Source organism: Autumnicola psychrophila, from assembly GCF_031846645.1.
GTDB classification, from domain to species: domain Bacteria; phylum Bacteroidota; class Bacteroidia; order Flavobacteriales; family Flavobacteriaceae; genus Autumnicola; species Autumnicola psychrophila.
Map to the genome: position 1 here is coordinate 1 of NZ_JAVRHN010000017.1, position 57671 is coordinate 57671.

Genomic DNA, 57671 nt, shown 5'->3' on the forward strand with positions numbered 1-57671 from the left:
CTTCTCACTTCTCACTTCTCACTTCTCACTTCTCACTTCTCACTTCTCACTTCTCACTTCTAACTTAGTAATACAATTCATCGGTCTTCAAATTAAGAAAACGCGAGGTGGCGATGTATGTGCTTATCCAGGTGATGATCACGCCCATTAAAAATATTCCTATAAATAATGCGGCCAATAACTTCACGTCGCCTAAAAGGTTTAATTCTCCAAAACTTTTATTCAGATAATAAAGTACTGCAGCCATTCCTATGAGCGCAAGTATAGCTCCAATAATACCCAGTTTTACACTTTGCCAGATAAAAGGCCTTCTTATAAAACCTTTTGTGGCGCCCACCATTTGCATGGTTTTTATAATAAAACGCTTGGAATAAACCGCCAGTCTTATGCTGCTGTTAATAAGTAGCACTGCGATAAACGTGAAAATTCCGCTCACTACAAGCACCCAGAAACTTATCTTTTTCACATTTTCGTTAAGCAAAGCAATCAAGGGTTGATCATAAACCACTTCATCAACAAATTTTTTTGTAGTAAGCTCTGCAGCAATTTCGTCTACCCGTTCTGAAGAAACAAAATCGGCATTCATGTACACATCAATAGAATTCTGAAGTGGATTGTACCCCAGGAATTCCATAAAATCCTCGCCAATTTCCTTGCTATGTTCTTCTGCAGCTTCTTCTTTGGAAACATAAGTGGTCGACTTAGTATAATCTGCCATTGCCAGGCTCTTCTTGAGCTGCTCAATCTCCACTTCTTTGGCTGTATCTTTAAAATACACGGTCATCGCAATCTGTTCCTTAAAGTGATCGGCTACTTTTTTGGTATTTAGTACCAGTAAGCCTAAAATTCCCAACAAAAAAAGTACTAAGGAAATACTGATTACTACAGAAAAGTAGGAAGAAATCAGTCGGCGTTTTTGATACCTTTCAAAAGATGTGCTCATACAGCGGACTCAGAATTTTGTGTAAAAATAAGAAAGTTAATGATTCCCGATTCTTTAAAACGTTCAAACTTTCAGATTTATTCTAAGAAGCTTAAATTTGAAAAAAACAGCTATGGAAATACTTGTATATGGCATTGGAGGAGTTGGAGGTTATTTTGGCGGAAAACTGGCAAAAGCCGGATATAATGTGAGCATGATTGCCCGCGGAAAACACCTGGAAGCAATTAAGGAAAACGGATTGGAAGTGGAGAGCATCAACGGAAATTTCACTGTACATCCAAAACTGGCAACTGATGATGTAGCTGAAGTTGCCACTCCCGATCTGGTGATTCTCGGAGTCAAATCCTGGCAAATTTCCGAAGCTGCAAAAGATATAAAGCCGATAATTGGCAAAAATACGATGGTGCTTCCTTTGCAGAATGGTGCCAGTAATGCTGAAAAATTGATGGAGGTACTCCCAAAAGAGAATGTCTTAGGAGGATTGTGCCGCATTATAGCTTTTAAAGAAGGTCCCGGGAAGATAAAACATCCTTCCATAGAGCCTCATGTAACTTTTGGGGAACTGAATAATTCTAAAACAGAGCGAATTCTTCAGTTGAAGAAAATTTTTGATAAATCGGGGGTGAATTGTGAAATTCCGGAGGATATTCAGTTGGAAATCTGGAGGAAATTCCTTTACATCACTACAGTAAGTGCGATGGGAGGCCTTACCAGGGTGTCTATAGATAAAATTCTGCAAAGCGAGTATCTAAAGGATATGATGCGTAAAACTGCCGAAGAGGTTCTGGCAGTTGGCAATAAAAAAGGCATCGCTTTAACCCGGGAACATGTAGAAAAAGCACTTAAAGTTGCAGCGCAGCAACCTAAAGGGACTACAGCTTCTACACAGCGGGATATTATGGAAGGAAAACCATCAGAACTGGAAAATTTTAATGGCTATATTGTAAAGGAGGGCGAAAAATGCCAAATTTCGACCCCCGTTAACCGGTTGCTCTACGAACTCGTGTTACCAATGGAAAAAGAAGCCAGAAAAGCTTAAGAATCTATCCGCTCCTGGGTAACCCAACAAGTATAAAATTGTAAATTTGCAGGCATTAATCCTGTGTCGCCTCTGGCATATTCCAGAGGGTTAGAAAAATATAAAAATGAATTACAACTTCAACGAAATTGAAGCCAAATGGCAAAAATATTGGGCCGATAATCAAACTTTTAAAGCCTCAAATACTTCCGAAAAACCCAAATATTACGTGTTGGATATGTTTCCCTATCCCTCGGGAGCGGGACTGCACGTGGGGCATCCGCTGGGGTATATTGCGAGTGATATTTATGCGCGTTACAAGCGCCATAAGGGCTTTAATGTTCTGCATCCGCAGGGTTATGACAGTTTTGGACTTCCGGCAGAGCAATATGCTATTCAAACCGGACAACATCCTGCGGTTACTACCGAGAATAATATAAAACGTTACCGGGAGCAGCTGGATAAAATTGGTTTTTCTTTCGATTGGAGCAGGGAAGTGCGCACCAGTAATCCCGAATATTATAAATGGACACAGTGGATTTTTATTCAGCTTTTTGAATCCTGGTATGATCATGAGCAGGATAAATCCCGTGCAATTTCAGAACTTGAAGAAATTTTTTCTTCGGAAGGCAATAAAAAGGTAAAAGCAGCCTGTGACGATGATGTTGAAGATTTTACTGCGGAAGCGTGGAACGCTTTTTCTTCTGAAGAAAAACAGAAAAATTTACTTAAATACCGACTTACCTATTTAGCTGAAACCGAAGTAAACTGGTGCCCGCAGTTGGGAACAGTGCTCGCTAACGATGAAATTGTAAACGGAGTTTCAGAACGTGGCGGCTATCCCGTGGTCCGGAAAAAAATGACGCAATGGAGCATGCGGATTTCTGCTTTTGCAGAACGACTGCTTCAGGATTTAAATAAACTTGACTGGACGGAGAGTTTGAAGGAAAGTCAGCGCAACTGGATTGGGAAATCAGTTGGAGCAATGGTGGAATTCCCCATCCTATCCTTCCCCGAAGGGGAAGAGAAAGCAAAATCGGAAAAAGCTCCCCCTTCGGGGGCTGGGGGGATTCGTGTTTTTACGACCCGTCCCGATACGATTTTTGGAGTCACATTCATGACTTTGGCACCGGAACATGAATTGGTGAAAAAAATCATGACTCCGGAACAGAAAGAAGAAGTTGAAGCGTATATCGCTGCCAGTGCGAAACGCAGTGAACGCGAACGTATGGCGGATGTTAAGTCGATAACTGGCGTTTTTACGGGTGCTTATGCAGAACATCCTTTTACCAAAGAGCCGGTGCCAATCTGGATTGGTGATTACGTGCTTGCCGGTTACGGTACGGGAGCGGTTATGGCGGTTCCATGTGGTGACCAGCGGGATTATGATTTTGCAAAGCATTTCGACTTGCCAATTATCAACATTTTTGAAAATGCAGATATATCGGAAGAAGCTTTTTCGGGAAAAGAAGGAACGGTAATCGCAAATTCAGATTTCCTTAGCGGACTTAAATATAAAGAGGCGCTTCAGAAAGCGATCCTGGAACTGGAAAAATTGGGTCTTGGCTACGGAAAAACAAACTATCGACTTCGGGACGCTGTTTTTAGCAGACAAAGATACTGGGGAGAACCTTTTCCTGTTTATTACGTAAACGGAATGCCGCAAATGATCGCTAAGGAACATTTACCGTTGAAACTTCCCGAAGTTGAAAAATATTTACCTACCGAAACCGGCGAACCGCCTTTGGGGAATTCTGTCGATTGGGCGTGGGATACGAAAAACAATGAAGTAGTTGCAAATTCTGAAACTGATCATGAGACAATCTTTCCTTTAGAGCTCAATACTATGCCTGGTTGGGCGGGAAGCTCCTGGTATCTTTTCAGATACATGGATCCGCATAACGAAGAGGTTTTTGTCTCTAAGGAAGCACAGCAATATTGGGAAAATGTTGATTTATATATAGGCGGAAGCGAGCACGCTACCGGCCACCTATTATATTCCCGTTTCTGGACAAAATTCCTTAAGGATCGTGGATACCTTTCTGTTGAAGAGCCCTTTAAAAAGCTAATTAACCAGGGAATGATTTTGGGCGAGAGTGCTTTTGCTTTTAAAGTCACAGATATATTCATAAAATGTGATGAGATAGGTTTATCACATCCATTTAAACTAGAAGTACCTGTTTGTATCTCTGATGATTATATTGAAGAAAATTCAAAAGAAGATTTCGTTTTAAAAGAATTATTGATTAGTAATATAGAAGATAAAAAGATTATAAATATCTTAAGTGAAGTGTCGTTGTCTGTAATTGAAGTTAAATACATAGAAACTTTTCCTGCTAGGATTGATGTTAATTATATAGATAGTCATAATAACTTGAAATTAAATGAATTTAAAGAATCACAGTTTTATAAATCATTTTTTGGAAAAGCATCTTTTTATAGCCTAGATGAAACCTTTAAAGTTAGTCGCGAAGTCGAAAAAATGTCCAAGTCCAAATATAATGTGGTAAATCCGGACGATATTTGCGAAAATTACGGTGCCGATACTTTAAGGATGTACGAAATGTTCCTTGGACCTTTAGAGCAGGCAAAACCCTGGAACACCGCCGGAATTACGGGAGTGCATAATTTTCTGAAAAAGCTTTGGAAATTGTATCATTCCACCCCTAGCCCCTCAGAAGGAGGGGAGAACAGTTTCTCTGTTTCAGACGAGCCGGCATCCAAAGATTCGCTAAAAACTTTGCATAAGACGATTAAAAAAGTGGCTGAGGATATTGAGAATTTTAGCTTTAATACTTCGGTTTCCACGTTTATGATCTGCGTGAATGAACTTTCGGCCCAAAATTGCAATCAGCGGGAAGTACTGGAGCCGCTTACAGTTTTAATCGCGCCTTATGCACCTCATATCGCTGAAGAATTTTGGTCGAAATTGGGCAATTCTGGGTCTGTAGTTACTGCAGAATATCCCGTTTACGAAGAAAAATTCCTGGTAGAGAGTACCAAAAATTATCCTATCTCCTTTAACGGAAAAATGCGCTTTACCATGGAATTACCCCTTGACATGAGTAAAGAAGAAATTGAGAAGACGGTATTGGAAGATGAGAGATCTAAATCATACTTATCTGAAGCACCCCCTAAGAAAGTAATAGTTGTCCCTGGTAAAATTGTAAATATTGTGGTTTGACCCTATAAATAATTACGATAGACATAAAAATTATATGAAATTTTATTAGCACCCCCTACGTTGAATATTTTGCTTTAATTTGCAGCAAAAATATTCTACTTATGAAAATCGGGGTACCTAAAGAAATTAAAAACAACGAGAGCCGGGTGGGAATGACTCCTGCTGGCGTACTGGAACTTACCAAACGTGGATACAAGGTTTTTGTGCAGTCTACTGCCGGTGATAACAGCGGATTTTTAGATGAAGATTACTCAGCTTCCGGAGCCGAGTTGCTTCCTACCATTGAAGATCTTTATGCCAAAAGCGACATGATCGTCAAGGTGAAGGAACCTATTGAGAAGGAATATCCTCTGATAAAGGAGGATCAGGTAATTTTCACCTATTTTCATTTTGCTTCTAATCGCGAGCTTACAGAGGCGATGATCAACAGCAAATCTGTTTGTATTGCTTATGAAACGGTGCAGGAGTCTTCGGGAGCTTTACCTCTTTTAACTCCAATGTCTGAAGTTGCCGGGAGGATGGCGATACAACAAGGAGCAAAATATCTTGAAAAACCTGTTAAAGGAAAAGGTTTGTTGTTGGGCGGAGTTCCTGGCGTTCGTCCGGGAAAAGTCCTGATTCTGGGAGCCGGAACAGTTGGGATCCAGGCAGCAAAAATGGCTGCGGGATTAGGCGCCCAGGTCACGATTATGGACGTGAATATGGATCGTTTGCGGCATGTGAATGATATTATGCCCAGTCATGTAGTAACTGAATTTTCAAATGAATATAATATCCGGAAACATCTTCGTACGCACGATCTTGTAATTGGTGCTGTTTTAAATACTGGCGCAAAAGCTCCGAAACTTATTACACGAAATATGTTAAAAGAGATGGAGCCGGGGACTGTAATTGTGGATGTTGCGGTAGACCAGGGAGGATGTATAGAAACCTCACGGCCTACAAGCCATGAGGATCCTATTTATATTATAGATGATGTTGTGCATTATTGTGTGGCAAATATGCCGGGTGCGGTTCCGCATACGTCCACTCTTGCTTTAACTAATGTTACACTTCCTTATGTTTTAAAGCTGGCATCAGGCTGGGAAGCCGCCTGTTCAGAAGATGCAATTCTATCCAAAGGTCTAAATATTGTAAAAGGTAAGATTGTATATGAGGCAATAGCTGAAGCGTTTGGCTGGGAAGAAATTCTTACCTAAAACTTATAATTTCTTGAGAATATAAGATGCCGTTGCCATTAGGGAGCGGCATTTTTTTAGATATACCAGGTATACATGGAGTGACAATCAATAATAAAAAAAATAAAGAATAAGAATGATAAGAATGCCTTTAGGACAAATAAATATCCACAAGTCCTTCAGGAGTGTTGAGGTAAATGGTTTTATTTTCCTTATCTACTTTTTCCAGAAATTCATCGTTCATGGGAATAAGTATATCTTTACCATCCTTTTTAATTTCAAATAAGGCCTGAGCCGTATTATCGTTAACAGAAACTATTTCACCTATATCGCCATGGTGAGCATCTATTACTTTAAAGCCGATAATTTCGTGAAAGTAAAACTGATGATCTTCCAGCTCTGGTAGCATGGTAAGGGGTAGGTAGAGTTCGCAGCCTATGATGTCTTCGGCATCATCTTCGGTATTAATGTCTTCAAATTTGGCGCGAAGTAGTGTGCTTTTGTGAAGAGCACTTTTTTCAATAAAAAATGGAACCAGGTTTTCGTTGTATTCAACAAAAACCGATTCCATTTCTGTGTAAGTTTCAGGTTCGTCGGTATCAAGTTTAATCAATACCTCTCCTTTAAAACTGAATTTACTAACGATCTTGCCAAGATAGAAACATTCTTCTTTTGTCATTTTTCGTTAGAAAAGGTTTTAAGATCCTGCTTGTTCCTGCTTTTCGTTTGCTTTAGCTTCGTCAGCAGTTGCTTCCTCTACCTCACCGGCAGCGGCAGCTTCCTGCTCTTCTGCATTTTCCTCAACCTCTGGTTGGGCAGCAGCGGCAGCTTCAGCTTCACGTTTAGCGTTGGCAGCCTTTTCAGCTTCAAGAGCTTTAGCCTTTTCAGCTTCCTGTTCTTTGCTTAAATTCTCTTTCTTAGCGTTAATTTTACCTTCTTTTTCCTCTACCCAAGCCTGGAATTTCTTCTCAGCTTCTTCTTCAGTCAAAGCACCTTTTTTAACACCAACAGCAAGGTGTTTTTTCAGTAAAACTCCTTTATAAGAAAGGATAGCACGGGCAGTATCTGTAGGCTGTGCACCGTTCTGTAACCATTTTACCGCACCGTCAACATCTAATTCGATAGTTGCAGGATTAGTGTTTGGGTTGTAAACACCTATCTTATCAAGGTATTTACCATCTCTTTTTGCACGCGAATCTGCGGCAATGATCCAGTAAAAAGGTTTTCCTTTTTTACCGTGTCTTTGTAATCTTATTTTTACAGGCATAAAAATTAATTTGTGGGGTTCCCGACCCCGATTATTAATAAGGCTGCAAAGATACTACATTTTTCTAATTTACAAGTTTTTACAAAATTAAAATTCGCCTATGCTCGTTTTGAAAGCCAGAGCCTCTTTTTGGCAGTGAAAGGGGTTTTGTGAAGGTTTTAGAGAAAAAACAAGATGCGTTGTTAAAACCAGTTAATTAGTGCTAAACCCTGTTAAATAGCTTGAAGCGAAGGTTTTAGCACTGTACCTTTAGCTAAACGATAAAAGAAAAAAAGGCATGAAATATTCAGAAAAAGTTGCAAATAAACTAAATGAGCTTCTTAAGAAAAATTACGATTCAGAGAAGGGTTTTAAGTTTGCTGCAGAGAAGGTAAAAAATAATCAGCTTAAATCTTTTTTTAAAGATAAGGCACAACAGCGTTATGATTTTGGACACGAATTAAAGTCGGAAATTGCCAATTTTGGGGAGTCTCCAGATAAGGGTTCAAGTATAGCAGGAGATGCGCATAGAACATGGATGAATCTTAAAGCGAGTCTCTCATCAGATAAAGAAGAGGCTGTTCTGGAAGAAGCGGTAAGAGGAGAGAAGGCAGCAGTTGAGGATTATGAAGACATTCTTAAAGATCCGGACATTCCGGCATCGACAGGAAATATACTGCTGAAGCAAAAAAATGCTATTATGGCGACCTTTAACGAGGTTAAAAGTCTTGAAAAGCAGTTCGATTAATAAAAGGAAAATGAAAAAGAAAAAGATGCGAGCAAAGGTTGACTGATGTAGTAGTGGTTTAAAATGTTCGCATCAGGCCTCACAAATAAGTACCTAAATGGTCACTGTTTGTGAGGCTTTTTTTATGGGCTGTAGTGGTTAATAAAACGTAAAAAGTTTCTTTTACGAAGAGTCATTTTATCTTTAATTTAGCAGGAAAAGCCAGAGTGTTTTTTTTTGGCCATTCTTGGGTCTGCCTAAATTAAACCAAACCACATGTACCTCATTTTTGACACCGAAACTACGGGATTACCAAAACGTTGGGACGCTCCCTTATCTGATTCTGCTAACTGGCCGCGCTGTATCCAAATTGCATGGCAGCTGCATGACGACATGGGAAGGTTGGTTGAAAGTCAGGATTATTTAGTAAAACCGGAAGGTTTTAATATCCCATATGATGCTGAAAAGATTCATGGTATTTCTACAGAACTGGCCGCGCAAAACGGCATTACTTTACAGGAAGTTTTAGAAAAATTCCAGGTTGCTCTTGATAAGTCAAAATTTGTAGTTGGTCAAAATGTAGGTTTTGATGTGAATATCATGGGAGCGGAATTTCTCCGTCTTCAGATGGATAACTCACTTCAAAATTTGCCAATTCTCGATACCTGTACAGAGGTGACTGCAGAGATGTGTAAAATTTCCGGCGGGCGTGGTGGTAAATTTAAACTGCCAACACTTACGGAACTTCATGAGTATTTATTTGATGAACCATTTGCTGAAGCCCATAACGCCACGGCCGATGTGGAGGCAACGACCCGTTGTTTTCTTGAGCTGGTACGCAAAAGAATGTTCACCAAAGAACAATTGGATGTTCCTGCAGGTTATTTCGAAAATTTTTCAGAAGCCAATCCGCAGCCGATACAACTTATCGGGTTAAAACATATCAATCTCAAAAAAGCTTCCGAAGAAATAAGGAAACAGCTTCAAAAGGAACAACCTTCCGAGGAAATTACTACCGAGGAAATTGAAGAAAACCTTGAAAAGCTGGATGAGGTAAAATTTGCGCATTTGCATAACCATTCCCAGTTCTCCGTATTACAGTCAACTATCAGCATAAAAGACCTTGTGGATGCTGCTGCTGAAGAAAATATGCCGGCCGTAGCTCTTACAGACCATGCTAATATGATGGGAGCGTTCCATTTTGTGAAAGAAGTGGGAGCCTATAATAAATCTGTTAAAGCGAAAAATGCTGAAGCACTGGAGAATAATCAGCCTGCGGAAGCTAAAGAATTAAAAGCCGTTTTAGGTTGTGAATTTTTTGTGTGTGAAAACCATCGTGACAAATCCAGAAAGGATAATGGTTACCAGGTGGTTTTGCTGGCAAAGAATAAAAAGGGTTATCATAATCTGGCAAAAATGTCTTCTATCGCCTATACTCAGGGATTTTATTACGTGCCGCGGATAGATCGGGAAGTAATTCAGAAGTATAAAGAAGATATTATTGTACTTACGGGAAACCTGTACGGAGAAGTTCCCAGTAAAGTGCTTAACATTGGAGAAAAGCAGGCTGAAGAGGCTTTGCTTTGGTGGAAAGAAGAGTTTGGCGATGATCTTTACATGGAGATTATGCGTCACAATCAGGAAGATGAGAATCGGGTTAATCCGGTATTAGTTGATTTTGCCAAAACCCACAACATAAAACTGATTGCCACTAATAACACCTATTACTGGAAACAGGAAGATGCCAATGCGCACGATATTCTGCTTTGTGTAAAAGACGGTGAAAAGCAGGCCACACCAATAGGCCGGGGTAGAGGTTATCGCTATGGGTTACCAAACCAGGAATACTATTTCAAGTCTGGCGAAGAGATGAAGAACCTCTTTAAAGATTTACCCGAAGCGATATCAAATGTTCAGGAGATTGTTGATAAAATTGAACCTTTTGAACTGGCGCGCGATGTATTGTTACCGGCATTTACCATTCCTGAAGCTTTTTTAGTTGAAGAAGATAAAGTAGATGGCGGAAAGCGGGGTGAAAATGCCTATTTAAAGCACATCACTTTTGAAGGAGCGAAGAAACGGTATGCAGATCTTACACCGGAAATTGAAGAGCGGCTGAATTTCGAACTTTCGGTTATTGAAAATACCGGTTATCCCGGTTATTTCCTTATTGTGGAAGATTTTATTCGGGAAGCACGTAATATGGACGTGTCGGTTGGTCCGGGTCGTGGATCTGCAGCGGGAAGTGCCGTGGCCTACTGCCTTGGAATTACAAATATCGACCCCATTAAGTACGATCTCCTTTTTGAGCGTTTCCTTAATCCGGATCGTGTGAGCATGCCAGATATTGATATTGATTTTGATGATGAAGGGCGTAGCCGTGTTATGGATTATGTAATCGAAAAGTACGGAGCAAATCAGGTGGCGCAGATTATCACCTACGGAACCATGGCCGCTAAATCTTCGATTCGGGATACTGCCAGGGTTTTGGATTTACCTTTAAGCGATGCCGACAGGATTGCGAAGCTTATTCCAAATACCAAACTGGGTAAAATCTTCGGAATGAGCGAAAAGGAGCTGAAAAGCAAATTTCGAAGTGAAGAATTAGAGAATATTAATGAACTCCTTAATATAGCTGAAGGAGACGACCTGGAGGCGCAAACTGTTAATCAGGCGCGTATTTTGGAGGGTTCAGTCAGGAATACAGGAATCCATGCCTGCGGGGTGATTATTACTCCGGGAGATATTACCAACTACGTTCCGGTTTCCGTCGCCAAAGATTCGGATTTATATGTTACGCAATTTGACAACTCTGTAGTAGAAAGCGCCGGACTACTAAAAATGGACTTTTTAGGGCTTAAAACACTGACCTTAATAAAGGACACAGTTAAAATCGTAAAAGGCCGACATGATATAGATCTGGATCCAGATAATTTTCCGTTAGATGATGAGGAAACATATAAACTTTTCCAGCGTGGGGAAACGGTAGGGATATTTCAGTATGAATCTCCCGGAATGCAGAAGCATATGAAGGATCTTAAACCAACGGTTTTTGACGACCTTATAGCGATGAACGCATTGTACAGGCCGGGACCAATGGAATATATTCCGAGTTTTATCGCCAGGAAGCACGGGAATGAAGAGATCGCCTACGATTTACCCGATATGGAGGAATATCTGCAGGAAACCTACGGAATTACAGTCTACCAGGAGCAGGTGATGTTACTTTCACAGAAACTGGCCGGGTTCTCCAAAGGTGATGCCGATATGCTGCGGAAGGCAATGGGTAAAAAAATCTTCGCTTTACTGGAACAACTGAAGCCGAAATTCCTTGACGGAGGAGAAGCCAAAGGCCACCCACGGGAAGTGCTGGAGAAAATCTGGAAAGACTGGGAAGCTTTTGCGGCCTATGCATTTAATAAATCCCACTCGACCTGTTACGCCTGGATTGCCTATCAAACCGCATATTTAAAAGCGCATTATCCTGCGGAATATATGGCGGCAGTGCTTTCTAATAACATGAATGATATTAAGCAGGTTACTTTCTTTATGGAAGAATGTAAGCGGATGAAACTTAACGTGCTCGGGCCTGATGTAAATGAATCGTATTACAAGTTCTCTGTAAATAAAGAAAATGCCGTGCGATTTGGAATGGGTGCTATTAAAGGAGTCGGGGCAGGCGCGGTAGCCACCATTGTCGAAAAGCGTAAAACTGAAGCTGGCCCTTACCGCTCTATCTTCGATATGGCCAAACGAATAGATTTACGTGCAGCCAATAAAAAGGCTTTTGAAAATCTTGCTTTGGCCGGGGGGTTTGATGGATTTGCCGATACACATCGCGCACAGTATTTTCATGATGAAGGCGACGGAATGACTTTCCTGGAAAAGGTGATAAAATTTGCGGCAAAATTCCAGGAGAATGAAAATTCTTCACAGGTGAGCCTTTTTGGCGAAGCCAGTGATGTGCAAATTCCGGAACCAACAGTACCACCATGTGAAGCATGGGGTACGATGGAAAAACTGAGAAGGGAGAAAGAAGTGGTGGGAATTTATATCTCAGGACATCCTCTGGATGACTTTAAAAAGGAACTGCAGTATTTTTGTAATGCCACTTTAGCCGATTTTAATGATATGGAAAAGTTCGTTAACAGGGAACTTTCTTTTGGAGGAATAATTAGCGATGTCCAGCACAGGACCTCGAAAATGGGCAAAGGATGGGCCACGTTTTTTGTAGAAGATTACGTAGAGACTTATGAATTCAGGATGTTTGGGGAAGAATATCTCAAATTCCGACATTTTCTTGTTCCGAATTCTTTTGTACATGTTAAAGCTTTTATTAAAGAAGGCTGGACGAATAAGGAAACCGGTAAAAAGAGCGATCCGAGGATTCAGTTTAACAGTTTTCAGCTACTTCATGATATTATGGATAGCTATGCAAAGAAAATTACTATCCAGCTGGATATTAATGATCTGAAAGAGGAGAAGATTACAGTGCTAAAAGATATTTTTCGTTCCCATCGCGGGGATCATAAATTAAACTTTGTGGTTTATGAAATGAAGGAACAGGTGAAGCTACATATGGCCAGCAAACGCCAAAAAGTAAAGATCTCACAGGAATTACTGGAAGCCCTGGAAGAAGAGCAGGTAAATTATAAGCTGAATTAGTTCGTTGTTTGTTGTTTTTTGTTCGGGGTTTGGAGTTTTTTCGAAGTAAGAGAGATGAGGTTTCTGTATGTCGAAAATTGGCTGTTTTGGACATAGGCTCATCGTTTTCTGTTGTCAGTGGTCCATTTTCTGTTGAGCGAAGAGATAGGTCGATAATTGGAATTTTAGAGCATCCTCCCGGGACGCTTTAAAGCTAAAGCTGAAAACGGCCATCTTGATTTTTTGAATTAACCGGCTCAAAATGGCAATTTTCGGCATAAAAAGTGCCGAAAAATAGGATATTTGCGCAGCAAGGGAAAAAAATGGACTGTGGTATTGATAAATTGTTTGATATTTCAATATTTGTGGACTTAAATGATTGGAAGGCAGCGGAAAAAGGTCAGTTTATTGTTGTTTGGGTCGAAAATTGCCAAATCTAAGCAGTGGCAAAAAACTGAACCAGGATTGGTTTTGATTTATATTTTCGGTTAGGGATTGGAGCGAGCTACCTTGTAGCGCGGAAAGCCCGCCCCCGCGCCACGAGCGCGGGGAAACCGCCAAATAAGCCTTATGAATAAGGATATAGCGAAATACAATATTGCTAGTGTAAGAAAAGCAAAAATATTTGACTAATTTTACAGATTATATAAAAGAAGCAACATTTAAAATAAGATATTATGGCAATTGAAATAACAGATGCGACTTTTGAAGAAAAAGTTTTAAAGAGTGATAAGCCTGTAATGGTAGATTTTTGGGCTGCATGGTGCGGACCTTGTAGAATGGTTGGACCAATTATAGACGAAATTAGTCAGGAATATGAAGGTAAAGCTCTGGTTGGGAAGCTTGATGTGGATGCAAACCAGGAATTTGCTGCTAAATATGGTGTAAGAAATATACCTACAGTACTTGTTTTTCAGAACGGGGAATTGGTAGGGCGCCAGGTTGGTGTGGCTCCTAAAGCTACTTATGCTGAGGCACTTGACAATCTCTTATAGGAAGATCATTAAATAACGACTATAGAAAGGCTTGATGAAAATCAGGCCTTTTTTTTATTTTACTATCTGTTTTAGAATTAAGCGGAATGGATTTACAGGAGCAGGTACACAAGGCAGGAGGTTTTACAAATCTCGAATTATTGGCGCGCCAGGTGGTGGAAGGATATATTTCGGGGATACATAAGAGTCCGTTTCACGGATTTTCTGCGGAATTTGCTGAACATAAAATTTATAATAACGGGGAGAGTACAAAGCATATAGACTGGAAGTTATTTGCCAAGACCGATAAGCTTTATACGAAGCGTTATGAAGAGGAAACGAATTTGAGGTGCCATTTGATTGTGGATAATTCTGCTTCTATGCATTATCCGAAATTGCAAAAACAGGGAATAGGATCACTGAATAAAATTGGTTTTTCTGCTTTAGCATCGGCTTGTATTATGCAGATTATGAAGCGGCAGCGGGATGCTGTGGGTTTGAGTGTCTACAGTGAAAAGCTCGAATTTTACGCACCCGAGAAAGGCAGTGAGCGGCATCACCATATGCTTCTAAATACGCTGAGTGATCTTGTCCTGGAAAAAACAGAAGGTAAAACAACCGATACTCATAAATATCTGCACCAGATTGCGGAAAAACTGAAGAAAAGATCACTTGTATTCTTATTTACTGATATGTTCCAGGCAGATGCAGAGGAAACGGAATTATTCGAGGCTTTACGCCACCTAAAATATAATAAGCATGAAGTAGTGCTTTTTCATGTAATGGATGAAAAGAGGGAACTTAGCTTCGATTTTGACAATGCTCCAAAACGGTTTACCGATGTGGAAACCGGGGCGCAGGTAGATTTGTATTCTGAAAATGTAAAGGAAAATTACAAACTTGCAGTGGAGGATTATATAAATTCTCTTAAGCTGGAATGCGCAAGATATAAGATTCAGTACGTGCAGGCAGATATCAATAAAAATTTCAATAATATTTTGACGACTTATCTTATTGAGAGACAAAAGATTGGTTGAAAATATGAATTTTTTTTGAAAAAAAAGCAAAAAAAGGTTTGCAGGATTGTAAAACGGCTGTATATTTGCCCTCGCAATAAAGCAACGGTCTGGTAGTTCAGTTGGTTAGAATACCTGCCTGTCACGCAGGGGGTCGCGAGTTCGAGTCTCGTCCAGACCGCATAGTAAGAAAGCCTTTCAGAAATGAGAGGCTTTTTTTATGGGGTGAATTCTCGTGGAGTTGTGGGAATTCCCATGTTTACTGGATTTAATGGATCAAGCCTAATTGTTGTGTTTATGCAAAAATTGTAGTCAATCTATAGAGGAAGAATTCCACATTTTTTACACCTCTAAATTGGGCTCTAAATGCTTTTATTTTTGCATTGAATGATTCTGCTGATGCGTTTGTACTTCTGTTGATAAAGTAATTGAGTATGGACCTGTAATTCAGTGTTATGGTGTTGGCAATGGTATTGAAGGCCTTAAATCCTGTTTCCTCTACATCCTTGTACCAATGAGCGAGTTTTGTATAAGCCACTTCTACTGAATTTGCTTTGTTGAATATATCCCTGAGTCTTTGGGTAAGGCTAAATGCCAACTTTATATCCGGATATTGCTCGAAGAGGATTTTACTACGTTGATATTGATTCTCTGTCCAGTTGGAAGGTGCTTTATAGAGCAGGTAACGGCTACGTGCTAATAATTGTTTTCTGCTGTCTCCATTTTCAAAGATTTCGGGATTAAATTCTTTTTGCTTTAATCTTGCCTGCTTAATTTGTTCGTTTTCCATGTCTATAGCATCCCATCGGTGCTTGATCCTAATATCCTGCAGCGCTTCTAAAGTAAGTTTTTGTACATGGAAGCGGTCTGTAACCTGTATGGCCTTTGGGAAGCATTTCCTGGCAATGATTTTCATTGAATTGGCCATATCTAAGGTGATTTCCTTGACTCGTGCTCGTTTTGAAGTTGGTATTTTAAGAAGCTGCTCTATAATAGGTTCTACCTTGGTTCCTGAGAAAATAGCTACGATACTGCCCTTTCTACCCTTAGCTTTTTTATTGGTAATGATGGTATACAACTCTCCTTTGGAGAGTGCTGTCTCATCTATAGAGAGCTTTGAGCTGATATTCTCAGGGAAGATGAGCCATTCTTTGGAATGAGGTTTTTGATCCCACTCTTTAAAATCGCTTAGATGATCTTTATACTGGCGCTGGAGCTTCTTACCATTGACCCCGTAAAATTCACCGATAGTGTGACAGTCAGAGGCTTTAGTACTGACTAAGTACTTTTAAAAAAGCAGCGAACTCGACGGTCATACGGGTTCCCTGTGCTACTAAGTTCCAGTCACGCTGAATCACCTGTTTGCTTTGTTTGTTGAGCCATCGACGGCGTTTTATATGCAGGAAAACCTTTTTACCACGCACAGGAAAATCCTGGATTGTTATTTCTTTATGAAACCCGTGGGCTATGACCATAATTGAGGAAAACTCTTTAGGAATGTCTGGTTTCTCTTCAAAATGCAGGTGTAGAATATCTCCATCTGTTTTATGACCGGTTAGGTCAAAATGGGTAATCAATAATTCTGGTATTAAAATTTTGAGTAGGTCTATATATGGGTCCAATGCTTCTTGTTTAAAAAAACAAAAATCAAACTATTATTTCAATTCACACACAACTTTTGAGATTGATCCGTTATTGTGCCCGTTTTAGTATTTCCCTATCCCAAAGAGTTACCTGTCGCCAATTTAAAACTAAGTTAATAGTATCTTAAACTAGAAAAAATCTTTCTGGGGAAAGAAGTTCATAGGTTTGAAATCAAATATCAGAGCCTTAAAATCTAACTCTAAACATAAAATTATAAGAAAAGATAAGCCTGTGAATTAGCCAAAAAAACAGCCCATTCTGCTGCAACAGAATGGGCTTAATTAAGACTACAAACAATTAATTTATAGCCACTTGTAATGGATACAAAAATACATTTTTTTTTAAGGAAAGTATATATCATATGCTTTCTATTGATTTTCTCGGAAGCTTTTGCTTCCAATTTTAATCCGGGGACAATACCTGAACCCGTTGATTTTCAGCAAAATATTCAAGGAAAAGTTCTAGATGAAACCGGACTTCCTTTGCCGGGAGTAACTGTACAAATTAAAGGATCTTCTATAGGAACTGTAACCAATTTTGATGGAGAGTTTACCTTAAGAGTACCGGACCAGGACGCAATTCTTGTTTTTTCTTTCTTAGGATATAAGTCCAAAGAAGTTACTGTTGGGTCTCAATCTACGTTTAAAATAAGAATGGAAGCGGATTCAGAAAGCCTTAATGAAATTGTGGTTGTGGGGTATGGTACTCAAAAATCGGAAAATGTTGTTAATTCTGTTAGTACCGCAGAGATTGGAGACGTTATAACTCGCCCATCGGCAGATATAGCAAGTTCTCTGCAGGGAACTGTCCCTGGTTTAAATATTAGGTCGTCATCAGGTGGTGATCCTTCCGAAACTCCCGAAATAAATATCCGTGGTTTTAATTCTATAAATGGAGGATCTCCTCTTATTATCGTTGATGGTATAGAAGCAGATATTGCCAATATAAATCCAAATGATATTGAAAGTGTAACTGTCTTAAAAGACGCTGGAGCTGCAGCAATTTATGGTGCAAGAGGTTCTTTTGGAGTGGTACTGATTACTACTAAATCTGGAGAGGCGGGTGAGTTTAATGTACAGTACTCTAACAATACTGGTTTTACCACAAATATAGCTCGTACTGACTTTGTAACTAATCCAGCTACCTATGCAAGATGGGTGGATGATGCAATTGGCTCATATCATAGCGGTTGTTATGTATGTTATGAGGATGATGATTGGGAAATTGCCGAACAAGTTGGTAATGGTGAAAGAGAACCTTTTTATGAGCAACAACCGGATGGCACCTATAAGTTTTTTGGAAATACCGATTTCTATGATGTCTTGTTTAAAGATCGGAGATCACACCAAATAAATAATATCTCTGTTTCTGGTGGCTCTGATAAATTAACCGGGGTTATCTCAGCAAGAAGCTATGAGCGTGAAAAAATTCAAAATATCCAGGATGCTGAGATGAGACGCTATAATCTACAGCTTAAACTAAGTGCTACTCCATACAACTGGTTAAGGTTAAATGCATTGAGCAGATTTAGTAGCAGGTATGATGAACAATATGCTGGTACTAAAAATGGTTGGGGTGATGAATTTGGAGTTAGTAAATGGCGTGATCTTTTTCCTAATCATCCTGCCTTCGTAGACGGCTATGGTGTGAGTGTTGGGCGAACCAGGGATGGGTATGTTGGTCGTTTGGGTGCCTTAAAAGAAGGGGCGGCCCACCGGCAATGGCAGTATGAAAATCTAACTAATACCCTTGGTGCTGAATTAAAACCAATCGAGGACTTAGTGCTCAATATGAATTATAACTATAGTATTGACCGTACAGATCGAACATTTTCCTACAAACCGTTTAGTTATCTGGCTGGTGAAAAGCTGGAACTGTTAGAAGGGCAGGGACTAAATAGGCATAATGAATATCGCTGGAAAGATAATTATACCGCCATAAACATTTATGGAACCTATACCAGGGAAATTGCAAACAAGCATAATTTTAAGCTAATGCTCGGTTTTAACCAGGAGGAGTTTGATCGTGATAGAGTGGGAATGAGAATTGAAGACCTGCTTACCCAGGACAAGGCTAATATTGCTTTTGGAACGAATATGCTTGATATGGAAGGCTCCACCTTAGAATGGGCTATTCAAGGCTATTTTGGAAGGTTTAACTATGACTATGATGGAAAATATATACTGGAAGTTAATGCACGTTACGATGGTTCATCACGCTTTCCCAAAGAAAATCGATGGGGACTTTTTCCATCTGTAGCTGCTGGATGGATAATTGATAAAGAAAATTTTTGGACACCTTTAGAAAGCGCAATATCCTCACTAAAGCTAAAAGCATCCTACGGTAAATTAGGAAATCAAAGTGTAGGCGTTAATACCTTCAGACAATTAATAGGAATGGGTAGAACCTCATGGCTATTTGATGGAGAACAGGGTAATTATGCCAGAGTACCCTCTCCCTTACCGGCTAATATTGGCTGGGAAAAAATCACATCAACAAATGTAGGTGTCGATATGGGGTTTTTGGAGGATAAATTAACTGCCTCTGTTGAATGGTATGAGCGAAATACGCGTGATATGTATCTACCTGGTCAACCGCTTCCCGCAGTTTTTGGAGCATCAGAACCTCGTAGGAATTACGCAGCAATGCGGAATAGGGGGTTTGAGGCGACCGTTGGCTATAATGATGAATTTAATGTATTAGGTTCTAAATTAACCCTTAGTGCACAAGCCAATGTTTCAAATAATCGTGCTATCATTACAAAATTTGATAATCCCAACGGTTTATTAAGCACCTTTTGGGAAGGTCAGCAAATAGGTGAAATATGGGGTTATCGGGTAGATGGCCAATTTCAATCAGACGAAGAAGCCGCTGCCTTTCAAAATGAACATGGAAGAGATAATCTCTTCAGAGTTTATAGAGGAATACTTGATTACGGATCAAATAGTGATTGGAACCGCTTACGAGGGGGGGATCTTAGATATGTAGATACTAATGGGGATGGAAGTATTGATAATGGGAATAACACCCTTGAAGATCCTGGAGACCTAGTGCCTATTGGAAATGCAATGCCACAGTTTCCATTCGGGTTCAATGTAAATGCTTCCTGGAAAAACTTTGACCTGAACGTTATTGGACAAGGAGTCGCCAAACAGGATTGGTACCCAAACGGCCCTTTATATTGGGCTACATTTCATAGGCCATATACATCCTTTATAAGAAAAGATCTTTTAAATCAGGTATGGGATCCAGCTCAACCTAACGATCCCAACAGAATATTCCCTCAGAGACAAAGAGCGTACAGCGCTTTAAGTAATGGCCGTATGTCATATAACTATAATGACCACTTTTTAACCAATATTGGGTATCTCAGGATTAAAAATCTTACGGTGGGATATACCATTCCACCCACCCTTACTAAGAAAATTAATATTAAAAAACTTAGGTTTTTTGTGAGCGGCGAGAACATATTCACCTGGTCTTTTGGAGGTTTAACTAAATATCTAGACCCCGAGGAGGTAGGAGCACATGTTAGTTACTCTAACCCCAATGGTGTGAGTGGAAGATCTGCTACAAATACTCAATTATACCCAATGGGGAAGACTTATTCTGCAGGTATTCAAATCAATCTATAATTTTATAAATTTTGAAAGATTGTAACAACAGAGACGCTAATAGTGATAAATATAAAAAAATGAAAGAAACACGAAGAATAATTCAAGTATTGGTATTACTGATCACTCCGTTTATAATTGCAGGTTGTGAGGCCGATATACTTGAACAACCACCTGGTGATGCAGTAACTGCAGAAGAATTTTTCAACACAGGTGCCGATTTAGAGGCATATACAAATGATTTGTATGTCATTCTCCCAACAAAATCTGTGTATATAGATGATTCAGACTCAGACAATATTCTAGGGGTAAGTGCTGGTGAAAGATTAAGAGGAGCACGTATTGTGCCTACAGACAGGGGTAGCGGTGGATGGTCCTGGGGCTATCTAAGAAGGATCAACTATTTTCTAGGGAATTATGATAGGATAGATGATCCTGAAGCCACAGCCAAATACTCTGGAATAGCGCGATTTTTTAGGGCTTATTTTTATTTCGAAAAAGTAAAACGATTTGGAGATGTGCCCTGGTATAGTGAAGTGATAAATCAGGATGATGAAGAAGTATTAACTAAAGCAAGAGATTCACGGGAACTAGTAGTGGATTCCATTATGGCCGATATTAATTATGCCATTGAAAATATTCCCGCTGAAAAGGAATTAAATCATATAACAAAATACACAGCACTTATTTTAAAGGCCCGAATTGCTCTGTATGAAGGGACATTTAGAAAATATCATGGGCTGGATGATTCTGAAAGATTTATAGAAGAAGCTTCAACGGCAGCAAAGGAATTGATGGATTCTGGCGCTTATACCCTTTATACCAGTGGCGGTGAAGAGCAAGCGTATCTAGACCTGTTTGCCATGGAAAATCAGAATACCACTGAAACTATTTTAGCTGTGGATTATGAATTTGGATTAAGAACACACGATCTGGCTTATAGGATGACTGCACCAACCCAGGGAAGATGGGGTTTTACAAAAGAACTGGTCAATAGTTATTTAATGACTGACGGAACACCGTTTACTGATCAAGCTGGCTATGACACTATGGGGTTTTATGAAGAGATGCAGAATCGGGATCCCAGGTTGACGCAAACTACAGCAGGACCTGATTTTTCAACCTATGGTTCGCAGGATCCTGAGCCGGTAGATTTGGATATAACCAGAACAGGCTACAGAGTGATCAAAGGATTACCTCCCAAAGGTCCACAATGGGGTTCGGGTGGCTCATTTAACGATGTAATACTTTTCCGTTTTGCAGAGGCCTTACTAATTTATGCTGAAGCCCAGGCAGAACTTGGAACATTGACACAGGGCGATTTGGATATGTCAATTAATAAATTACGCGATCGTGTAGGTTTACCACATTTAAATATGGCAGAAGCGAATGCTAATCCCGACCCGTATCAGGAAAGCCTTTATGATAATATTGAAGGACCAAACAAAGGGGTGATCCTGGAAATTCGTCGTGAACGGAGAGTCGAGATGGTAAATGAAGGGCTACGCTGGGATGATCTTATGAGATGGAAAGAAGGTAATAAAGTTGAAAAACCAATAAAGGGTATATATTTTTCAGAATTAGGTGCTCACGATTTTAATAATGATGGCAATTTTGATGTATATGTTCATGATGGAGATACTTCCGGTGCACCAGATGAAGTAACTTCCACCATAAACATTAATGAAAGACCCCTTACCGAGGGTAACTCAGGAAATCTGCTTTTATTCGAGGGCGGAAGCTTCGATGAAACTAGAGATTATTATTATCCAATACCGATGGAAGATCTTGAGTTAAATGACAATTTAGAGCAAAATCAGGGTTGGTGATAATCAGTGAATTTTAAAGTAAAAAATAGGATGATAAAATTTATAATTACAGGCGTGTGCCTTTTGGGAATATTTTCGGTTTCAGGCCAAGATCTTGCTATAGGTACCGTGTTTCAAGATAGTAATAACGACGGTAGAAAAAACAGGAAGGAAAAGGGAATAGCTGAAGTTGCCGTTAGTAATGGTCGTGAGGTGGTTTTGACTGATGCTAAAGGAAGATATGAATTACCCGTAGGACAGGATGATATCATTTCAGTTATTAAACCTTCAGGTTATAAAGTTGGAAAAAATCAAGATAATCTTCCTCAATTTTTCTATATCCATAAACCCAAAGGATCACCTAATTTAAAGTTTAAAGGAGTTGAGGCCACCGGAAAATTACCCAGGTCATTAGATTTTGCTTTAATTCCTTCAGAAGAGAAGGAAGACTTTACCGCCCTTATTTTTGGAGATCCGCAGCCATATTCCCAACAAGAAGTTGATTATTTTGCTGATGGGATTGTAGCCGAAGTAGAAGGGATAGAAAATGTTCCTTTTGGACTAAGCCTTGGCGATTTGGTAGGCAATGATCTTGATCTTTTTAATCCATACATAAAAGCGGTTAATCGGGTAGGTATTCCCTGGTATAATTTACTGGGAAACCACGATATCAATTTCGATGTGGAAAACGATACGCTTTCTGATGAAACCTACGAAGCATATTTTGGTCCGGCCAATTATGCTTTCAACTATGGAAAGGTACATTTTCTTGTTTTAGATGATGTCCTGTATCCAGATCCTCGGGATGACAAAGGTTATTGGGGAGGTTTTAGAGAAGACCAGTTTCAGTTTATAGAAAATGACTTAAAGCATGTGCCTAAAGACCATTTAGTAGTTCTTGCTATGCATATTCCTCTTAGCGAACCAGATGGAAGGGATACTTTTAGAGATGAAGACAGGGAAAGGCTTTTTGAACTTTTAAAAGATTTTCCTAACACCCTTTCGCTTTCCGCCCATACGCATATACAACGCCAGGACTTCTTTGGAAAGGAAGAAGCATGGATGCAGGATAAACCACACCATCATTATAATGTTGGTACAACTTCCGGAGATTGGTATTCAGGAAAATTAGATGAAAATAATATCCCGATTTCAACAATGAGGGACGGAACTCCTAAAGGTTACGCGTTTATTAATTTCAAGGGAAACGAGTATAACATAGATTATAAGGTTGCCGGTAAACCAGCCAATTATCAAATGGAAGTTTTTGCGCCTAAGGTAGTTGCTAAGGGAAGAAGAACTAAGGCAGGAATTTTTGTGAATTTCTTTATGGGAACCGAGGGTGATAAAGTTCTATACCGAATTGACGATGGGGAATGGAGTGAAATGCAGTATATGGAAGAATATGATCCTTCTTACGTAGAAATGGTTTATGAATGGGATCTAACCGAAGAACTAATGCCGGGTAGGAGGTCGTCTAATCCTATTAAGAGTGAACATTTGTGGCGCGTAAATATTCCAACGAATCTTGAGACCGGGAGACATACCATAGAAATAAAAGCTACAGATATGTTCGGAAAAGTTCATACAGCAAGCGACAGCTATCGCATTGCAGAACCTGTTAAATAGTTGAGTTTTAATTCCAGTGTTTAGTTTGTAAGGCCTGCCCACAGTTCTCTATCTTTACGGGTGGGCCTTTATTTAAGATTTATGAATATGAAAATTATAAAAACGATATTGTTTTCCTTCCTTGTGATTAGTCTGGCTTGTAAGAATAAGCAGGAAGAAGTGCCAGAAATTCAGAAAAACAAAGAAGAGCTCCAGGCACAGGTGCAGGGCCATCGTGGCGATAGGGGCAATTTTCCCGAGAACACTGTTCCCGCTTTTTTAAGCGCTGTAAAAAAGGGCGTTGATGTTATAGAACTGGATGTGGTGATTTCCAAGGATAAAAAAGTAGTGGTGTCTCACGAGCCCTTTATGCATTCGCTGTATGTCCTAACCCCTTCGGGAGATAGTATTTCCGAAGTCAGGCAAGAAAGCTTTAATGTTTACAAGATGTCTTACGATAGCATTAAAAGGTTTGATTCGGGCTCTAAAGGAAATCGATTATTTCCAAACCAGCAGAAACAAAAAACCTACAAGCCTTTACTATCGGAGGCTATAGATTCCGTAGAAAAATATATAGCAGAAAATAATTTGAAGCCTGTGAGCTATAATATTGAATTAAAAAGTTCAGAAGATAAATATGGTAATTATCAACCAGCCCCGGAAGAATTCGTGAATCTTGTGATGGTAGTAATCCAAAATAAGAATATTGAGCAGAAGATGAATTTACAATCTTTTGATGTGAACATTTTAAATGAAATTCATAAAAGTTATCCTGAAGTGGAAACTGCCTATTTGGTATATACTGAGGGTATTCAAAAGAATCTGGCTTTTCTCGATTTCCAGCCAGAAATCTATAGTCCACATTATGAATTGGTAAAAGACATTGCTTTTGTTGATTCTATTAAAAGTATGGAAATGAAATTAATTCCGTGGACGGTAAATGAAGAGGAAGTTATTGAGAAAATGATTGAATTAGATGTTGATGGAATTATTACCGATTATCCTGAGCGTGTCCTAAAGAAAGAAAGTGTTCGTTGAATTAATTGTCCATCTACATATGTATTTGTTCTCTTACATGGTCCATATCTAAAAAAAATTTATTGAGTACACCTCTTCTACAAGAGCCATTTTAAGCGCTCCATATATGCGTTTTATATTGGTTTTTCAGGTTGAATAAATTCTATATTATATCGGGCTCCTTCTGCTGAAAAGTGCTGGATTTTTATCAAAATGGTCAGTTCCCGATCCTTGACCCGATTTATTAATTTTTTTTCAAACAAATAGATTTATATCTGGCTGAAGATCTACTATCCTATGAAAGATAGTTGAAATATAGGAGAGCCTCATTTTTGGACTTTTTACCGGACACTAATGCAATTTAATAAGAAATAGCTTTATTTGATTTCTCGAATTTTAACAAGGCGTCTTGTTCTGGTATTCGGTCAATAAACTTTAAGGCATGAGAAGGAGTAAGTTCCTTCACGCGCCAACAATAAGAAGGTTTCCGGTTTTAGAAGGTTTTTTTAATTAGTGGAAAGGGTGATCGTAGTTAATCTATACAGGAAGTTCTGTTATAGGGTGAGCTTCTTTTCTTTATAAGAAACAAGTTGTCAACTTTTTCTTCCCTTTCTGGTAACTCATGAGGTGTTTGAAAAAATTAAGGGTATCTTATAATCTTATACCCTGGTAGCAATAAAATTCTTCATCATTCCTTTAATTACTACTTAGTACTATCTCAGAACTGAGAAGGAGATGCAGCAGAGTTTCATAAACAAAACCCTGCAAAGGTTTAAAAAGATGATAAATTTTGCTGTGGCTCATCACTACCTTAGTAAGATGCGAGCTTAAGATCAACTTGACTCATCATATTGTCAGAAAAACCTTTGCCGCCACTTTACTGCTTTTTAATGAAGTGCCAATTGAGATTGTCAGTAAACTTATTGGTCATTCCAGGATAGGTATTTAACAAGTGGTAAAAAGATGTACACCAGCAACATTGCTTTTCTTCCCAATGATCCTGATCATCTTTTTCAGGGATCTGAGAATCCTCTTGATATGTTTGGCTGGCGAGGTATGACATCAATGATCCTGTAAGATGTGCCGCTGGATAAGACTTTAAATTGATACCTCCTGAAATTCATAGAATAACACTAAAAGCTGATTTTTAATTTATATCTTCCAAGTGTAAAAAATATCACCTTATCTGAGGTTATTCTTATGGAGAACCAAATATTGCTTATTACCGATTTTTCAAAGGCCTCCTGGAATGCCTTGATTTACGGAATGGAAATCTATAAAAAAACCAAAGCAAAATTTTTCATCCTGCATTGTTATAAAAAAGAACTGCTAAAGCAAAATAGAAATGAGCAAAAAGCAGAATCTGAAATTGGTTTGCAACGAATTATGCAGGGAATAAGTTTTCGGAAGGAAAACGTTCCGCATCAATTTGAATCTATTTCTTCTCAGAAAAAAATTCAGGATGCGGTGCAAGACATTACAGATTCAAATAAAATCGATCTTTTCATATTAGGCTCCCCGGGTGATTCTGCTGGTATTAATTATGCCTATCATAATTGGGTGTCCGAAATACTTCAAAGTCTGGACAGCTTTCCCATTCTGGTGATTCCGGAAACCTGTAAGTTTACTCAAAAGGAATTCTCTGAAATAGTTTTTCCAACCCCTTTCACTAATAGCTATAAAATCCAGGAATTAAAAACTCTTATACATCTGGCAAAACTGATAAATGCAGACATACGAGTATTAGAAATCCAGGAATCTAACGGTGCCTTAAATAAAAAGCAATTAGCTCATAAAGAGGATCTAGATACTTTACTAAAGGGGGCGAAATTTACTTTCCATAAGCTCACCGACACCACAATTTCCACAGGGATTAGACTTTTTATTCAAAGTCGAAATAGTAATATGCTAAGTTTATACCGTCGAAAACAGGGTTTCTTTACCCGTCTTTTTAATCAAAGTATGGAAAAGGATATTGACTTTGATCCGTCTGTTCCGGTATTAGTAATCCCGGAGTTAAATAAAAACGAATAACCGTACCTGGCGTTAATAAATAGATGAGCGGAGTTTAATTTTTTCCGTCTTAAGAATCCTTCATTTCCAAAGGGCTTTAGCAATACCGTTGAGAATGTCCGAAAAGGAGATCTGTTATTGTTTTTAATTCCCACCCGCAATGCGATTGGTCTTACTGGCATTGTTTCCAAAGCAAAATGGAATGAAATTTTTTTCACGCTACCTCAGTAAGTGAGTTAAAAGTAGTGCTTACAACTCTCGCCAACAAAGGTTACACCCGCCGGTTCGTGAAAGCCATCCGTGTTTTATATTAAGATGGCGCTGATTTGAGTGTTTTAGAAAGATGGGGACAATAGTCTGCTTAATCTATTTCGTAAAGCGTAGTCACCAAAACTCCTTTAAAATCGGGGTGTTTAACGGATAATAGCTGTTTTATTTCTTTGCCCTTAAATTTAAATGGTGGCGCTAATAGATTTACACCACTTTGTATTTTCAGTCTTATTCCCTGTCCCGAAATAATATCTTTATTGGGTTCAAAATCCTTCTCCGGTAGATGCTCGGTAAGAATAACATATTTATATCGGTATAATTTTTCAACCACACTCTTTATTTCTGCATTAGATAAGTGTTGTAACACCTGCCTGAGAATAGCACAATCACCCAACGGTAATTCCTCTGCTGCAATATCCAGGACGTGAAATTCTAAATTCTCTTCCCTAAATTTTTTCTTGTTGTGCGCTATAAGATCTGGCACAATGTCTATGGCGATATACTTCTCGGAGTACTTCACCAATTCTTTACCGATATTAAAATCCCCGCAACCCAAATCGCAAACCACTGGCGAAGTTTCGAAATCTTTTAAAAAACCGGATACTACAGCTATATATGGATGTACTACCTCAGGATGATGTGAGCCTAAACCGGAGTAAAAGGTTGCTTTATCACCACCCCACAAGTTGCTTTTATAGATCTGCGCCATAGCATCTTTTGTTGGCCAGGGCTGCTTTATTTTTTTCTTTTTTGTCATTTAATAGATAGAAACTGTATCATCCCTCAAAAGTAACGGAATAAAATTTGGAACGTACAACGGTTGAAGAACCAAATTTTAATGTTGAAAATTGGACATAAAGTAAAGGACGGTATCAATGAGCAATGATCAATAAACACTTAATTCCCTTACGCTGAAATTTTCACAAAGATCCAAATTCCGCTTTTTTTTCAAAGTTCTCTGGCATTAAGGCCAAAGCAAATATCCGGATGAAGTTTTTACGCTACTTTTGTCGCTATTGAAATAGTATGAAAAGAACTTTAGTAAGATATAGAAACAGTGCTTTTGGAAGGTATGTTATTCGCAATCAAAAGTACGCCCCCATTATTTTTTTTATGGGTGGCTTTATTTTTGACACGTTGACTTTAGGGCGAATAGATCGAGTTTATGATACGGTGGTACTTTGCTCGCATATGACCTTATTATCGTTAACGCTTTATTTGTTTAATTTGTCGGATGATGGTAAATGGAAAAACACTTTTATCGATCGTTATTCAGAATATTTTCCGCTAACTATACAATTCTTCTTTGGAGCGCTATCCAGTGCATTTGTCATCTATTTTTTTAGAAGTGTGTCACTGTCAAAAACTATGGTTTTTTTCATACTGCTGGTTCTGCTCTTATTTGCAAACGAGTTTCTTAAAAAGAAAATCTCTAATAAATACCTCCAGTTCAGTGTCTATTTTTTTATAAGTTTCACCTTTTTTACCTTTATGATCCCTACGCTGATAAAGGAAATGAATACCTTTATTTTTATTATTTCCGGACTTCTGAGTTTAGCTTGTACGCTGACTCTTATCCTGTTTATTTACACCTCCAGCCCAAGCACAAGAGCAGAAGTAAGTCTAAAAGAACTGATCAGCGGTATTCTTGCTATTTATTTAGTTATCAATGTTTTTTACTATTTTAATCTTATTCCGCCGGTACCACTGGCTATGGAAACCGGGTTGGTGGCTCATGATGTTAGGAAAGAAAATAATGAATACATCGTTACTTACGAGAGGGATGAATGGTATATATTTTGGCGTACACATAACAACAATTTTCATCGTCAGACTGGTGAAAGTGTATACGTGTTCACTTCTGTTTTTGCACCTACAGCTATAAAAAAGTCAGTTTTTCATCGTTGGCAATGGTACAATCCCAAAACCGGGAGGTGGGAAATAACCGAGGACATTGGCTTTGAAGTTACCGGTGGGCGTGACAATGGATACCGTGGATTTACCTATAAAAACAACCTTAAGGAAGGCAAATGGGAAGTCCGTATAATTACCCAAGAGGAGCTATTACTTGGTGTTGTAGATTTTGTGATTAAAAACACTTCTGAACCCAAAATAAAAGGAATGGTAAAGGAAATATTTTAAACTGTTCTAATCCTATGCAATACTCTAAAGGTCGTTGATAAAGCACTTCAGAAGCTAAAAGATTCTTTATTGTCGCGCGTGAGCTGATATCTGCCACGCAGGATTTTTCCTTTTTCAAGTACTTTGCCCTTTGCGCTTTTTCTTTGTGCTCTTTGCGGTTAATTTTTCATTTATTTTCTTCACATTATCATCTACTGCAAAAGCCCTTTTTTAAATTTTCATCTTCACATTTTGTCCAGTCCGATAATTGACATTTTTCGACCCCGACTTTTTTTAACTGCCAGGTGCGAGTTTGCTGCTGGTAAGGTAGAGGTCTTCAAAAAAATTTCCGAAATCTTCCTCACTTTCGCTGCTCATTAAATTCTGCTCAATATTAGAAAGTACTTTGGAAAGGTCACCAGGGATAAATTTGCTTTTCCGTTCCCGTTGCCACGGCGGGCAAGTTCGCTAAAGAGTTCAGAAGTTTTTAGATAATACCCAGGTGCACCAGGGCATCTTCTTTAACAGCTTCAAGAAAAATACCTTCCTGAGGATGTCCTTCAAGCTGCCTGAAGGTGAGCCTGTCGGGTTTCAGGATCTTATCTGCATGAAGTTCCATCTTGTGGCTCAGGTACTTGTAGAAAATAAATCCTAATATATAATAACGGAATCATCGGCGCCCATTTTACCACGTAAGGTGTTGGCGATATTCCAGAGTTGCTGTTCCAGCTTTTGTTTGGCTTCGGTCATTTAGTAATTCGTTAGATTTGGAAGGCTGCTTATTTTGCCAATTATCGGCTTCCACTGGGTAGGGACAATAGAATTGAAATCGTAGGAGTAAATCAAAATATTTTCTCAAAGCTTTAGAAGCGGTTTGTTTAAAACGATAAAGAGATCTGGATTTTTACGACTGCAAAGCTTTTAAGAACTTTATAAAGTCTTCCTAAATGACGCTAAAGTTCCATAGGAAATCCATTAGAAGTACTTATCTTGAAGTAAACGTTTTTTCAGCAACAGGCAGCTGGTGGATCACGGAAGAACTGTAGTGCAGGAGGAAGTACGAATTGGATCAATAAAAAATCATGAAATGCCGATCATTAGATTAGAAACTCATATTAAAGCGAAACAAGAAATTGTATTTGATTTATCCAGAAGCATAGATTTTCAATCAGAAGCTGTTAAATCTTCAAATGAAAAAGCGGTTGCAGGAAGAACCAGCGGATTATTAGGTTTAAATGAAACTGTTACCTGGCATGGGAAGCATCTTGGGGTACGGCAACATCTTACTACCCGAATTACAGACTTTGACCCGCCAAATTTCTTTGCAGATGAAATGGAAAAAGGTGCATTTAAAAGCATAAGGCATGAACATTATTTCTCTACAACAGGAGAAGGAACACTAATGAAAGATGTCTTTAAATTCGAGGCTCCGCTAGGTATTTTAGGCTGGCTGGCAAATAAATTATTCCTCAAAAGCTATATGACCAATTTCCTAAAAGGGCGTAACAGGTTCCTAAAAGAGTATGCAGAAAGCGGCAGATGGCGGGAAGTGCTTCCGGAAAATTATATGTAGGCAGCGAGCAGGCATTTACTATACAATTAAGATATTGTGCAGTAATTATAAAGCGGTAAATAGGCTAATTTCTGAAGTCGTACTTCTAATTTTTCACCTCGTCCTTCTAGAAACTTATATGTAAGTGCCTGCCTGAGAAAAGCTTCTAAGAAAGAGGTCTTGATTCTGTAATCTCGCAGCATCTTAAAAGGAAGAATCTCCCATGGTCTTTTGGGTAAACCTAATTTGGTTGTATCTGTAAAATCATTATTTTTAGTCAGAAATTACTGAAATATTCATTTTTCGGTCTCTTTTCATTTTTTCCGAAGAGAGGTGCGAGATAGCTCGCCTGCAGCAATCATCCATTAAAAAATTTTAGGACAGGGATAAGGAGAATACTACCTTCTTGTTCATTCCAAAGCAGATATTCGGTATTTCAGGATCAAAAGGCTTAAAATCCAGGATTGATATAAAATCTACAATCCGGGGAAGTTTAATTTTAAAATATGTCTCTGTTAGTGCAGATATGTCCCGTAAAAGATGAATGAGAGTAGCGAAAATCTATTAAATATAATCAGGAGTTTGCCTGGTGCCCTGTTGATTCTTAAACCGGATTTTCAGATAATCTACGCAAGTAATTCTTATCTTAGAGCGACAAAGGCCGACGGAGAGAATATCATTGGGATGCACATTTTTGAAGCCTTTCCCGATAATCCTGAAAATCCAAACGCCAATGGAGTAAAAAACTTAAGGGCGTCGCTGGAGAAGGTATTATCGACGGGAAAACCGCAGAAAATGCAGATGCAAAAATACGATGTGCCCCTGCCCAATGGAACTTTTGAAGAGAAGTACTGGAACGTAATAAATACCCCCGTCACCGGGGAGGCTGAAGAGATCCTGTATATCATTCACAGCGTAGAGGATGTAACCGAACAGGTCAAAACAAAAGCAGCCCTGGAATTGGCTGTAGAGGCTGCTCAATTGGGAACCTGGGAAATTGATCTTACAACGGGGAAATTCACGCATAGAAATCTTCGCCATGACTTGATCTACGGATTTGATAATTTTCAACCCGTATGGAATCATGAGATAGCCAGGAACAAAATATTGGCAGAGGATGTGAAAATTTACGATTGTGCTTTTTCTGAAGCAGTTAAAACCGGCCATCTTGATTTTGAAGTAAAAACGAAATGGGAGGACGGGAGTATTCATTGGTTGGAAATAAAGGGAAAAGTTTATTTTTCTGAAACCGGAGAGCCCAATAAAGCGGCCGGGGTGAATATAGATGTAACTGAGCAGCGGCGGACAGAAGAAGCCCTGCGAAAGGCAAAGAAAGAGGCAGAATCGGCAGCCATGGCAAAAGATGAATTTCTATCAGTAATGAGTCATGAAATAAGGACCCCCTTAAATGCCGTTATTGGCCTCAGTAACCTATTACTTGATAATAACCCGAGAGAGGACCAAAAGTCCAATATGGAATCTCTTCAGTTCGCAGCAGGAAACCTACTTCATCTTATCAATGACATTCTGGACTTCAGCAAGATCGAAGCGGGAAGAATGGACATTTCAGAAGAAAATTTTGATCTGACAGATTTAATATATAATCTCATTAGAACCCACGAACCTAAGGCTTCAGAAAAAGGAATTGAATTGATGTTGACCTTAGAGGAAAGTGTGCCCACCAGGATTTGTGCAGATCCATTTCTTTTGACTCAGGTACTACATAATTTAGTGGGTAACGCAATAAAATTCACAGAAAAAGGTGAAGTGGGTATCTGTGTAGAATTTGCAAGAGAAGAGCAGGAAAAAAAATGGCTTAAGTTTAGCGTGCGTGACACCGGAAAAGGAATAGCCGCTGATAAGCTTGATTACATATTTGAAAAATTTGCCCAACAAAGGAAGTTTTCCGAAGGTAATATTGGAGGAACGGGCCTGGGACTTAGCATAACAAAATCTTTGATCGAGTTAATGGGCGGAAGTGTCGAAGTGGAAAGTACACCTGGCAAGGGTTCGAATTTTTGGTTCTATCTCCCCATCAACGAAGCCAATTCCTTTAAAGCAGAGGGGAAACAGCAAAAGGCAGCAGAAGAAGAGCATCTGGATTTAAGTGAAAAAAACGTGTTGATAGTTGAAGATGTGGAGATCAACCGAAACATTCTCATTCAATACCTGAAGAAATGGTGGAATTTAAGTCCTGAAGAGTCTGAGAGTGGGGAAAAGGCAATTGAAATGGTACAACAAAAGAAGTACGATATTATTCTTATGGATTTGAGAATGCCAAAAATGGATGGCTATGAGACCTCAGAAAAAATCAGAGAAATCAACGGCTATCAGGAAACTCCTATCCTCGCCTTTACGGCAGAAACCAAGAATAACCTCAAAGGATCCCATTTGTTTGACGACACCATTTTTAAGCCTTTTGAGCCCGGGGACCTTAAACAGAAAATACAGAAGCATTTGGTTTCTTTCGGAAATAAGCGGGTAAGAAAGTCATCAAATAAAAATCGAAAAGAGGAAAAGAAAACGGGGATTGATATTTTTCGCTTCGAAAAAATGGCAGAAGGAAATGGCGAATTATTGAAGAAGTTCATTTCCGGATCAGTCCTCGCTTTTGAAACCTATAGGAAAGATTTTTTGGCTGTAGAGGACGAGGAAACGCTCTCCGACCTTATTCACAGGAATACTATGAATATCTATTACGCAAATGCCAATCTCTTGAAGAACAAGATCGAAGCATACCGCGAAAAAATAGCACAGGAACGGGAAGGGGCAAATGGACTTAAGGTTGAGAAGGAGCAAATAGGAGCCGAATTTGAGAGAGTAATAACACATCATAAAAACCTACTTTAATCAGAATCTAAAATGCTTTTGGCCTTATAGTTTTCCCATATTTTTGGGCATGTGGTATAGCTGAAATCTACAAAAGCATCCAGGATGATCTCGGTTTAAATTAATGAGCGATGGACTATAATATTGAATAAGCAAAAGACTATATGCCTCCTGAAGTTTATAAAATCCTGGACGCTTTAATATTGGTTTGGTCACTATGCTTTTTACAAGGATGGTTATAATCTGTAGAAACCGAAAATACAGGAATGGATCATCAGTCCAATGTTCCTTATGGTAACAATTATGCAGGAGACTACCTGTATAAGAGTTTCTTTAATCCTCTTTAATCTTTTTCAATTTCCTGTTTCCCAGTCTGAATTTAGTTTTCAGCTTCCGCTTTCTTTCTTTTTTACTTTCCTTGTCCTGTATTACTTGTATATAAAATTTAGCTCCTGAATTTTCAAAAGAAATTTTTTCTGGTAGTTTAATTCCATCCCGGCTCTTGAGAATGTTATTCCAGGGAACAGATATCCAAATATTGTAATACTCCCCGGGTATCATTTCGCCTTCCACAAAAAACTGAAGCGCAGTGGATTGGACCTGGGTTCGGGGAATGATTATTTTTCCGTCTATAACTTCAAAAGATTGCTTAATGGGTCGTAACTGTAATTTTTCAAAGCGCTCTTCTTTTAATAGAAATATGTTTTCTATTAAGGGTTCATAATCATATAAGGCTAAATTTTTAAGATTTACCATAACAGTACCATTAAGGGAATTTATATCCAGTTTGCCGTCTTTGTTAAGAATTCCGTTAACATCGAACTCAAAACCCAGGTTTCCACTTATTTTTTCCGCCTTCCGGAGTTCATCATGATTAAAGTAGTTTAGATCCTTTACCAGGTCTTTGATATCAATGTCCTGAATATTCATCTTTATATTAACAGGTAAATATTGTGCAGTACCAACTCCAGCTTTTAGCATGAGGTCTATCCAACCATCAGAATAGTTAAGCCTGGTGGCGTCTATTACAATATCCCCGCTGTCATTAAAACCGATTTCTGAAGTAAAATCTGAAACAGAAAAGTTATCATAAATCAGGGAGTCGATTTCAATACTCGCTGAAGGAAAATAAGAATTATTAATGCTGCTAAGTATTTCTTTTAGGTTCTCTATCTCGAATTTTTGATTTTTGGAACTGTCTTTTTCTCTAGTGGTGTTCCCAAGAAACTTTTTGATATCTCTGCTATCCAGGTATGGAGACTTAATATTGAACGAGGAGCGATGAGATTCAATAGCCTGATCATTATTAATGAAATTAGAGAAATTATCTATTTTACCCGTGATATCTATGGAACTTTTACCGGGAAGTTCAACATCAAGTTTTTCGAGCGTCGCGAGATTGTTTAAGATGTATAAGTGCAGACTGTCCACCGGAATCTGAATATCGGTGTTCTCGATGTCTACCACTGTTGAGCCTAAAATTAAATCTCCCCGGGCATTAGAATTTAAAATTTCAAGATCCTGCGCCTTACCTTCATAACTTCCATTGAATTTGAAGTCTCCGGATTGCAGTGTGAAATTAACGGTTTGTAACAAGTCATTGAGATCTTTAGATTTTCCTTCAGCTTCAGCAGAAAACCTAAAGTTAAATGGGTTTTGATTACCTTTTGAATTTTCAGTGTTTTGCGCTGCAAGTTCGCCCTTTATCAATGCTTTAGAATCTTTAAACCTAACGCTAAGATCGTCAAGTTTAAGTATGGAATCATTTTTAAAATAAACTTTAGCTGCCATATCCCTTGTAACAATATCCTGATACTTTAAAGAATCTACTGCTACTTTAAATTCTGGATTAAATTTGTAAATGTCAGCAAATACTGCGGCGAGATCACGATTTTTAAGGGTCTTATCTGCAGCCTTAAAATCCATAGAATTTACTGTTTTAATCCAGTCATCTATATTTATAAAAGCTGCATCTAATGCTATATATATCTTTCCGTTAGTATCCAGGTTATCCAGTAAAAACCCCGGAAACTCTTCTATTCGGCCTAGAAGGGCAAAAGGATGATGATCACCCACTTCCATAATAAACCTATCCAGGTTAATATTAGAGTCATGAACCGTTACCTTCAGAGCGTCTAACTCAATATCGATAGCTGCTTCGGGGTAATAAAATTTAGCGTCTATGAGTTTAAGATCACCATTTGCATTATTTAGTAGCTGTTCAAATCTGTAGACATTACCTGTTACGTTTCCGGAGAAGCTAAATTCGCCGGATTTAATATCCATCAGCTGAATCTTAAAAAGATCCTGGAAAACCTTAATTGGTCCTGAAGATTCTGTAGCTACATTAATAACTATAGGCTCTTTAACGCTATTACCAGGTTCCGGAATTTTTAATGTTCCATTTAGATTAGTGATAGCACCTTGATAGTTAAAGCTTAAGTTGCCTAAATGAACGGTTTCTGCATCAATGAACTCGATATCTGCCACCAGATTATCAAAACTTATTGAATCATATTCTACGGAATTTAAATTTAATCTGAAAATTGGCTGGAATTTCCTGTAGATCGCCTCAATAGTCTCATGCAGCGTTTTTAAATTCGTCTTGGTATTTTCTGAAGAAGGTATAAACTCCGTTGCTGTGATTATAAGGTCATTGATATTTAAAGCATCAGATTGGAGTGATACATCGGCAACGGCTGGATTTGCAGGTACGTCTGCAATGAGGGAAGAAATATTTTTTATAGTTCCTTTAAAGGTTAGCTGCTCCTCATTTGGCAGATTTATAATAAGATTTTCCAGAATAGCATTCTGATCGTTTAGTTTCAGGTCAATAATTTCAACGGGGAGCTGGAGATTATTCTTTTGAAGAACTACTTTTGTATTTTTAAGGGTAAAACTTCCGGTAGCGGCATTAAAAACCTCGTAGGTGCTGGTAACCTCGCCGTTAATATTAGCTTTGAGATCGAAATTGCCACCAATGAATTTGAAGTTTTCATTTTGTAAAACCTTAGCCAACGTTTCATTAGGGCCATACATTTTTACAGCAGCATTTACATAATTCAGAGATTCATCTGAAGATTGATAGTAAGAATTACTGGCGGCAATTTTTATATCGTCCCAATCTCCTGTGAAACTTTCCATTAGAACTTTAATATCACGTCGTGACGGTTGTAGCTGTCCAATGTCCTGGGTTTGGTTAAGAGTATTGGTTAAATATCCATTTAAATCAACATGATCTAATACGATACTATCATTAATTTTCACCCTGTTATTAGTGGTAGAAAACTCGGCATCTATAAGAGGAACATCACCAAACGCAAATTTCCCCTCAAGGTTAATTTTCGTGTCCAGGGGTTCCAGAATTTCAAAAAATGATAGTTTTGCAGCAATGCTATCGGCCAAAAGCTCTTTGATCTCCTGAAAATTAGCCTTAGGATTCTCGAGGGAAAAACGATACGCCGTAACTTCATTAAAATCAAAATCTGCCTTTGTAGTGAATATCTGGTTTCCCACTTCAAGAATAAATTCCGGAACACTTAGTTTGTTATTAAACTGCTCCAATATAAATTTCGGATTCCCACTAACCATCGTGTTGCTTAAGAAACTACCTTTTTTAGTGTTAAAACCCAAATCCTGAACCATAACTTCAAAGTCGAGAGTTCCTGTAATCGTTTCATTTTCAATATTAATTTCTCCCGATGCATCGTGTAATTCCAGATTAAAATATTTGTTCAGCATCGAGTCCTTAGAAACGAATATCACATCTCGTAACCGGAACTTGGTGTGGCTGGAAATCCACCCCGGCAGTTCCAATCCCCTGGAAGGATTAGATTGCATTTGTTTTTTTAACCTGCGATAATTCGAAATGGCTTTCTTTGAAACAACTTCTGAATGTATTTCAGCATTTTCTATTCTAATATTTCTGAATTGAAGATTACCACTTAAAAGGTCTGTGGCAGCAATACTTACCTGAGCTTTGTCAATAGAAATCGAAGAGTTTTTATCCAGGATCGTATCAAAACCGGTTTGATATATATCTTTAATAGTAAAACCGACATTAGGGAATCCATATATAAAAGTGGCGTTTACTTCACCAATTTCCAGGCGGCCATTGTTATTTTCCTGATACCACTCCTGTAGTTCATCTATAAGCAGGTCTCTGTTAAGCCAGCCTACTGTGAATAACAGTGTGGGTGCCAGCAGGAGAATTGCCAGAAGAATCCCTGCCCGTTTGAGCCAAATCAGAGTTATTTTTTTACCTTCCGGAGCTTTAGATTTCATAGGTTATAGGTTGATATACCTGGCAAAAATCAGTTGTTAACTTATCGCCAGTATAAATCAATAAAAAGGAGCTAGTTACTTTTTTGCTACGTCATAAATTCTACAAATATCGTAAATCAGTCCCTTACTCTAACATTAGGTAAGGTATTTACATTTTCGGCTCAATAATCTCTGCGGTTTAACAGGGGTTTTTTAAAGCCGTCTGAGAGAATAACTCGAAAACGTTGATTAGTGTAAAATTCAGCATTCTTAGTCAGTATTTTGGCAAAATGCTGTACAAAAATCAGATGCTGATTCCCACTCCAAAATTTAAATTGGAGGTATATTCCCGTGTATTAAGCGGAGTTTTACTGTCGAAGTAATAATTGTAAAGGGTGAAAACTTTAAACCAGCTGGAAAGAGGAATGTCCATACGAAATTGTTCCAGGATCCTGTAGTCGCTAAAGTTCTTGTAAAGCGGTTGATAATAAACGGTATTGGCAATTGAAAATTTTCCAGACTCTGCAGCATATGATAAGGTAAGATAGGTGCTGTTTCTATGATTATAATATGTGGTTCCTGCCCGATCGCTGGATTCCATCTCATACATGTAGCTATTGCCTGCATAGCCGGTAAATCGTTTTCTATCCATCCATTTAGCCCGAAGCCCGGCACCTATCAGGTTACGTTGTTCAACAACCAATAGCTGGTTGTATTGTCCCTGAAGAAAAGTTTCAAATCTTAAGACCTGATTAAATTTATAATTAAATCTGCCATGAAGAAACCATGTATTCTGAAGGTTCTCTGCTTCAGAATCAATAAGATTATAATTTCCCAGGAGGAAGTAAATCTTCCGAAGGTCCTTCGATTTCAGCTGAGTACTAAAGGCAGTAGTTATCTGGTTCACCTGGCTCCCGTCATTATTGGTATGATTGAAGGAAAAATCTGCATTCAGTGTAAATCTTACCGAATCAGTCTGCATGCGTTTGGCTTCAATATTCACAAGTTGTGCAGATAGAAGCCCCGGGATTAGTATAAATAAGCTTATAAGAAGAATTCTAGTCATAACTTGCAATTAAAGCCAAATTTAAAAAAACATCTTTTCAAAAAACACTACCAGCTCCAATTAACTTTTTAAAGCTGTAGAAAATCCTGCAAGTATTATGAAGAAGTAAATTATTTAAAATCTAATTCTTCACTTAAATAAGCCCTAATTCCTCGTGAATCGATCAAAAGTTATTTCCACATTTTTACAAAGTGCATCTTAACGGGTGAGATTGGCCAAATTCTGAAGTTGATACGCAACCTTTTCCCGGTTAACGCATCTAATAAGTATAAAATCAATTAATATATGAACAAATCATACATCTTCCTGTCGTTTGCCCTGTTGCTTTTTTATTCCTGTGAAACAGATAATATGCCTGATCAACAAGTATCTCCGCAATTAGGTTTTTCAAATAGTACTGACGATTTAATTGCCCCAGAAGTCGGTGGAGATAATTACAATGAAATTATTGAAAACCCTTTTATAAAAGTTGAAGACCAGGCTGTCTCCACATTTTCTATAGATGCGGATGGGGCTTCTTATGGAAATGTAAGGCGATTTTTAATGAGTGATAACCAGTTACCTCCAAAAAATGCGGTTCGCACTGAGGAGATGATCAATTACTTCAACCTGGATTATGATTTTACAGAGAGCATTCATCCTATCAGCTTAAATGGAGAAATCAGTAATACTCCCTGGAATAATGAAACTAAGCTTATACGAATTGGAATTAAAGGAAAACCAATGCCTGAACCTTTGCCGCCATCCAATTTTGTTTTCTTGACAGATGTTTCCGGTTCTATGGGAAGCGAGGATAAGCTGGAGCTTCTAAAAAACGGATTTAAAAGTCTTGTGAATGAATTCACTTCACAAGATAGAATAGCTATAGTTACTTATGCAGGTTCTTCTGCTGTGGTGCTGGAATCTACTCCGGGAAATGAAAAAGATAAAATTATGGCCGCCATAAATAGGCTAGGTTCCGGAGGGAGCACGGCAGGTTCTGAAGGAATAAAAACTGCTTATGAAATAGCAGCTGCAAATTTTTTGGAAAATGGCAATAATAGGGTAATACTGGGGAGCGATGGTGATTTTAACGTAGGAGTCACGAGCCAGGAAGAATTGATAGAATTAATTGAGGAAAAACGGGAAAGTGGAATATTTATAACTGCATTAGGTGTTGGTCGGGGTAATTTAAATGATGCTGTTATGGAGCAAATAGCTAATAACGGGAATGGCACCTATGAATATATTGATAATCTTGAGCAGTTGAGAAAAGTATTTATTTATGAATACAACAAGTTTTTTACCGTAGCTAAAGACGTGAAAATCCAGGTAAAATTTGATATTAAAAATGTTGAAGCCTACAGACTTATTGGATATGAGAACCGTATTCTAGAGGAAGACGATTTTGAAGACGATGAGGAAGATGCTGGTGAGATAGGAGCCGGGCAGAATATTACTGCCATATATGAAGTTATACCATCCAGAAACCCTCAATATTCCACCATACCTTCTCTAAAGGTAGATTTTAGGTACAAGGAGCCTAACTCTGGTTCCAGTGAACTTTTAAGTTTGGAGATTTTTGATGAAGGAAAGACTTTTGCAGAATCTTCAGATTTTATGAAGTTTACGGCAAGTGTAGCTTCATTTTCAATGTTACTCCGCGATTCTGAATATAAAGGGAGCAGTGAATACGACAAAGTATTGAGTTGGCTGAGTACTGTTAATCTTACTGATGAATATGGTTTTAAAGCTGAGCTAAAAAGGTTAGTAGAAAAAGCTAAAGATCTTTAGAAACGGAAAAGACATAAAGTCTCTTTTCTGGGATATCGCTATTCACTTTTGGCAAGTTTTATTTATTAGTAAAATGTCTTTGCAAAAATAATGAGGTGCCTGAAAATAAAAACTTGATTATTAGATGTATACTTAAAATAAGTAGTCGTTTAAAAATAGCCAATAAGTTCACATTTAGTTAAATAAAAATTTAACTAAAAATAAATTTGACTGAGTATTTTTGAATTTGAAAATGATATATATTCGCTGCCTAAACAATTAATTTTCATTTAAATGAAAAAATCATTTTTGACTCTTGCTGTAATCGCATTAGTTTTAAGTTTTACATCTTGTAAGGAAGTTTCTGCTGAAAACAGAACAGAAGCTGAAGTTATTGAAGCTACTCCAGCTCAGGCCGAAGTTCTTGAGACTTCTGCTGAAGCAGTTATTGATTCTGTCGATGCGGTAACTGAAGTAGAAGATTCTATAGCTACACCTGGCGAGCAATTGCCTGTAGAATAATAAGAAAAGCACTTAAAATAAAGCAGAGCTAATTATTTCTGTTAACAAAAAGGGAGATTCGTTAGAATCTCCCTTTTTATTTTGTCTTAAAAGGATCTTTTTTACTTTTTAGATTCTGCAATAGAAACTTTGCGGAATTCCTTTAATAGTTTTTCCAGTTCTAATGAGGATTTTCTTGCTCTGGTTCCGGCGCTTTTATTGCCATCTTCTAATTGCGCAGTAGCCTCAGATTGGAAAGATTCATAAGTACTCTGAATGTTTTCAACAAGTTTTTTCATGATAGTATTTTTAAATTTTTAGAAATACTAAAATAACAGAATAAACCGTGTCTGCCTTAGAATTTGGGCTTTTATCATGAAAAATTTGTGAACTTTATAATTTTCCTAAGTTATCTTCGCTATAAAATAAGATATTATTATGATGTTTCTTTACTTATGATTTAAATCTTAAAGTTTATTTTAGATTTGAAGAGCGACTTCAAAAAATGGCAATTTTCGATTTGAAGTGATTCATATTCACTTATTTCAGATCAGGAATCCCTAAGATGTTGGGTGGTGCTAAAGCTATGTCCGGGAATTCCAATTTTTCTATTTATAGGGCCATCAAAAAAGGCAATTTACGACTAAGAAATCTTTAAAGACAGCAAATCACCTGCAATAGCGGCTTCAGAATTGGCAATTTTCGATTCGGAAGGATTCAATCGTGCAGTTAATTCAGATTATGAGACTCAAAAAGCTGAAAAGGGATCAACAACAGGTCTGAAAATGCCAAATTTCTCCCTTGGACTGGCTTCACATCAATTATATTTAAAAAAGATGATTGCCTGTTTGAACACTCAAACTTAGTTTTTGTCACCTTGAGCGGAGTCGAAAGGTCAAACAAAAACGTCTCGACTGCGCTCGACGTGACAATTTTACTATAAAATTTCTTTGTTAGGTGCTTTAACGAACAAGCATATTTAAAAAAAATGGGGATACCTTTTAAAGAGCGGCTTCAAAAATGGCAATTTTCGATCTGCAGGAGGTGAGTACAATCTTTCCATTTCAGAGATCTTCTGCCGGCACCCCTTTCTGAAAAAATTGCCTTAAATTTATAAAATCTTTTCAAAGGAATTAATCTTCCGGGGAAAGGCAGAGAATTTTTCATTATTAAAGCTTCAGCAATGTTCGAGTTTCTTCATCAAAAAGTAAATGAAACAATCAAAATTACCAATGAAGAATTTGAATTCGCAAAAACCCTTTTTATTCCGAAGAAGTTACGAAAGAAGCGTTTTTTACTTCAGGACGGTGACGTTTGTCTTTATACAACCTTTGTGGAAAGAGGATTGTTAAGGAGCTTCACCATAGATGATAAGGGGAATGAACATATTCTTCAGTTTGGATTGCAGGGTTGGTGGGTAGGCGATCTTTACAGCTTTCTTACAGAGGAGCCTTCAGAATACAACATTGAGGCGCTGGAAGATTCAGAGCTTTTGCTTATCACAAAATCTTCCTGGGATTTGCTCCTGGATGAGGTTCCTGCTTTTGAACGTTACTTCAGGACCCTTATTCAGAATAACCTGATTGCTACCCAAAGACGCTTAATGGGTACAATGAGTACTACTGCTGAAGAGCGTTACCATAAATTATTAAGGGATTTTCCGGATATTTCCCAGCGGGTGCCGCAGCATATGATTGCTTCTTATATAGGAGTCACCCGGGAAACGCTAAGCCGCCTTCGTAGCCAAATGGTCTCCGGGAATTAAAGGGCTGCATTCTTTACCGTCTCCCTTTACCATCTCTATTAACTTCTTTTTAGTGAAAAAGTGTGATCCAGATCACATCCATTTCTTATCATAGGTCATTGGCTATGGCTCATTATGCTTCTAGATTTGCATTGTAACATTATTAAATAATATTTAAACCTGTTTATTATGGCAAATACTAAATGGAATATTGATCCAACCCACAGTGAAGTAGCTTTTAAGGTGAAGCATTTAATGATCTCAACCGTTACCGGAAAGTTTAAAGTTTTTGAAGGAAAGGCTGAGTCTGAAAGTGATGACTTTAAAAATCTGAAAAATCTTGAATTTAAAGCTGATGTAAAATCTATTGATACAAATAATGATCAACGGGATGAACATTTAAGATCAGCAGATTTTTTCGCTACAGATAAGCATGCAGACATGGTTTTTCGAGCAGGAACTTATGATGTAAACAGTGATAAACTGGAAGGCGAGTTAACCATAAAAAACACTACAAAACCTGTCACTCTTGATGTAGAATTTGGTGGCGTTGTGGTGGATCCTTACGGGCAAACAAAGGCCGGCTTAACCGTAAGCGGAAAGATAAGCCGAAAAGAATTCGGTTTGACCTGGGACGCGGTGACAGAAGCAGGAAGTGTTGTGGTGAGCGACCAGGTGAGACTTAGTGCTGAAGTGCAGTTTGTAAAAGAGGCGTAAGGGACTATTGCTGTGTGGAAAGCGAGCTTTTATTTTCTGCGGAATTTTATTTTGTAAGTGACTGGTGATGAGTAAAACAATCGCAATTTTGGGAAATCCAGGAGATTTACTTTCTGAAGTTTTGCAGGTTTTGATGAAGCAGGATTTTCGATTGCTCTTAGTTTCTGAAAATGAAGAAAAAAAGCTAGATTTAAAGAGAAGTCTGGAGCAAACCGAAACTGACGCTGAGGTTGAATTTACCAGTTGCAAAAGAGATGGCTGCTGGGAAGCCGATATTATTATAATCACTCAGCCCGAAAAAGCCTCCTGTTCTTTACTGGAAACCATTAAAGAAGTAGCCACACAGAAAATTGTTCTGTTAATCTCAGAACACGAAAAGCAACTTAGAAAATCAAATTTTGAACAGTTGCTGCCTCATTCCAAATTTGTAAGGGTATTATTAGATTTACAGAACAACAGATTTTCCGTCTTTAGTAAGCATTCAAAAGTTAAAGCGGAAGTACAGGTACAATTATTAGGCGCAGGATTTCAGAGACAGTTATAGTTGCTGCAAAATTTCTTCCTGACGCCTACGCAGAAAAGACGCAACTAACATTAGACGACAGTTTTAACGTTAAATAGTAAAAGTGAGATATTAACAATTAATCTAAAAATGAATATTATGAAACAATTATTTTCTTTCTTATTTATTGCTTTTTTAAGCATGACGACATTTGCACAAACCACGTGGAAGGCCGATCCGGCTCATACACAGCTATCTTTTGGTATTACCCACCTGGGGATTTCTGAAGTTGAAGGTAGATTTAATGAATTTGAGGGCAGCATAACAGCTTCAGAAGAAGATTTTAGTGATGCGCAATACAATATCGTTGTGCAGGTGCCTTCAATAGACACAGGCGTTGAAAGGAGAGACGATCACTTAAGAAGTGCTGATTTCTTTGATGCTGAGCAATATCCGGAAATGACTTTTAAGAGTACGTCATCCACAAAAGTTGGTGACGGGAAATATAATGTTACCGGAGACCTTACTTTTAACGGAATAACAAAACCGATTACTCTGGAAGTTGTGCACCGTGGGACTATAGAAAACCCTCAAAATGGTAAAATTATCTCTGGATTTGCAATTTCTGGTAATGTGAAGAGATCTGATTATAACCTGGGACCAAATTTTCCTGAAGCAGTATTAAGTCAGGATGTTGTAATTGACGTTGACGGAGAATTTATTAAGCAATAAATTTCTATTTAAAGATGAAACTGTAAATTTTTAAAGCAATTTTCAGGTTTCTATAACGGCTTCCCTTCCGATAATGGAAATTAGAAAATCCTGCCAAACAAAGGCAGGATTTTTTGTTTTTCAACAGTAGATACAGCTTCAGATTGCTGAAATGCGTTATCAATTATTATGTATAAAGAACTTTCATGGCAGCACCTTTACTTTCTTAGCTTTTATTTCTTTCATTTGCTTAACTTCAAAAACTTAAAAACATACAAGTCTAAGCTATGAGTTCCTTCTTCACCAGAATACTTACTTTTTACCGCTCCATTAAAAGTAAAATAGCTTTTTATCCCACACTGTTCGCTCTTTCAGGACTCATTTTTGCTCTTTTAATGATGTACCTGGAAGAACGCGGAATTTCAGATTATCTCGTACAGCATGCTCCCTTTTTGGTAGTTAATAGTGGAGATACAGCTCTAACTATTCTAAGTGCTTGTATAGCAGGACTTATTTCTATGATGGTCTTTAGTTTTTCGATGGTAATGGTGCTTTTAAATCAGGCTGCAAGTGTTTATTCGCCTCGTTTGCTTCCTGGGCTGATCTCTGACAAGCGACATCAAATTATCCTGGGTATATATATTTCCAGCATTTTATATTCCATATTTGTCCTTTTTTCAATACAGCCAACAGGGGATAAGTATCAAATACCGGGGTTCTCAGTGCTTCTGGGAATCCTTTTTACGGTTGTTTCCATCTATGCTTTTATTTATTTCATCCACAATATCTCCGAAACTATCCAGATTACTAATATTTTAGAAAAAATTTTCACAAATGCCAGCAAGAGGCTTTCTATACTGCTGGAACGGGAAAGCTCAATAAACTGGAACTTTCCCAATAGTAATGGCTGGACCGAATATAGAAGTGATAAAAGCGGTTATTTTCAGGACTTTTCAGAAAGAGATCTCCTCTCATTTTCTAAAAAGAACGATACGCTCTTAGAAGTTTTACCCATTAAGGGAACCTTTGTGCTGAAAGGCACGCCGGTATTCCGCTCTAAAGAAAAGCTCAACGATAAAGCTCTAAAGCATCTCTTAAGGAATTTTTATTTATCCAGAAAAGAGCTGGTGACCTCAAATTACCTCCTGGCATTCAAGCAAATTACTGAAGTAGTGGTAAAGGCGATGTCCCCGGGAATAAACGATCCAGGCACTGCGTTGAATGCAATTGATTATCTCTCTGAATTGATAAGATTAAGAATGTTGAAGTCAGACGAAAGTTTTGCATCCGATTCTGGTCAGGATTATGTAAAAATGAGAGTTGTAAGCTTTGAAGATTTACTATACCAGATCAATGCGCCTTTAAGAAAATATTGTTGTGGAGATATAATTGTGGTTCAGAAGCTGAGTTACATGTACCTGGCTCTTATAAAACAAAAAGCTTTAAAACCTTGTTATCATGATATTCTTGAAAAAGAAGCAAAAAGACTTCTAACAGATGCTAAGGAGGTGATGATAAATGAAGCAGATTTAGCAACTTTAAACACTCTTTCCAGTAAGCTTCATATTTAAATATAGCCTAATTAATAATCTGAAGTTCAGTAGTAAATCTTAGAATTGAAGTTTTGAAATAATTAGGTGCAATGGGATTATCAATCAATTTTAAATAATCTTACTTTCTGAAGTGAGGGAAGTCTAAAAATTTATCAATTTGGACGCCTTATTTAACAAAGTATTTAAGATTCCCAGAAGTCTTATGTTTTACTTTTAAGCCATGAAAAAGATTTTTTTAGTTGAAGATGATCATGCACTGAGGGAATTAATTGGTTTTCTTTTAACCGAAAAAGAATATGAAGTAAAAGCCTTTCCTACTGTCACTTCTTTTACCAAAGTTATTAATAAGGAACTTCCAGATGTTATTGTCATGGACATAATGTTGCCTGATGGGAATGGTGTAGATTTATGTAAAAGTATAAGAGAAGAACAAAAAACCAGGGATATCCCGGTTTTGCTTATGTCTGCACATGCTAATCCCTCCATTGTAAATGGATCTGGTGCTAACTCTTTTTTAGCCAAACCTTTTGATGTGGAAGAACTCTACAAATGCATTGAACAGATTTCTTGATTTTAAGGCGATAAAAATGGTTAAAGACCAGGAGTTATTTTAAAAGAATTCTATATTTTTCCAGTCACAAATTCCTTTTTAATAAAGTGTTTGAGTATTTTTTTTGGGTAGCACTAACTTTACGTAAAGAGGGAAATGATCTGAACCAATTTTGGATAGCCGCTCTATTTCGGATAAATAGAATTCTTGTGTAACAAAAAAATGGTCAAGTGGCCATCTCATAATCATTGAATTGGAATCAAAAGTATTAAATAAGCCTCTTCCAATTCTAACATTCTTAAGATTTCCGCTTTCTTCAAATAATCGGGAAGTAAGAGACCAGGAAACATCGTTATAGTCTCCGGCAACGATAGAGGGAAGAGTATCCTTTGCCACAATATCACCTATTTTAACCAAAGCCACTTCCCTTTCTCCTTCATTATCGGGGTATTTACTACTGGGAACTGGAGCAACAGGGTGTACTCCATAAAACATAAATTGTTCTCCATCCGGTAAAGAAATTCTTGTATGGAAAGAAGGAACATCATCTTTATTTAGAAATTTTATCTCCTGATTTTCCAGCGGAAACTTGGAGTACATAGCCATTCCATAAGCATTCTCCAACGGATATTCTATGCGATAGGCATAATCCTCTTTTAAAACCTGAAGGTTTTGTATCCATTCCTCATTCACTTCCATTACTAATATAATATCTGGATTCTTCTCCTGAATAACAAGTAAAAACTCATCATAAGCGGTATTGGTAATAAGAATATTTGCAATGACAATTTCTATTTCTGAAAATTTTTCCTTAAGCTCAGCGGCATCTTTCACTGCTTTGTCTCCAAAAAAATATGGAAAAATTTTTATAGAATGGAGAGTAATGGCAGCTACTAATCCAATGGTAATTAAAACAGAGAATACATTCCATTTTTTATTCAGAAAAAAGTTAAGGATAAGCAGGACCAATCCAACGATCAAATACTGAAGCCTTGGAAAATCCAATACTTTAGAATACCATAATGAAAGATCGTGTACAAGGGAAAGAAGACTAATAATTATTAATAGGACTGAAAAAAAGATGCTAAAATAGTAGAAAATTTTTCTGGTACTCGGCATATTTAAATTTTTTAATTATGGGTTATACGTTGTCTAAAAAAAATCTACAAGCGGGCTGCGCTGTATGGAAAAACGTAATTATGGGCACATCGTCACCCTGAGAAATTACAATAATCCACTGTCCAATATTTAATACCAGCCTCTTGAGAAGTGGAAGTTTTATCTTTTTAAAAGAGAAAAACCAAAAATGAATTTAGAGTGATTGTAAAAATTGCCACTCTTTACCTCAATATTTTATTCGGAGTGTTCAAATCCCTTTTCTGGAAATAAGATTTTATGGCAGTGCAAAAGCTACATAACTATCACCACCGGGCGCTCCTAATTTAGTGCCTCCACAAGCCAATACAATATATTGTTTTCCATTTACTTCATAGATGCTGGGTGTGGAAAAAGCCGCTGATGGAAGCTCCGTTTCCCAAAGCAGTTCCCCGGTTTTTTTATTATAAGCCCTAAACTTTTCATCTTTGGTGCCTGCAATAAAAAGTAGTCCGCTGGCAGTGACCACGGGTCCACCATAACTTTCGGCTCCTGTTTGGGGGATTCCTTTTTTCTGCAATTCCTTATGTTCTCCATAGGTTACCTGCCACAGATACTCCCCGGTATTAAGATCTATAGCATTTAAGGTGCCCCAGGGTGGTCGTACGGCTGGATAGCCATCGGCGTCAAGAAACTTATTGTAGCCTGATATCTGATAAGGAATCTGATTATTTTCTTTAGATTTTTCCATTCCCGGCTCTTTAGATATTTCTTCTGCAATCTCCTCCTGGTTTACATAGTCTATAAGCGCCTTCATTTCTTGTTCGGAAAATTTATTAAAAGCAGGCATCATGCCCTGGCCGTGTTCAATAATATTCCTGATTTGTTTCTTATCCCGTCGAGATTCAATATTCACAAGGGAGGGGAATCCGCTGGAAGGACTGCCTGTACGGTCATTGCCGTGGCACATAGCGCAGTTTAACGTATACAACCGTTGGCCAAAAGATTGTTCTGCCAGTTCCTCTTTAGTAATCGTAGGGTTCAGGGAGATACGCCACGCCATTTCATTGCTGTTCACATATAGAATTCCTTCCGGGTCGGCTGCGGCACCTCCCCATTCGGCACCCCCATCAAGTCCCGGATAGATTATGGTTCCGCGTTCGCTTAATGGAGTAAAAGGACCTTCAGAGCGACTATTTCTGAAGGTTTCTATTAGCTCCTCCCGATTAGAAGCAATTGGGCTAATGTCATTTTCAGTAAATTCTTGTCTTGCATAAGGCGCTGGTTTGGTAGGAAATGGCTGTGTTGGCCAGGCAACTTCGCCGGGGATATCAGAAGTAGGGACTGGTCGCTCCTCTATGGGGAATAAAGGCTCTCCTGTTTCCCGATCAAAAACGAAGACCAAACCTTGTTTAGTTGTTTGTGCCACTGCGTCTATTCTCTTTCCGTGGTGGGTTACCGTAAGCAGGTTTGGAGGCGCAGGAAGATCTCTGTCCAGAATATCGTGATGCACAAATTGAAAGTGCCAGAGACGTTCGCCGGTTTCGGCATTGAGCGCTATAAGACTGTTGGCAAAAAGATTTTCACCTTTGCGGTTCCCTCCATAGAAATCAAAGGCAGCCGAACCTGTTGGAGCATAAATAATTCCACGTTCGATGTCTACCGACATTCCCGCCCAGTTATTAGCTCCTCCTATCAGTTTGTTTTTTCGAACATCAGAAGGCCAGGTTTCATGGCCGAATTCTCCGGAAGTAGGAATTGTGTTAAATACCCACTCCAGTTCCCCGGTTCTAATATTAAAGGCCTGGATAAGCCCCAGCGCAGCATCTGCACCTTCAGAAACTCTTAATGGCATTACAATAATCTCCTTATAAACCGTACCTGGAGTATTAGAGATCACCATCCTATCCTGGGATACCGCGCCCAGACCTGTTTTTAAACTCACACGTCCATGCTTGCCAAAGCTTTCGATTGGTTTTCCCGTAGCCGCTTCTACTGCATATAGCCAGGATCCGCTGGTGTACAGGATCCTTTTATCATCACCATCCTCCCAATAGGAAATTCCGCGGCTGGTACTGTAAGAATCCATTCCATCAGATTCTTTTCTCCAGATAAGTTCTCCAGTTTCAGCATCTACAGCAAAAGGCTGGGTGGTGGCAGTCATGCCGTAAACCATTCCATTTACCATTAGTGGATTGGTTTGTACCTGTCCTGTATCCTGAGTGTGAAACTGCCACACAAGTTCCAGTTGGTCTACGTTAGATGGATTTATTTGTTTTAACCTGGAGTATTGATTGCGCCCGGGTCCACCCTGGTAGTGAGCCCATTCATTACCAGCACCTTCAAAGCTGGCAGTTTCAACATTTTCTTTAGAATTACATGCGACTAAAAATGAACTAAGAAACACGGCGATATAAAAAAATTTAAGAAAATTTGTAGAAGAGAATTCCATTATGATAAAAGGTTAACATTAGATACTTTTTAGGAACATGGAGAGCCGGTTTAAAAATAGGTAAATTTGTAGAACGTTCAAACGTAAAAAAGTTATTGGACAAGCTGAAAGTCCAAAATGTCAGTACATAAATATATTGATCTTAAAATTTAGTCTAAGAAAGAATTAGGATATAAGGTTTCATAAAGAAAAAGGTAAGAAATTAGTAGTTCAGGATTTATAGAAAATTATATAAAAAATGCAGAGAAATTCTCCTAGTACTCAAGAAAAAGGTTTTTCTTTTCGGAAAAAGGTCTGGACTGTTGTTGGGATTTTAACCTTTACGATTTTGCTGATTTTATTGATTATTGAGGCTGCAAATGCTCTTTTGTTAATCTTTGCAGGGTCTCTTATTGCCATATTTTTTACTGGTTTAAGTTTTCTCCTGGAAAGGAAGACCGGATGGAAGAGATGGCTGTGTAAAACCATTTCCATAATTTCGACCTTTATAATTATACTTTTGTTCTTTTGGCTCATAGGTGCTAAAATTCAAGCGCAGATTTCTGTGCTAAGTGAGACTATTCCATCAACTGTCCAGAATCTGAAAGAACAACTTAATAATAGCAGAGTAGGAGAGGAGGTTGTGGAAAGACTTACTTCAGAAGAATCTATTAAAAAAGCAGAGGCATTTGGAGGAAGGTTTTTTCAATCTACTTTTGGTGTATTTGGTGATATTTATGTGGTGCTTTTTATTGGAATTTTCTTTACCGTTTCTCCTGATCTCTATGCAAATGGTGCTGTGGTGCTTTTCCCTCCAAGGAAACATAAGAAGGTTCAAAATGTCCTAAATCATCTTAAAAAACAGTTGCGGAACTGGCTTAAGGGAAAGTTGTTATCGATGTTTGTAGTTTTTGCTTTTACCGCAATAGGACTCTCTATTCTGGGAATTGAGTTATGGTTGGTACTATCTCTTTTAGCAGGCCTTCTTAGTTTTATTCCCAACTTTGGGCCTTTAATTGCTTTAATTCCTGCCATCCTAATTGGTCTCCTGCAGGGGCCAAGAACCGCGCTCATTATTTTAGGAATTTATGTCCTTGTTCAGTTTCTGGAAAGCAATTTTATCACTCCTATGGTTCAAAAGAAAATGATTGAAATGCCTCCTGCACTTATCCTTATCTCTCAGCTTTTTATGGGTGCTCTTACCGGGGGATGGGGTCTGATTTTGGCCACGCCAATCACTGTAATAGTAATAGTGCTGGTTCAGGATTTATACCTGAAGGAACGTGAAGATTAGTAAGTGGGTAATGAGCGGTTTTATCCCTCTGTCGCAGTAAAAATGGTTTGAGCCCAAATCGCTTCCGGAGAATAGGGTTCATTTCAGTGATACATTAGATTTTTGAATGAACATTTGCATTAACTAATGCTTAAGTCCAGGGGTGTGGCTATTTAAAATTTTGCTTAATAAAAACAGCTATTGTATATTTGTCTTCACTTTTTGACAAGTTCAAGTTATTAAATTTCGAAGATATTATATTAGATATATCCTAAAGCGAGGTTTATCAGCGATTGGTTTGTATTCCGACTGGTCCCAAAATCATAAGTTATTATAGCAGTAATAATTTTGTAATATAAAGATGTGTTGTTTATCCCGGAGATCGGGGTGAAGTGGTAGGGTGCTGATTACCTCAGCATTTTCCAGTGAGAAGCTTTTTTCCATTAGATTGGAAAGAGGCTTTTTTACATTTAGAGATGTTACTTCTTTTAATATAAACCAGAATTAAAATTTTTAAATGCTACGGAAAATAATTCTGTTGCTTTTAATACTTATTGAGTTGCAGATAATCAACTCCTTTACTTTAAAATTCTTTTTGTTACTGCAATGAGTTCGTCCTGGCTGCATTTCTGGGTGTTGAAGGAGACGCTTCCATTACCATAAGGATAATACCTTTTTTCGTTAGAAATAGAAAACAACCCAATTGTAGGTGCTTGTGCCGCGCTCGCCAAATGCATAATACCACTGTCGGCACCAATAAAAATCTGCGTATTTTTAATTAAAGATCCTATCTCGCGCAAATTCCTGCTGTAAAAAGTTGGTGCTTTAAAAGATATTTGGGAAACGTTCTCCATGGGTAAAACTTCCACGATATTATATTCCGGAAATTCCTCCCTCAGCCTTTCATAAAAATTCAGCCACCATTCTTTGGAAAGGCATTTTTCTCCGGTCGCAAAGGTGAATAAACAGATCGTTTTTGCTTCATTCTGTACAAGATCTTTTAATTTTTTCCTGCCTTCCAAAATTTCTGCCGGGCTTAATTTAAGGTTAAGCCGGGGGGTAGGTTCATTAGTGGTTTTGGAATTTTGGTAAATAACAAAACTTCTGAAATTAAGAATAGGGGCTTTCGCCATGTGCTGGTTTATTTCAGAATGTAATTCCAAATCCGGGCTTTCGTCTCCAAAAAGTTTGTACCTGGACCTGGCCAATTGGACAGATAATCTTCCTGAAGATGATATTTTATCACCGTTTATTACCAAATCGTAAGATCGGTTTTTTAGCGACAACCAGGCTTTTTGATAACTAAGGAATTGTTTAAATGGTTTTCTTGGTAGCGAAATAATTCGATCGACGTTAGAATAGTTCTTAAACAAAACCGGACCTAAATTACCTTTAATAAAAAGGTCGATTTGGCACTGCGGAAATGTTTCTGTTAATTCCTGTATGAGTGGCGTGATTAATAACAGATTTCCTAAACGGTGATTAGGACGAGAAATGAGAATTCTTTTGATCGTTATGTTGCTTAAATCAATTTTCTCCTGAAGTTGGGATTTTCCCACGTTTCTCGTTAAGGAACGGGTGATTTTTTTTCGCAGAAAATTTATCTTTTTGAGACTACTCATATTTTTAACTCCTCAGGAGCTTATAGTTTATTGGTACATATCTGGCAATACCTTGTAAGACCAAACATAACTAGAAATTTTAAGTTTTCAGGATCTTTTAAATATGAATTCCTTTGTCTGCCAACTTTTTGCGCCTGGAATTTTCAAAGAGTTGTTGGCAGGATTCCGCAAATCTTTTTTGTAAAATAGAGCAGATTGTCCGGTAAAATATTTCGGTGCTAATTTCTGCCACAATTCAATACTAAAATTCTCTGAAATACTGTGGTTTTCCTCTAATGTTGCTTACATTGAATAACTACGAAAAAAGAAAAAATTTAGCCGATATGGAGCAATTCCATTCAGCGGAAAAAGAAAAAAGAAAAATTTATAATGAACAGGAAAAGTAAAACAACTCCTTATTCTATACTAGAGCTCGCAAGCGTCGCAAACAACTCCACGCCAGGGGAGACTTTTAAGAGAGCTTTGGATCTTGCACAAAAAGCAGAAGATTTTGGTTATCACAGATTCTGGCTGGCAGAGCACCACAACATGATAAGTATTGCGAGTTCAGCCACAGCAGTTCTCATTGGATATATTGCGGGCGGAACAAAAAAGATAAGAGTTGGCTCTGGCGGAATTATGTTGCCTAATCATTCCCCACTTATTGTTTCAGAACAATTTGGTACTCTAGGTTCTCTATATCCAAACCGTATTGATATGGGATTGGGAAGAGCTCCGGGAACAGATCAGGTCACTGCCCAGGCGATTCGTGCAAACAGAATGCATGCAGTGTATAAATTTCCGGAAGAAATCGGCGAGATTCAGCAATATTTTTCTCCATATAACCGGGACTATAAAGTAAGGGCAACAGTGGCTGAAGGTGTGGAGGTTCCAATTTACATCCTGGGTTCCAGTACAGACAGCGCCCATCTTGCGGCAAAAAAAGGTTTGCCATATGCTTTCGCGAGCCATTTCGCCCCAACCCACCTTTTTGAAGCCTTGAATATTTATTATAACAATTTCCAACCTTCAGAATATCTGCAGGAGCCCTATACCATCGCGTGCATTAATGTAATAGCTACCGACACAGATAAGGAGGCAGAGCGAATTTCGACCTCAATGCTCCGAATGATGATTGGCGTAATGACCGGTAATATCGATTATATTCAGGAGCCTGTGGAGTTGACGCCAGAATTAAAGGAGCTTTCGGAAAATCCTGCCTTTCAAAGGATGTTGAAATATGCTTTTGTAGGTAATAAGGATACTGTGAAGCAGCAAACTCAGAAATTTCTGGAGCAAACCGGAGTGAATGAATTAATGGTTGCCTCACATATTTATCATCACGAGGATCGGGTAAATTCTTATAGGATTTTTTCCGAAGTTATGAAGGAAATATAAAACGTAACTTTTTTTTATTCAATAAAAGCTCAGACTTCTGAGTATTGGCAAATAACGCTGCTGGATTTTTTGTAAAAGAAAACGTAATTTAGTAGGAAAGAATCTTATGGACAAGAACGAAAATATTAAAAATTTTCCGCAGGGTAAAGTAATAATAGCCTTACCGGTGCGTGCAAAGTATTCAGCCCTGGAAGAATTGCTGCGGAAAAAATTAATTGGAGAAAAAATTAAAAAAGAGGACGATGGCAAGATTACAACATATGCGGAAATCCTGGATGTTGCCATGGAAAGAAGCCTGGAAGAAGAGTATGATTTTTTACTTGAGCTGAAACTCCGGGCGCTAACATCCCTATTTAGGAATAAGGAAGGCCGGTTACTGGTGAAACTTGCAATAGATTTTAATGAAGAAGACCAGGTAGTTACTATTCGGGATTATAATTTAGATGGCAATACAGGAAACTGGCTCCTGAACAATTTTCTGGAAAGTGTGGCAAATATCTTTATGTATAACAAGTTAAAGGAAAAGATGAGATTTGAATTGCTTCCACTTATCCGGAAGCAGCTGGAAAGCATAAATGATAAATTACAGGACAGGATGGAACCAAAGAAAGGAATTTTTGTCTTGGGTGACCTGGAAAACATAAGGGTTAGGGCAATAATACCACAGGAAAAGCATCTTCTGGTTAAAGTAGACATAGAGGGAATGGCAAATGTAGAAATTGAAAATCTGGAATTTTGATCCATTCAAAGTGAAGTGCTGAAAATTGCCATTTTCGTACCATCAATCAGCTTCATCTGCAGGATCTAAGATTTAGCTTTTGAAGTAAACTGGATCAAATCGAACACCTTAGGAATTTTCATTGTATTAACTGTAGGATCAAAATCTAAGGTTTCCAGGCTTACTTCTTCATTGTCCAGATAAGCTTTCTCAATTTCAAAAGGCAAACCGTGAATGCGAACCTCCAGGTGTTTATAGGAAGTTAAAAACTTCCCATCTTTATGCTGTTGGATTATTATTTCTCCCGGTTTTCCGCGGAATTTAAAAGTTTTTAAGCTGTATCTTCCCTTTTTATAATCATAACCGTCATGGGCATCCTCATATAGAATAGAAGTTTCATTTCCGTTTTTATAATAAATATCCAGGAACAGAGCTTTAATTTCTATTTCATCTACATAATTTTGAACAGGAAATTTTGGAATAATAGCACCTTCCTTAATAAAAATAGGAGATTTTTCCAGTGGCGCATCTACCCAGTATTCTTTACCTCCCGTTACTATTTCATCATTCCAGAAATTATACCACTTGCCACGCGGAAAATAAACTCTTCGCCCCTGGACGTGCGCATCCTGGATAGGGCATACCAGTATCTGGTTTCCAAATATAAACTCATCTGATCGGTAATAGGTATGTACATCTTCCTGATCAAAATATACCAATGGCTTTAAAATAGGAATTCCCTCTTCTGTATACTGATAAAATGCAGTGTATAAGTACGGGAGCAACTGATATCTTAACCTGACGTATTCCCTGGTAATACTCAAAACTTCTTCTCCAAAGGACCATGGTTCCTGATTTCCATGATCTCCCGAAGAATGAACCCGGCAAAAAGGATGAAAGATCCCAAGCTGGATCCATCGGGTAAATAATTCTCCTGAAGGTTGCTCTGCAAAACCACCAATATCGCTTCCGGTAAAGCTCATCCCGCTAAGGCATAATCGCTGCACTTGTGTATTGGCAAGCCATAAATGTTCCCAGGTTGCAATATTGTCTCCTGTCCAGGTAGCACAATAACGCTGTCCGCCGGCGAAATTTGCACGGGTCATTGTAAAAGGCCGTTTTGGAAATGCATATTTTCGTACTCCGTCATGGGTTGCCCGCGCCATCTGCATTCCGTAGATGTTGTGGGCTTTCCTGTGGCTGCAGTCATTGCCATCGTAATTATGCCTGACATCTGTAGGAAAGGTCTTTCCTGGCACCTCCATTACTGCAGGCTCATTCATATCGTTCCAGACTCCTTTTACACCAATTTCCCCTACAAGTTCCTTAAATAATCCGGCCCACCATTCCCTGACTTTAGGGTTTGTGAAATCCGGAAAATAACATTCTCCCGGCCAAACTTTTCCACGCATAAAGGGACCATCAGCTCTTCTGCAAAAATAATTGTTGTCCAGGGCCTCTTTAAAAATCTTGTAATCGGCATCTATTTTAATTCCGGGATCGATAATAACAACCGTTTTAAAACCTTTTTCCTCCAGGTTCTCCACCATTAATTTAGGATCGGGAAAATGTTTGTTATTCCAGGTAAAGCATTTAAAATCATCCATATAGTCGATATCCAGATGGATGGCATCACAGGGAAATTCAAGTTCTCTGAATTTAGCTGCAAGTTCAGTTACTCTTTCTTCAGGGAAATAACTCCACTTGCTTTGGTGGTAACCCAAAGCCCAAAGTGGTGGTAGGTCTGGAGTTCCTGTAAGATTGGTATAAGAAGTAACCACTTCTGCTATTTTAGGTCCGTAAATAAAATAGTAATTCATCTCACCACCTTCAGCCCAAAATTTCACTTCGTTCCTTTTGTCCTGGCAAAAATCAAAATGAGTCCTGAAACTGTTATCGAAAAATATCCCGTAGGCCATATTGCTGTGCAGCGCGGTGTAAAAAGGTACAGATTTATAAAGTTCGTCCAGATCTTTATTAAATGCAAACTGGTCTTTATTCCATAAGGTCAGTTTTCGACCTTTTAGATTAAAATTGGTAGGTTTATCTCCAAGTCCGAAGAAATTTTCTCCTTCTACTGAAGTTTTATTCATCTTCACAAAGTTCCCTCCATATTTAAAACTTTCTTCCCAATGAAAACCCAGCTCCTCTTCTACTATTACATTATCCTGAAGGTCATAAATGCCAATTTTAAGATCTGTAGTAGAAATTTTACACTTTATTTTGCTGGTAATGATGGTGATGAGGAAAGGTGCTTCCTGGATTTCAAATTTATTAAACCCATGCATGGTGTCCTTATCGATAGCATAGGAAAAATCATTTTCAAAAATACCATCGGTAGCATATCTAAAACGTAAGATGCTGTCTCTTAAAACAGTAATTCGAAGCAG

Annotated in this window: 40 protein-coding genes and 1 tRNA gene (1 of these 41 running past the window's edge); 27 read left to right on the forward strand and 14 right to left on the reverse strand. The window is 38.2% G+C overall.

The window, feature by feature from the left end; genetic code table 11:
- Positions 1-64 precede the first annotated feature (64 nt).
- Positions 65-943, reverse strand: coding sequence for a cell division protein FtsX (locus tag RM541_RS16710; RefSeq protein WP_311501274.1), 879 nt, complete (start codon positions 941-943; stop codon positions 65-67).
- A gap of 112 nt (positions 944-1055) precedes the next feature.
- Between RM541_RS16710 and RM541_RS16715 the strand changes: the two genes are divergently transcribed.
- The 3 genes from RM541_RS16715 to ald all read left to right on the forward strand — a co-directional run bounded on the left by RM541_RS16715 (position 1056) and on the right by ald (position 6344).
- Positions 1056-1982, forward strand: coding sequence for a ketopantoate reductase family protein (locus RM541_RS16715; RefSeq protein ID WP_311501275.1), 927 nt, complete (start codon positions 1056-1058; stop codon positions 1980-1982).
- Positions 1983-2088: 106 nt separating this feature from the next.
- Complete coding sequence (locus RM541_RS16720) at positions 2089-5145, forward strand: leucine--tRNA ligase (protein WP_311501276.1); 3057 nt, start codon at positions 2089-2091, stop codon at positions 5143-5145.
- A 101-nt stretch (positions 5146-5246) separates the two neighbouring features.
- Positions 5247-6344, forward strand: coding sequence for an alanine dehydrogenase (ald, locus tag RM541_RS16725; protein WP_311501277.1), 1098 nt, complete (start codon positions 5247-5249; stop codon positions 6342-6344).
- A gap of 130 nt (positions 6345-6474) precedes the next feature.
- Here the strand turns inward: ald and rimM are convergent, their stop codons facing one another.
- Together rimM and RM541_RS16735 are read right to left on the reverse strand one after the other, a co-directional pair.
- Positions 6475-7002, reverse strand: coding sequence for a ribosome maturation factor RimM (gene rimM / locus RM541_RS16730; RefSeq protein ID WP_311501278.1), 528 nt, complete (start codon positions 7000-7002; stop codon positions 6475-6477).
- Between the two features lie 18 nt (positions 7003-7020).
- On the reverse strand, positions 7021-7590 hold the full coding sequence (locus tag RM541_RS16735; RefSeq protein ID WP_311501279.1) for a 30S ribosomal protein S16: 570 nt from the start codon (positions 7588-7590) through the stop codon (positions 7021-7023).
- Positions 7591-7867: 277 nt separating this feature from the next.
- On the opposite strand from RM541_RS16735, the gene RM541_RS16740 reads away from it, so the two are divergent.
- The 5 genes from RM541_RS16740 to RM541_RS16760 all read left to right on the forward strand — a co-directional run bounded on the left by RM541_RS16740 (position 7868) and on the right by RM541_RS16760 (position 15111).
- Entirely contained in the window at positions 7868-8317 is a 450-nt protein-coding gene (locus tag RM541_RS16740; RefSeq protein WP_311501280.1) for a ferritin-like domain-containing protein, read from the forward strand.
- A 255-nt stretch (positions 8318-8572) separates the two neighbouring features.
- Positions 8573-12961, forward strand: coding sequence for a DNA polymerase III subunit alpha (gene dnaE / locus RM541_RS16745; protein ID WP_311501281.1), 4389 nt, complete (start codon positions 8573-8575; stop codon positions 12959-12961).
- A gap of 656 nt (positions 12962-13617) precedes the next feature.
- Positions 13618-13935, forward strand: coding sequence for a thioredoxin (gene trxA / locus RM541_RS16750; RefSeq protein ID WP_311501282.1), 318 nt, complete (start codon positions 13618-13620; stop codon positions 13933-13935).
- 86 nt (positions 13936-14021) lie between these two features.
- Positions 14022-14951 carry a DUF58 domain-containing protein gene (locus tag RM541_RS16755; protein ID WP_311501283.1) on the forward strand — a complete coding sequence of 310 codons (930 nt, stop codon included), beginning with the start codon at positions 14022-14024 and terminating at the stop codon, positions 14949-14951.
- An 86-nt stretch (positions 14952-15037) separates the two neighbouring features.
- Positions 15038-15111: transfer RNA gene (locus RM541_RS16760), tRNA-Asp, on the forward strand.
- Positions 15112-15225: 114 nt separating this feature from the next.
- Here the strand turns inward: RM541_RS16760 and RM541_RS16765 are convergent.
- Both RM541_RS16765 and RM541_RS16770 read right to left on the reverse strand, forming a co-directional pair.
- Positions 15226-16179, reverse strand: coding sequence for an ISAon1 family transposase (locus RM541_RS16765; protein ID WP_311501325.1), 954 nt, complete (start codon positions 16177-16179; stop codon positions 15226-15228).
- A 19-nt stretch (positions 16180-16198) separates the two neighbouring features.
- Positions 16199-16552: an ISAon1 family transposase N-terminal region protein gene (locus RM541_RS16770; RefSeq protein WP_311501284.1), complete on the reverse strand. Its 354-nt coding sequence runs from the start codon at positions 16550-16552 to the stop codon at positions 16199-16201.
- A gap of 393 nt (positions 16553-16945) precedes the next feature.
- Here RM541_RS16770 and RM541_RS16775 point away from each other — a divergent pair, with 393 nt between their 5' ends.
- From RM541_RS16775 to RM541_RS16795, 5 genes are all read left to right on the forward strand, one after another.
- Positions 16946-20209, forward strand: a complete 3264-nt coding sequence (locus RM541_RS16775; protein WP_311501285.1) for a SusC/RagA family TonB-linked outer membrane protein — start codon at positions 16946-16948, stop codon at positions 20207-20209.
- A 59-nt stretch (positions 20210-20268) separates the two neighbouring features.
- Positions 20269-22017 carry a RagB/SusD family nutrient uptake outer membrane protein gene (locus tag RM541_RS16780; protein ID WP_311501286.1) on the forward strand — a complete coding sequence of 583 codons (1749 nt, stop codon included), beginning with the start codon at positions 20269-20271 and terminating at the stop codon, positions 22015-22017.
- 30 nt (positions 22018-22047) lie between these two features.
- On the forward strand, positions 22048-23625 hold the full coding sequence (locus RM541_RS16785; protein ID WP_311501287.1) for a calcineurin-like phosphoesterase C-terminal domain-containing protein: 1578 nt from the start codon (positions 22048-22050) through the stop codon (positions 23623-23625).
- Positions 23626-23712: 87 nt separating this feature from the next.
- The gene (locus RM541_RS16790) at positions 23713-24642 is read left to right on the forward strand and encodes a glycerophosphodiester phosphodiesterase family protein (protein ID WP_311501288.1); all 930 of its coding nucleotides are present in this window, start codon (positions 23713-23715) and stop codon (positions 24640-24642) included.
- A 1179-nt stretch (positions 24643-25821) separates the two neighbouring features.
- Entirely contained in the window at positions 25822-26655 is an 834-nt protein-coding gene (locus tag RM541_RS16795) for a universal stress protein (protein ID WP_311501289.1), read from the forward strand.
- A 340-nt stretch (positions 26656-26995) separates the two neighbouring features.
- Here RM541_RS16795 and RM541_RS16800 read toward each other — a convergent pair whose 3' ends face one another.
- Entirely contained in the window at positions 26996-27661 is a 666-nt protein-coding gene (locus tag RM541_RS16800; protein ID WP_311501290.1) for a class I SAM-dependent methyltransferase, read from the reverse strand.
- A gap of 269 nt (positions 27662-27930) precedes the next feature.
- Here RM541_RS16800 and RM541_RS16805 point away from each other — a divergent pair, with 269 nt between their 5' ends.
- Entirely contained in the window at positions 27931-29046 is a 1116-nt protein-coding gene (locus RM541_RS16805; protein WP_311501291.1) for a DUF2914 domain-containing protein, read from the forward strand.
- Positions 29047-29512: 466 nt separating this feature from the next.
- On the opposite strand, the gene RM541_RS16810 is transcribed toward RM541_RS16805, so the two are convergent.
- Positions 29513-29644 carry a hypothetical protein gene (locus RM541_RS16810; RefSeq protein WP_311501292.1) on the reverse strand — a complete coding sequence of 44 codons (132 nt, stop codon included), beginning with the start codon at positions 29642-29644 and terminating at the stop codon, positions 29513-29515.
- A 468-nt stretch (positions 29645-30112) separates the two neighbouring features.
- On the opposite strand from RM541_RS16810, the gene RM541_RS16815 reads away from it, so the two are divergent.
- Both RM541_RS16815 and RM541_RS16820 read left to right on the forward strand, forming a co-directional pair.
- Positions 30113-30598 (forward strand): SRPBCC family protein, encoded by a 486-nt coding sequence (locus RM541_RS16815; protein ID WP_311501293.1) that lies wholly within the window; start codon positions 30113-30115, stop codon positions 30596-30598.
- 519 nt (positions 30599-31117) lie between these two features.
- Complete coding sequence (locus tag RM541_RS16820; RefSeq protein WP_311501294.1) at positions 31118-33427, forward strand: ATP-binding protein; 2310 nt, start codon at positions 31118-31120, stop codon at positions 33425-33427.
- Positions 33428-33739: 312 nt separating this feature from the next.
- On the opposite strand, the gene RM541_RS16825 is transcribed toward RM541_RS16820, so the two are convergent.
- Both RM541_RS16825 and RM541_RS16830 read right to left on the reverse strand, forming a co-directional pair.
- Positions 33740-37690, reverse strand: coding sequence for an AsmA family protein (locus RM541_RS16825; RefSeq protein WP_311501295.1), 3951 nt, complete (start codon positions 37688-37690; stop codon positions 33740-33742).
- A gap of 283 nt (positions 37691-37973) precedes the next feature.
- A complete protein-coding gene (locus RM541_RS16830; protein ID WP_311501296.1) occupies positions 37974-38735 on the reverse strand; it encodes a DUF481 domain-containing protein in 762 nt (253 codons plus the stop codon).
- 285 nt (positions 38736-39020) lie between these two features.
- Here RM541_RS16830 and RM541_RS16835 point away from each other — a divergent pair, with 285 nt between their 5' ends.
- Positions 39021-40508 (forward strand): vWA domain-containing protein, encoded by a 1488-nt coding sequence (locus RM541_RS16835; RefSeq protein WP_311501297.1) that lies wholly within the window; start codon positions 39021-39023, stop codon positions 40506-40508.
- A 273-nt stretch (positions 40509-40781) separates the two neighbouring features.
- Positions 40782-41009: a hypothetical protein gene (locus RM541_RS16840; RefSeq protein WP_311501298.1), complete on the forward strand. Its 228-nt coding sequence runs from the start codon at positions 40782-40784 to the stop codon at positions 41007-41009.
- Between the two features lie 101 nt (positions 41010-41110).
- On the opposite strand, the gene RM541_RS16845 is transcribed toward RM541_RS16840, so the two are convergent.
- The gene (locus RM541_RS16845) at positions 41111-41287 is read right to left on the reverse strand and encodes a histone H1 (protein WP_311501299.1); all 177 of its coding nucleotides are present in this window, start codon (positions 41285-41287) and stop codon (positions 41111-41113) included.
- Positions 41288-42171: 884 nt separating this feature from the next.
- On the opposite strand from RM541_RS16845, the gene RM541_RS16850 reads away from it, so the two are divergent.
- The 6 genes from RM541_RS16850 to RM541_RS16875 all read left to right on the forward strand — a co-directional run bounded on the left by RM541_RS16850 (position 42172) and on the right by RM541_RS16875 (position 46786).
- On the forward strand, positions 42172-42753 hold the full coding sequence (locus RM541_RS16850) for a Crp/Fnr family transcriptional regulator (protein WP_311501300.1): 582 nt from the start codon (positions 42172-42174) through the stop codon (positions 42751-42753).
- A gap of 168 nt (positions 42754-42921) precedes the next feature.
- Entirely contained in the window at positions 42922-43449 is a 528-nt protein-coding gene (locus RM541_RS16855) for a YceI family protein (protein ID WP_311501301.1), read from the forward strand.
- Positions 43450-43516: 67 nt separating this feature from the next.
- Complete coding sequence (locus tag RM541_RS16860; RefSeq protein ID WP_311501302.1) at positions 43517-43993, forward strand: hypothetical protein; 477 nt, start codon at positions 43517-43519, stop codon at positions 43991-43993.
- 117 nt (positions 43994-44110) lie between these two features.
- Positions 44111-44683 (forward strand): YceI family protein, encoded by a 573-nt coding sequence (locus RM541_RS16865; protein ID WP_311501303.1) that lies wholly within the window; start codon positions 44111-44113, stop codon positions 44681-44683.
- 266 nt (positions 44684-44949) lie between these two features.
- A complete protein-coding gene (locus RM541_RS16870; protein ID WP_311501304.1) occupies positions 44950-46233 on the forward strand; it encodes a DUF2254 domain-containing protein in 1284 nt (427 codons plus the stop codon).
- A 202-nt stretch (positions 46234-46435) separates the two neighbouring features.
- Positions 46436-46786: a response regulator transcription factor gene (locus RM541_RS16875; protein WP_311501305.1), complete on the forward strand. Its 351-nt coding sequence runs from the start codon at positions 46436-46438 to the stop codon at positions 46784-46786.
- Positions 46787-46864: 78 nt separating this feature from the next.
- Here RM541_RS16875 and RM541_RS16880 read toward each other — a convergent pair whose 3' ends face one another.
- On the reverse strand, positions 46865-47884 hold the full coding sequence (locus tag RM541_RS16880) for an endonuclease/exonuclease/phosphatase family protein (RefSeq protein WP_311501306.1): 1020 nt from the start codon (positions 47882-47884) through the stop codon (positions 46865-46867).
- 274 nt (positions 47885-48158) lie between these two features.
- Positions 48159-50312, reverse strand: a complete 2154-nt coding sequence (locus tag RM541_RS16885; protein WP_311501307.1) for an outer membrane protein assembly factor BamB family protein — start codon at positions 50310-50312, stop codon at positions 48159-48161.
- A 238-nt stretch (positions 50313-50550) separates the two neighbouring features.
- Here RM541_RS16885 and RM541_RS16890 point away from each other — a divergent pair, with 238 nt between their 5' ends.
- Positions 50551-51585, forward strand: coding sequence for an AI-2E family transporter (locus RM541_RS16890; RefSeq protein ID WP_311501308.1), 1035 nt, complete (start codon positions 50551-50553; stop codon positions 51583-51585).
- Between the two features lie 557 nt (positions 51586-52142).
- Here RM541_RS16890 and RM541_RS16895 read toward each other — a convergent pair.
- Positions 52143-53186, reverse strand: coding sequence for a glycosyltransferase family 9 protein (locus RM541_RS16895; RefSeq protein WP_311501309.1), 1044 nt, complete (start codon positions 53184-53186; stop codon positions 52143-52145).
- Between the two features lie 369 nt (positions 53187-53555).
- Here RM541_RS16895 and RM541_RS16900 point away from each other — a divergent pair, with 369 nt between their 5' ends.
- Both RM541_RS16900 and RM541_RS16905 read left to right on the forward strand, forming a co-directional pair.
- Positions 53556-54563 (forward strand): LLM class flavin-dependent oxidoreductase, encoded by a 1008-nt coding sequence (locus RM541_RS16900; RefSeq protein ID WP_311501310.1) that lies wholly within the window; start codon positions 53556-53558, stop codon positions 54561-54563.
- Between the two features lie 106 nt (positions 54564-54669).
- Complete coding sequence (locus tag RM541_RS16905) at positions 54670-55302, forward strand: DUF4403 family protein (RefSeq protein ID WP_311501311.1); 633 nt, start codon at positions 54670-54672, stop codon at positions 55300-55302.
- 65 nt (positions 55303-55367) lie between these two features.
- Here the strand turns inward: RM541_RS16905 and RM541_RS16910 are convergent, their stop codons facing one another.
- Positions 55368-57671, reverse strand: the 3' portion of a protein-coding gene (locus RM541_RS16910; protein ID WP_311501312.1) for a glycoside hydrolase family 31 protein. 108 nt of this gene lie beyond the right edge of the window; 2304 of the gene's 2412 nt are visible here — the last part of the coding sequence; its start codon lies off the right edge, out of view — the gene reads right to left on this strand; the stop codon is at positions 55368-55370.

What these genes read in the sequence shown, in the direction of transcription:
- RM541_RS16710 (WP_311501274.1), bottom strand. Translation starts at nt 943, where the DNA reads ATGAGCACATCTTTTGAAAGGTATCAAAAACGCCGACTGATTTCTTCC.
- RM541_RS16715 (WP_311501275.1), top strand. Translation starts at nt 1,056, where the DNA reads ATGGAAATACTTGTATATGGCATTGGAGGAGTTGGAGGTTATTTTGGC.
- RM541_RS16720 (WP_311501276.1), top strand. Translation starts at nt 2,089, where the DNA reads ATGAATTACAACTTCAACGAAATTGAAGCCAAATGGCAAAAATATTGG.
- ald (WP_311501277.1), top strand. Translation starts at nt 5,247, where the DNA reads ATGAAAATCGGGGTACCTAAAGAAATTAAAAACAACGAGAGCCGGGTG.
- rimM (WP_311501278.1), bottom strand. Translation starts at nt 7,002, where the DNA reads ATGACAAAAGAAGAATGTTTCTATCTTGGCAAGATCGTTAGTAAATTC.
- RM541_RS16735 (WP_311501279.1), bottom strand. Translation starts at nt 7,590, where the DNA reads ATGCCTGTAAAAATAAGATTACAAAGACACGGTAAAAAAGGAAAACCT.
- RM541_RS16740 (WP_311501280.1), top strand. Translation starts at nt 7,868, where the DNA reads ATGAAATATTCAGAAAAAGTTGCAAATAAACTAAATGAGCTTCTTAAG.
- dnaE (WP_311501281.1), top strand. Translation starts at nt 8,573, where the DNA reads ATGTACCTCATTTTTGACACCGAAACTACGGGATTACCAAAACGTTGG.
- trxA (WP_311501282.1), top strand. Translation starts at nt 13,618, where the DNA reads ATGGCAATTGAAATAACAGATGCGACTTTTGAAGAAAAAGTTTTAAAG.
- RM541_RS16755 (WP_311501283.1), top strand. Translation starts at nt 14,022, where the DNA reads ATGGATTTACAGGAGCAGGTACACAAGGCAGGAGGTTTTACAAATCTC.
- RM541_RS16780 (WP_311501286.1), top strand. Translation starts at nt 20,269, where the DNA reads ATGAAAGAAACACGAAGAATAATTCAAGTATTGGTATTACTGATCACT.
- RM541_RS16785 (WP_311501287.1), top strand. Translation starts at nt 22,048, where the DNA reads ATGATAAAATTTATAATTACAGGCGTGTGCCTTTTGGGAATATTTTCG.
- RM541_RS16790 (WP_311501288.1), top strand. Translation starts at nt 23,713, where the DNA reads ATGAAAATTATAAAAACGATATTGTTTTCCTTCCTTGTGATTAGTCTG.
- RM541_RS16795 (WP_311501289.1), top strand. Translation starts at nt 25,822, where the DNA reads ATGGAGAACCAAATATTGCTTATTACCGATTTTTCAAAGGCCTCCTGG.
- RM541_RS16800 (WP_311501290.1), bottom strand. Translation starts at nt 27,661, where the DNA reads ATGACAAAAAAGAAAAAAATAAAGCAGCCCTGGCCAACAAAAGATGCT.
- RM541_RS16805 (WP_311501291.1), top strand. Translation starts at nt 27,931, where the DNA reads ATGAAAAGAACTTTAGTAAGATATAGAAACAGTGCTTTTGGAAGGTAT.
- RM541_RS16810 (WP_311501292.1), bottom strand. Translation starts at nt 29,644, where the DNA reads ATGGAACTTCATGCAGATAAGATCCTGAAACCCGACAGGCTCACCTTC.
- RM541_RS16815 (WP_311501293.1), top strand. Translation starts at nt 30,113, where the DNA reads ATGCCGATCATTAGATTAGAAACTCATATTAAAGCGAAACAAGAAATT.
- RM541_RS16820 (WP_311501294.1), top strand. Translation starts at nt 31,118, where the DNA reads ATGAATGAGAGTAGCGAAAATCTATTAAATATAATCAGGAGTTTGCCT.
- RM541_RS16825 (WP_311501295.1), bottom strand. Translation starts at nt 37,690, where the DNA reads ATGAAATCTAAAGCTCCGGAAGGTAAAAAAATAACTCTGATTTGGCTC.
- RM541_RS16830 (WP_311501296.1), bottom strand. Translation starts at nt 38,735, where the DNA reads ATGACTAGAATTCTTCTTATAAGCTTATTTATACTAATCCCGGGGCTT.
- RM541_RS16835 (WP_311501297.1), top strand. Translation starts at nt 39,021, where the DNA reads ATGAACAAATCATACATCTTCCTGTCGTTTGCCCTGTTGCTTTTTTAT.
- RM541_RS16840 (WP_311501298.1), top strand. Translation starts at nt 40,782, where the DNA reads ATGAAAAAATCATTTTTGACTCTTGCTGTAATCGCATTAGTTTTAAGT.
- RM541_RS16845 (WP_311501299.1), bottom strand. Translation starts at nt 41,287, where the DNA reads ATGAAAAAACTTGTTGAAAACATTCAGAGTACTTATGAATCTTTCCAA.
- RM541_RS16850 (WP_311501300.1), top strand. Translation starts at nt 42,172, where the DNA reads ATGTTCGAGTTTCTTCATCAAAAAGTAAATGAAACAATCAAAATTACC.
- RM541_RS16855 (WP_311501301.1), top strand. Translation starts at nt 42,922, where the DNA reads ATGGCAAATACTAAATGGAATATTGATCCAACCCACAGTGAAGTAGCT.
- RM541_RS16860 (WP_311501302.1), top strand. Translation starts at nt 43,517, where the DNA reads ATGAGTAAAACAATCGCAATTTTGGGAAATCCAGGAGATTTACTTTCT.
- RM541_RS16865 (WP_311501303.1), top strand. Translation starts at nt 44,111, where the DNA reads ATGAAACAATTATTTTCTTTCTTATTTATTGCTTTTTTAAGCATGACG.
- RM541_RS16870 (WP_311501304.1), top strand. Translation starts at nt 44,950, where the DNA reads ATGAGTTCCTTCTTCACCAGAATACTTACTTTTTACCGCTCCATTAAA.
- RM541_RS16875 (WP_311501305.1), top strand. Translation starts at nt 46,436, where the DNA reads ATGAAAAAGATTTTTTTAGTTGAAGATGATCATGCACTGAGGGAATTA.
- RM541_RS16880 (WP_311501306.1), bottom strand. Translation starts at nt 47,884, where the DNA reads ATGCCGAGTACCAGAAAAATTTTCTACTATTTTAGCATCTTTTTTTCA.
- RM541_RS16885 (WP_311501307.1), bottom strand. Translation starts at nt 50,312, where the DNA reads ATGGAATTCTCTTCTACAAATTTTCTTAAATTTTTTTATATCGCCGTG.
- RM541_RS16890 (WP_311501308.1), top strand. Translation starts at nt 50,551, where the DNA reads ATGCAGAGAAATTCTCCTAGTACTCAAGAAAAAGGTTTTTCTTTTCGG.
- RM541_RS16895 (WP_311501309.1), bottom strand. Translation starts at nt 53,186, where the DNA reads ATGAGTAGTCTCAAAAAGATAAATTTTCTGCGAAAAAAAATCACCCGT.
- RM541_RS16900 (WP_311501310.1), top strand. Translation starts at nt 53,556, where the DNA reads ATGAACAGGAAAAGTAAAACAACTCCTTATTCTATACTAGAGCTCGCA.
- RM541_RS16905 (WP_311501311.1), top strand. Translation starts at nt 54,670, where the DNA reads ATGGACAAGAACGAAAATATTAAAAATTTTCCGCAGGGTAAAGTAATA.